The sequence below is a fragment of the Homoserinibacter sp. GY 40078 genome (genome assembly GCF_008017545.1).
GTDB lineage: Bacteria > Actinomycetota > Actinomycetes > Actinomycetales > Microbacteriaceae > Homoserinibacter.
The window spans coordinates 903,443-951,364 of sequence record NZ_VRTZ01000002.1; the positions used below are offsets into that span (position 1 = coordinate 903,443).

The window sequence follows — 47,922 nt, forward strand, 5'->3', positions numbered from 1 at the left end:
AGACGGGCGTCGGCATGAGCTCGTCGACCAGCTGACGCGTGGAGCGGATGTTCGCCCGGCTCGACGCGCCGAACACGATCGACTCCACGCCCTGCTGGGCCGCGACCCACTCGATCGCCTCACGCGGCGGGATCGCCCCCGACGCGAAGACCGACATCGCCACCGCGCGGACCGGCCGCTCGGCGAGTGCACGCTGGTACGCCTCGATGCCGCCCGACATCCGGAAGCCGATCTTGTTGATGTTCGAGCAGACGATGGGGTTCTCGATGCCGGCCGTGTCGAGCGTGTCGAGGAGCATGGGCAGGTTCATGGTGATGAACCCCGCCTCGGCACCGTAGCGCTCGCGGACATGCCGCTCGAAGATCGAGAAGGCGTCGACGAATCCGAGCCCGAGGAGCAGGTCGACGACCACGTTCTGCAGCCAGATGATCGGAGTCGGCAGGCCGCGGAACATCGCCATCTCGGCGTCGACGAGGAGCGTGATGATGCCCTCGACGTCCTTCGTGGCGAGCGAGCGACCGCCCCGCATGACCGCGTTGACGAGCCCCTCCTCCGGCATGAAGCGCTTGAGGGCGCCGAGCATGCCCGCCTCGGTGACGGCATCCGCATACTTGTGCGCGTACGGCATGCCGGGCGAGAAGGTGAACCCGGGATAGCGATCCGGGTTCTTCCGCACATGTTCCGCGATCTGGGCGATGCGGTCGTGGGTCGTGCACATGAAGGTCGTGATGCCCTCGTCGTAGGCGGCGTCGAGCACCTCGATGATCGCGTCGAGGTGCTGGAAGCGCATCGCCTGCGCACGGGCCTTCTCCTCCGACATGTGGTTCACGCCGAAGAACTGGTTGTCGCCGAACATCAGCCGGTCCATCAGCTGCGCCTCCCCCATCGTCCGCGCTTCGCGGCCGCCGCTGGCGGATCCGCCTCGACGGTGTCGGTCGTGACGGGCCCGCGGGCCGCGTCGATCGTGAGCAGTTCGAGCACGCGGTCGGTGACCGCCGCGCTCGCGAAGTCGTTGCGGGTATCGGATTCGGAGCCCTCGATACGCCGCACGAAGTGGTCGAGCTGGGCGCTGTACTCCTCACCGCGGAGGTAGAACCACACGGGATCCGTGAGCTCGGTCGTGTACTTCACGTTCCACCCGCGCTCGTAGCCGGGAAGCTCCGGGGCCTGATCGCGCAGGTACACCCGCACCTCCTGGCGGTCGGCCTCGATGCGGCCGGCGGTGCCCACCGCGGTGATGCGGGTCGTCATCTTGCGGAACGACTCGTCCGACCAGTTCACCGAGATCTGCGCGTGCATGCCGCTCTCGTAGAACAGGGTGCCGAAGACCTCGTCCTCGGTGTCCTCCGAGAAGACCGACCCGAGCACGGTGCCGCCGACGGCACGCGGCGCGCCGGCGTACCACGACAGCAGATCGAGCGGATGGGCTGCGTAGTCATAGAGGCAGCCACCACCCTCGGAGCGTCGGCTGCGCCACGTGGAGCCCTTCGGCTTGAGTACCACGGGACCGTATGCCTCAGCCTGCATATGCGTGACGCGCCCGATGGCGCCCACGTCGAGAAGACGCTTGACCTCCTGGAAGGCACCCACGAAACGGTTGTGGTACCCGACCTGCGTCACGAGCCCCGCCTCGGAGGCGAGAGCGGCGAGCTCCGCCGACTCCTCGGCACGGAGCGTCAGCGGCTTCTCGCAGAACACGTGCACGCCGTGGGCGATCGCCGAGCGCACGAGAGGCGCGTGGAAGCGCGTCGGGGTCGCGATGAGCACGGCGTCGACCTCGACCGCGTCGAGCGCCTGATCGAGGTCGGGGAAGGTCGCGAGACCCGTGTACTTGCCGAGGACATCGAGCACATAGCCGGTCGCATCGACGACGGCATCCACGCGGACATCCGGATGGGCGCGGATCATCGCGAGGTGGGAGAGCCCCATCTTGCCGAGTCCGACGACGGCGACGCGGATCATGCCCGCACTTCCTTCCTCTGGCCGACTCGCTCGAGGAACCCCTCGAGAAGCCGTTCGTACTGACCCGCGACGTGCTCCCAGGTGAACTCCTCGGCATGCCGAGCGCGCGCCGCGCGTCCAAGGCGGGCCCGCAGCTCGTCGTCACCGAGGAGGGCGTCGAGGCGGTCCGCCGCATCTGCCGCGTCGCCGAAATAGAGAGCCGACTCCCCCGCCACCCACCGGTTGTAGGGGTTGTCGTGAGCGACGACGGGGTTGCCCGCCGCGAGGGCCTCGACGAGCGACGGGTTGGTGCCGCCGACCGTATGCCCGTGGAGGTATGCGATGCCGTGGGCACGGAGCGCCGCGACCTGATCCGGCTCGTAGACCGAGCCGAGGAACACGACTTCGTCGCTCGCCGCCTCCACCACCTGGCGGTGATAGTCGTCGGTCTCGGGCGTGTAGGTGCCGAGCATCGCGAGCTTCACGCCCCGCGGGCGCGACGAGAAGCCCTGCACGAGTTCGAGGATCGAGTTCTCGGGAATCGGACGGCAGATGAGCGTCAGGTAGCGCCCCGGCTCGAGGCCCCGGTCGATCACCGGACGGGTCGAGGGGTTCACCACCTCGTGCGCGCCGTAGGTGATCGTGGTGATCTTCTCGCGGCGTGCCTTGCGAGCCAGGTAGGTCTCGATCTCGGGGTGATCCGCGATGAGCGCGTCGCCGATCCAACATCCGATCCGCTCGTTCGCGTACAGGATCGCCTGCTTCATCGGACCCCACCGCGATCGCGACCACTCGATGCCGTCCATGTTGATGACGTTCGGGATGCGACGGAACCACTGGGCGAGGTTGAAGACGGCCGTGTTGTAGCCGAAGGTGAGGCACACATCCCGGTGCGCGACGGCGTCACGGATCGAACGGCGGTCGAACTCCGCCGTGCCGAGCCACCCGTCGCGCTCGACGGGGATGTTGACGCGCTCGATGCCGCGCCAGGTGTCGCGGTAGATCGGCCCGGTGCCAGGCACCTGGCAGTAGACGACCACCCGCCAGCCGCGCTCCACAAGGAACAGCGCGACGTTCTCAGCAGCGGTCTCGAAGCCGCCGTAGGCGGCGGGCACGCCGTGGGTGCCCAGGATGCGCACCGTGGGGCGCGAATCGGGTACGGGGACAGGGTCGGACATGGCGTACCAGCCGTTCGGGAGTGGACCGCGTCGGTTTCGGGTCGACGTAGTCCGTGGGGGGCAGGGGAAGGCCAGCATACAGTCGAGTCGCATTCGTAATCGAGGCCCCACTTTCGCGGGGCATCGGCCCCGATCCGCCCGGGGGTAGAGTGATCACCCTCCCGAGCCCCCCAGGATCCGACGTGGACGAACCCGACACCGCCTCACCCGAACCCACCGACCCGGTCGCCGAGACCCAGCGCACGCGCCGCATCGTGCTGATCGCGGTGTCGGCCGCAGCAGCGATCGCGCTCGTCGCGCTCCTCGTCGCGCGTCCGTGGGAGTCCGGATCCCTCGAGCCCGCCGCCTCACCCTCCGGCACGAACAGCTCGGCGCCCGCCAGCCCGAGTCCGACCGCCGACGGCACCGAGTCTCCGGACCCCGATGACGAGGAGCCGACACCCGAACCCGTGCCGATCTCCTCACCCGGCGTGATCACCGAGGGGCTCGATGCGCGCATCGAGGACGTCGAGGCCGTTGAGGGCGAAGCCCAAGGCCCTGGCGAGGTATCGGGACCTTCGATCCGCTTCTCCGTGGTGATCTCGAACGGCACCGGCGAGACGGTCGACCTGCGCTCTGCCGTCGTGACCGTGGACTACGGCGCGGATCGCACACCCGCCCTCCAGCTCTACAAGCCGGGCGCCAGCCCGATGCCCACGACCGTGCTCGCAGGCGACGACGCGACCGGCGTCTACGTGTTCTCGATCCCCAAGGACGAGCGCGACATCGTGCACATCACGGTCGACTACTCGGTCGACGTCCCGCCGCTCGAGTTCGCTGGCCGCGTTCCCTGATCCGCGGGGGCTATCGCCCAGGCCGCCAGAGGCCTACCATTCCGGCATCAGGCCGCGCCGCCTCCCCCCTGCACTCCGCGAGCCCGTCAGTCAAGGACGTGCCGTCATGCTCGCGAACCACCACTCCCGCACCCCTGCCCGCGCCACCGCCGTCGCGATCGTCGGCGTTCTCGCACTGAGCCTGCTCTCGGCCCTGCCTGCACTGCCTGCGCCACCCGCAGCCGCCGACACCGCCCCGCCCGCCGCGGGCATCCCGACGACCGTCTCGAGCGACTCACTGCCCACACCCCAGATCGACGGAGTCGTGTGGGACCAGGAGATCGTGGGCGACACCGTCTACGTCGGAGGCAACTTCCGCACCGCTCGGCCGGCTGGCGCGGCTCCCGGCACGAGCACCGTGCCGCGGGCGTTCCTGCTCTCGTATCGGCTCAGCACCGGCGTGCTCACCTCGTGGGCGCCGGTACTCAACGGACAAGTCGATGCGATCGACGCTTCCCCCGACGGCAGCCGCGTCTACGTCGGAGGCGCGTTCACGACGGTCGACGGTGTGACCCGCAATCGGATCGTCGCCTTCGACACGGCGACCGGCCAGGCGATCTCGAGCTTCGCGGGGTCGGCGAACGGCGAGGTCTTCGCCATCGACTCGACCTCCTCGACCGTGTACTTCGCGGGGAACTTCAGCCAGTCGAACGGCGTCTCGCGACCGGGCCGCGCGGCGGCGGCGAGCGCCGCGACCGGGGCGACGACGGCCTGGGCACCGGTACTGGCATCCGGCCGCGCCTACGAGCTCCTCGTCTCGCCCGACGGCACCCGCGTGGTGATCGGCGGCAGCTTCACGAGTATCAACGGATCCGGCCAGCCGGGCTACGGCCTGGGTGCGGTGACGAGCACGACCGGCGCATCGCTGCCGTTCCCAGTGAATGACATCGTGCGCAACGCCGGCACGTACGCGGCGATCTACAGCCTCTCGGGCGACGCTGACTCGGTGTACGGAACGGGCTACGTGTTCGGCACCGGGGGCAACCTCGAGGGCACCTTCCGCGCCACCTGGGATGGGCAGCTCGTCTGGGTGGAGGACTGCCACGGCGACAGCTACGACGTCGTCGCCACGGGGGGAACGGTGTACACCGCCGGGCACGCGCACTACTGCGGAAATCTCGGCGGCTTCCCGCAGCGCGAGCCCTGGCTGAACACGCGTGCCGTCGCCTTCACGAAGGCGGCGACCGGAACGATGACGCGGGACATCTACGGGTATTACAAGTGGACCGGGATCGCGAGTCCGAGCGTCGCGAACTGGTTCCCCGATTTCAACGCCGGCACCTACACGGGCATCTTCCAGGGCCCGTGGACGATCACGACCGACGGACGCTACGTGCTGTACGGCGGAGAGTTCACGACCGTGAACGGGAGCGGCCAGCAGGGGCTCTCCCGATTCGCGGTGTCCTCCATCGCACCCGACCGCGACGGCCCACGGGTCAGCGGAGGGAACTGGCCGATCAGCGCCGTCGCCCGGGGCGCAGGAACCGTCGCCATCACCTGGCCCGCCAACCACGACCGCGACAACGCGGGCCTCACGTACCAGGTGATCCGCAACGGCGACACCGCGCACCCGCTCACGCAGCTGTCCGCCGTGTCCACGTGGTGGGATCGGCGCGGCCTCGGCTACGTCGACACGAGCGCTCCCCCGGGCACTACAGCGAGCTACCGCATCCGCGCCGTCGATCCCTTCGGCAACATCGCCGACTCGGCCACGGTCTCGGTGGCCGTTCCTACGACCGGTGCACTCGGCTCCTACGCGCGAGCCGTGATCGCCGACGGTCCCACCTGGTATTTCCGACTCGGCGAGACGGGCACGAGCGCGACCAACTGGGCGGCGCCCGTGGCGAACGTGAACCAGTCCGGTGCGAACGCCGTCGTGCAGGCGGCAGTCGGCTCCGCTGCTGCACGGGGCCGCCCCGGCGCGATCGTCGGCGACTCGGACAAGTCGACCGGCTTCGGCAGCACCTGGGCTCGCGCATACACGACCGCCAGCACGTGGGTCGATGACTCGCTCACGGTGGAGGCGTGGTTCCGCACCACGGCATCGAGCGGCAAGATCGTCGGGTTCGGAACGAGTTCGTCGGCCTCGAACTCCAGCACCGCGGATCGCCACCTGTACCTCGACGGCGGCAGGGTCGCCTGGGGCGTCGACGACGGATCGCGCCGCGTGCTCCTCAGTGGAACCGGATACGCGAACGGCGCGTGGCATCACGTGGCCGGCACCCTCTCACCCACCGGCCAGAAGCTCTACGTCGACGGCGTTCTCGTGGCGCAGAGCGCGTCCGTCGTGAAGGGCGGACGCTACTGGGGCTACTGGCACATCGGCGGTGACACGGCTTGGGCGGGCGCCTCGGATCTCGTCGGCGACATCGACGAGGTGGCCATCTACGGCGACGAGCTCTCGGCGGCGGCGATCGCTCGGCACCGGCAGCTCGGGGTCGGCGGCGGGGCGAGCAACCAGCCGCCAACCGCGTCGTTCTCGGCCACCGCCTCTGCGCTGCAGGCCAGTGTCGACGGGCGCGGATCCTCGGACTCCGACGGAACGATCGTCGCCTACGCCTGGAACTTCGGCGACGGGTCCACGGGTTCCGGCGCCACATCGACGCATAACTACGCCGCCGCGGGCACCTACACGATCACCCTCACCGTGACCGACGACGACGGCGCCACGGCATCGACCACGCGGCAGCTCACCGTCGCGGGATCGCCACCGCCTCCACCCCCGACGAGCACCATCGCCCAGGACGACTTCGCACGCACGGTCACAAGCGGATGGGGGCAAGCCACGGTGGGCGGCACGTGGACCGCGAACTCCGCCTCCTCGTCGTCGGTGGCGTCAGGGGTCGGGATCTTCTCGCACAACGCGGGAAGCACGCGGCGTGCGGTACTCGCCTCGACCTCGGCGTCACGGGTCGACCTGCAGGCGACGGTCGCCCTCGAGACCGCGCCTGCGGGCGGTGCGACCGTCGCCGGGGTGGTCGGGCGACAGGTCGGATCGGCGTTCTACCAAGCGCGAGTGAGGTTCCTCGTGGGCGGAGCCATGCGGCTGGAGGTGATGAATGGCGGCGCGACACTGCTCGGCTGGGCAGACCTCGCCGGCACCTACACAGCCGGGCAGCGGATCGTGGTGCGCGTCGAGGTCACCGGGCAGAGCCCGACCACCATCCGCGCGAAGGCGTGGCCGGAATCCCAGGCTGAACCGTCGCTCTGGCAGGTCTCGCTCACGGACGCGACCGCCGCGCTCCAGGCGGCGGGCTCCGTCGGGGTCGAGAGCTACGCCTCGGCGTCGGCGACGAATGCGCCCGTGCGGGTGAGATTCGACGATGTCCGCGCGACGACGGTGCCCTGAATCCACCTGCTGAGCGGGAGATTCCACATCGCCACCCGAATGTCCCCCCTTTGGGGGACATTCTTCAGCGGCTCTGTCCCCTAGAGTGGGCCCACTCGGCACACGCCCCCCGAACAGTGCCGCTTACCCCCCTAGAGGTCTACATTGGGTACTCCCGAACCCACGAGACGCTCGCGCCCCCGCGCGCTCGCTCTCGTTACCACCGCCGCCCTGTTCCTGTCCGCGCTTATCGCGGTACCGCTCGTGATCGCGGCTCCCGCAAGCGCCGATCCGCTGCCCGCATCCGAGTCACCGGAGACGGTGTCGTCCGATCCGCTCCCGACTCCGCAGATCAACGGTGTCGTGTGGACCCAGGTGATCGTCGGCAACACCGTGTACGTCGGCGGCCAGTTCACGACCGCACGACCCGCCGGATCCGCGGCGGGCCAGAACGAGGTCACCCGCACGCACCTGCTCGCCTACAACCTGACGACGGGCGCCCTGCTCTCGTGGGCGCCGACGCTCAACGCGCAGGTGCGCAGCATGGCGGCCTCCCCTGACGGCACGCGGCTCTACGTGGGCGGCGACTTCACGCAGGTGAACGGGTCGACGCGCAACCGCATCGTCGCCTTCAGCACCGCGACCGGCAACGTGATCACGAGCTTCGCCGCGAGCGCCAACAACTGGGTCTCGGCGATCGCCGCGACCAACAGCACTGTGTATATCGGCGGCATCTTCGGGCAGATGTCCGGAACGCTCCGGTCGTTCCTCGCCGCCGTGAACGCCTCCGACGGACAGACCACGGCCTGGGCCCCGGAGACCGTGGGTGGCCGCCCCTACGCGATCGAGGTGTCGCCCGACCAGAGCAAGGTCGTGGTCGGCGGCGACTTCACGAGCGCCAACGGCTCGACCAACCCCGGATACGGGCTCGTGATGGTCGACAGCAGCACGGGCGCCTCGCTGCCTCTCGGCACGAACACCTATGTGCGGAATGCGGGTACCGAGGCGGCGATCTTCAGCCTCGACAGCGACAGCGACTCGTTCTACGGCACCGGCTACGTCTTCGGCTCCGGAGGCAACCTCGAGAGCACCTTCCGCGCGGATTGGGCGACCGGAGACTTGAAGTGGGTCGCCGACTGCCACGGCGACACCTACTCGGTGGCCGCCGCGGGCGATGTCATCTACACCGCTTCGCACACCCATTACTGCGGCAACCTCGAGGGGCGACCGCAGTACGACCCGTGGACGTTCAACCGCGGAGTCGCTTTCACGAAGGAGAGCACGCAGACCGCGACGGCCGATCCGTACGGCTACTACAACTGGCAGGGCACGGCAGCTCCGACGTTGCTCAACTGGTTCCCCTCGATCAACGCCGGCACCTACACCGGCATCGGTCAGGGCCCCTGGTCGGTCAGCTCCAACGGCGACTACGTGGTCTACGGCGGCGAGTTCACGACCGTCAACAACAAGGCCCAGCAGGGCCTCGTACGCTTCGCGGTCCGCGACCTCGCGACCAACCTCGACGGGCCTCGCCTCGCGGGCGACCCGATCTCCCCCCGACTCACCTCCCCCGAGCCGGGAGTCGTGAGTGTGTCGTGGACCGCGGACTGGGATCGCGACGACCCGACGCTCGAGTACCAGCTGATCCGCGACGGCAAGACCGCGTCGCCGATCTACACCACGCAGGTGACCTCCAACTTCTGGACCCTGCCGACGATCAACTACCTCGACACAGGGCTCGACCCGGGATCGACGCACACCTACCGCGTGCGAGTCATCGACCCGTGGGGCAATAACGCCTGGAGCTCGACGATCAGCGTCAACGTGGCGACGGCGGGCACCCTCAGCTCGTACGCCCGCGGCGTGCTGGCCGACAACCCGACCTCGTACTTCCGACTCGGTGATGCGAGCGGGACCTCCGGGCTCACCGACTCCCTCGGGGTCGACAACGGAACGAGCGGGACCGGCGTCAGCTACGGAGCGAGCGGTGCGATCATCGGAGACACCGACACCTCCGCGAGCTTCAACGGCACGAACAACGGGCGCGCCGCGACCTCGACCCTCCAGTGGCGCGACAACAGCTTCACCCTCGAGACGTGGGTGAAGACGACGACCACCTCCGGCGGCAAGATCCTCGGATTCGGTTCGTCGGCCACGGGGAACTCCGGCAGCTACGACCGCCACCTCTATATGTCGAACGACGGTCGCATCAACTTCGGCGTCTACCCGAACGCGTCGCGGATCATCACGAGCGGCAAGGCGTACAACGACGGACAGTGGCACCACGTAGTCGCGACTCTCGGCTCCGGCGGCATGGCGCTCTACGTGGACAGCGTCCGGGTCGCACGCAACACCGCGGTGACCTACGGACAGAACTACTGGGGTTACTGGCGGATCGGCGGCGACAGCACGTGGGCCGGCGGGCAGAACTTCAACGGACAGATCGATGAGGTGGCCGTCTACCCGACCGTGCTGAGTGCGTCGCAGATCGTCTCGCACTACACCCTCTCGGGCCGCACCTCGACGGTGCCGCCCGCGCCATCCGACGTGTACGGCGCCGCGGTCTACGGCGCCGAGCCCCTGCTGTACTGGCGGCTCGGCGAGTCGGCCGGCACCACCGCGGCCGACTCCGGCGCTCTCGGCAACCCCGGCACCTACCGCGGATCGCCGACCCTCGGAGCGAACGGCGTGCTCGACGGCGTCTCGAACACCGCGGTCGGGTTCGGATCGACAAATGCGCTCGTCAGTTCGAACAACTCGTTCGCGAACCCGACGGTCTACACCGAGGAGGCGTGGTTCACCACCACGACGACTTCGGGCGGAAAGATCATGGGCTTCGGCAACCGGCAGACGGGAACGTCCTCCAGCTACGACCGGCACGTGTACATGCGTAACGACGGCACGCTCGTCTTCGGCGTGTACACCGGGCAGGAGAACGTCATCACGACGCCTCTCGCGTACAACGACGGAAAGTGGCACCACGTCGCGGCCAGCCAGGGCGCGGGCGGCATGAAGCTCTACGTCGACGGTGTGCTGGTGGGAACCAACCCGCAGACGAGTGCCGAGAACTACACCGGCTACTGGCGAGTGGGCGGCGACACGACGTGGGCGGGCGCCTCGAGCTCCTGGTTCTCGGGAGTGATCGACGAGTTCGCCGTGTACGACATCGCGCTCCCCGACTCGACGATCGCGCAGCACTACACGCTCGGCGCTCCCCCGCTGCCCAACCAGGCGCCGACCGCCGCGTTCACGTCTCAGACGACGAGCAAGTTGGCGGAGTTCGACGCCTCCGGGTCGACCGACTCCGACGGAACCATCGAGTCCTACAGCTGGGACTTCGGCGACGGGACCTCGGGCACGGGTGAGACCGCCTCGCACGTCTACACCGCATCCGGCACCTACACGGTGACCCTCACGGTGGTGGACGACGACGACGCTCCCGGAGTGGTCAGCCACGACGTGACGATCACGATCGTGATCGTGCCCCCGACCGCCGCGTTCACGACCGATGTCGACGGACTCGATGTCGACTTCGACGCCACCGGCTCCACCGACGCCGACGGCACCGTCGAGTCGTACGCGTGGGACTTCGGCGACGGGCACACCGGCACCGGCGCGACGACCAGCCACAGCTACACCGCGACCGGCGACTACACCGTTGAACTGACGGTCACGGATGACGACGGCGCGACCGACACCGTCTCGCACACCGTGCACGCGCTCGCACCCAACCAGACGCCTTCGGCATCGTTCACCGCGACCAGCGACGAGCTGGACGTGTCGGTCGATGCGGGAGCGTCGAGCGATCCGGACGGCACGATCGCGAGCTACTCGTGGAACTGGGGCGACGGATCGCCCGCAGGAAGCGGCGCGACGGCGAGCCACAGCTACGCCGCCAGCGGCACCTACACGATCACGCTGACCGTCACGGACGACCGTTCGGGCACCGACACCACGACGCGAAGCGTCACGGTGACCGCCCCCGAGCCCCCGGCCGGACAGACGATCGCGCAGGATCCGTTCACCCGGACCGCCAGCAACGGATGGGGCAGTGCTCCGACCGGCGGCCCGTGGTCGGTCTCGTCGTCGAGCTACTTCGCGGTGACCGGCACCCAGGCGACCGTGACGCACAACGCGGGCGCGCTGCGTCGGGGCGTCCTCGAGCAGGTGTCGGCCACCGACGTCGACGTCAGCGTGAGTTTCAGCGCCGACAAGGCCACGTCGGCCGGGCACATCGTCGCCGGTGTCCTCGCACGTCGCGTGAGCGGCTCCGAGTACTACCAGGCACGGGCGCGACTGCTCACGGGTGGTGTCGTCGCACTGCAAATCACGCAGGGCAGCTCCTCGACGGTCCTCGCGAACGCGACGATCGCGGGTCTCAGCTACTCGCCGGGCGACAAGCTCACGGTGCGCCTCGAGGCCTCCGGAACGAGTCCGACGACGCTCAAGGCGAAGCTGTGGAAGACGGGCACGACTGAGCCCGGCTGGCAGCTGACCGTGACCGACAGCACCGCCGCGCTCCAGACCGCGGGTGCGGTCGGGCTCGAGAGCTACATCTCGGGGTCTGCGACCAATGCACCGGTCGTCATCAACTACGACGACTACACCGCATCGACCCTCGGCGCACCCGCTCCGAACCAGGCACCGACGGCGTCGTTCACGACCTCCGTCAGCGACCTGCAGGTGACGGTCGACGCGGGTGCTTCCTCGGATGCCGACGGCTCGATCGCGAGCTACTCCTGGAACTGGGGCGACGGATCGCCCGCCGGGAGCGGCGCCACCGCTGCGCACTCCTACGCGGCGGCCGGGACCTACACGGTCACCCTCACCGTGACCGACGACGACGGCGCCGGCGCGACGACCACGCACTCGGTCACGACCACCGACCCCGTGACGCCGCCCGACACCGACGCTCTCGCGAGCGACGACTTCGAGCGTGCCCTCACGGGCGGATGGGGTGACGCGACGGTCGGCGGCACGTGGGATGTCAGTTCGTCGTCGAACTCCGCGGTCGCGGACGGAGCCGGCGCCCTCACCCACGGTGCGGGAGCCCTGAGGCGCGCGTTCCTCACGAGCGTGTCGGCGACCGATGTGGACATGACCGTGACGGTCGCTGCGGACAAGCCGACCACGGCAGGCCACATCGTGGCGGGTGCGGTGGCACGACGCGTCAGCTCCGCCGACTACTACCAGGCGCGGGTGCGTCTGCTGACGGGCGGCGCAGTCGCCCTGCAGATCACCCGCGGCAACACCTCCACCGTTCTCGCCAACGCGACCGTCACCGGGATGAGCTACACGCCCGGCGACAAGCTCACCATCCGCTTCGAGGTCTCGGGCACCAGCCCGACGACTCTGCGAGCGAAGGTCTGGGCCGCCGGTGAGACCGAACCGTCGGCGTGGTTGCTCACCACGACCGACAGCACCTCAGCCCTGCAGACGGCCGGCACGGTCGGAGTCGAGAGCTACGTCTCGGCATCCGCGACCAACGCCCCGGTCGTCGTCAGCTACGACGATTTCGTGGTCGTCGAGCTGCCCTGAACGGCGGGGCCGCCCGGTACGGGAGGCAGGGGCGGCCCCGTCTTCAGAACAGACCCTGAAGGGTCGGGAGGAGTGAGCGCGTGAGAAGCCGTGCCGCCTTCGCGATCGTCGCACAAGGGGCGCAGGCGGGCATCAGCTTCGCCCTCCAGGTGCTCGTGGCGCGCACCCTCGGTATCGAGGAGCTCGGCCGGTTCGCAATCCTCTACGGCCTCATCGTCGTCGTGACGGGGGTCGTGACGGGCGTCGTCGGCGACACACTCGTCGTGCTGGATCGCGGGTCGACCGCGATCCGATCGGCACTGCAGGGCACCACGCTCACGCTCGCGATCGGCGGCGGGCTGATCTGTGCGATCGTCGTGGGCCTGCTCGGCGTCGCGGATCCCGCGGAAGCGGTCGTCTTCGCGATCGCGACCGCCGTGTTCGCGGTGGAGGAGGTGCTGCGCCGCCTGCTGATGGTCGGCTACGCGTTCCTCCGGGTGGTGGTTGCCGACGTCGGAGGCTTCCTCGCGGGGCTCGTACCCATCGTCGCAGTTTCGCTGACGGTCGGACCGTCGCTCGTCCTCGTGCTCGGCGGAATCGCCCTCGGTCAGGCGGTCGCGATCGTCATCGCGGCTGCACTGCTGCCCCGCGACGAACGACGTCTGGCCCGGTTCTCCTCCGGAGGGCTCGCCGCGGTGGTCGGATACGGCACCTGGCGGGGCCTGCAACAACTGCTGCGGCCTGGACTCCTCACCGTCGTGCGACTGTCCGTGGGAGCGGCGGCGGGGCTCGCCGCCGTCGGACTGCTCGAGGCGGCACGTACCTACGTCGCGCCCGCACTGCTCGCGGTCGGCGGCCTCACGTCGTTCCTCTTCGTCCGGTACGCCCACGACCGGGGAACGGCGATCCGCGCGACGCTCCGTCGCGCCGACCTCACCGTCGTGGCGCTCGTCGGAGGCACCGTGCTCCTCGGCGTGATCGCTCTCGCGCTTCTGCCGTGGGCGGGTCCGCTGCTCTTCGCGGTGGAGCCCCCGACGGGCGCGGTGATCGGGTGGCTGGCTTTCACAGCTGCCGTCGCCGCCACCACGCCGTACGGGTCCCTCGCGGCGGTACACGGACGCCAACGGCGGGTCTTCCTGCTCCGCCTCACCGACACGGTGATCTCGGCCATCGCCGTGATCGTGCTCCTCGTGCTCGGCGGCGACCCGGTGCTCGTGCCGGTCGTCCTGGCCGGCGGCGCGTTGCTCGGCGGACTCGGCATCCGCGTGCTCGTGCTCGCGCCGCTCGCATCGGCGGGACGCGCGGAGGACGAACCAGGCGCCCCCTCCCCGGCCGGCTAGCTGTACTCGGCAGTCACGTTGGTGACAGTCGGCTGGTCGGTGGTGCTCCGATGGCTGAGTGGTTGCGTCGAGTGTTGTAGTGCTCGATGAAGGGCGCAAGTGCTGCTGCTCGTTCGGTGTTGCTGGTGAATATCTGCCGGTAGGCCCATTCGGTTTGCAGGGTGCGGTTGAGGCGTTCGACTTTGCCGTTCTGCCAGGGGCAGTGCGGTCGGATCAGGACGTGTTGGGCGCCGAGTTGGGCGAGAGCTCGGGCCATGTCGTTGGAACGGCGGTAGTTCATGGCGTTGTCGGTCATGACGTGTTCGATTCGGGTAATGCCGTGGTCGGCGAAGTAGGCGGCGGCGCGCAGCAGGAACGCGGCGCAGGTGGCGCCTTTCTCGTCCGGGTGGATCTCTGAGTAGGCAAATCTCGAGTGGTCATCGACGAGCGAGTGGACGAAATCGAACCCGAGCCCGTGCTTGCGGTCGCGGTTGTCGCCAGGGCCGCCGCGGCCGTTGGCGCGCCAGCCGCCGCCGCCCGGGATGCGGCCGAGTTTCTTGACATCCATATGGACGAGTTCGCCGGGTCGGTCGCGTTCATAGCGGACCGCGGTCTGCTTCGAGGAGCGGATCACCTCACCCGTCAACGGGTCGCACTCGGCCAGCCGGGGCACCCGGTTCCGCTGCAGGATCGCCCCGACGGTTCGAGTTGGGACTCCCAACTCTGTTCCCAACCTCGCCGGCCCAACTCGCAGCTGACGTCTCAACTCCAGCACCCGCACCTCAACATCAGCGGGCGTTCGCCGAGGAGACCGATGGGGCCGCGACGGCCTGTCGACCAACCCGGCAGCGCCTTCGTCGCGGAACCGCTTCACCCAACGATGAGCGCATTGCCGAGACACGCCCAGCTCCGCCGCGACATGCGACACCGGCCGCTGATCACCGACGACGCGCTCGATGAGCAACAACCTCCCGCGGACGTTCAACCGCGCATTAGCGTGAGACACGAGACCTCCTGGCAGTGAAGAACTAGACAGCTCCACTAAGCCAGGAGGTCTCCTAAATCACAACGGCAGTGTCACCAACGTCCCTGCCGAGTACAGCTAGGGGATGATCGCGCCCGGTCCCGGCTCCGCGTCGGCGGGGAGCAGCGCCGCGATCTCGGCGGGCGGCGTCGACTGCTCGGGGCTCGCCTCGCGCGCCGCGTCGGTCAGCCGATGGTCGGCGCCGATCGGGGTCTCGTCCACCGCTGCGACATCGACGTGGTCGGTGACCGTCCACCAGTCCTCGAGGTCGAAGAACGAGTCCACCGTGGTCGGGGTCGACTGCCAGTAGGCCAGGGGCGCGTCGGGGTCGTTCTGGTACAGGACGCTCCCGCGCAGCTCGACGCCCATCGCCTCCGCATCGAACTCGCTCGAGTAGTCCTGCACCCAGAGCGGGACGGCCGCCTGCGACCCCTGGTCACGTTCCGAGCCGGTCAGCTCGCCGATGACGCTGTCGACGATCTCCACCCCCGAGACCACCCACGTCATCCCCGGATCCGGAATGGGGCGACGCTCGTCGTGCCCCGGGATGCTCGGGTCGCTCGCCCGCCGGGTGTCCTGCAGGATCGAGACCCCGAGGCCGTTCCCGATGATCGTCGAGCGCCACACCGCCACGTTGCTCGTGTCGTTGATCTTGAGCCCGATGCGGCCGTTCCCCGCGATCAGCAGATCGACGAGACGGACCTGATCCGAGATCTCGGCGAAGACGCCGTGCCCCGCGTTGCCGAGCACGTCGGTGCGGGCGATCGTGGTGTCGAACACCGACTGATCGAGCCAGATGCCGGGCCCCTGGTTCTGGAGGAACACGCTGTCGAGGATCGTCAGGTGCCGGGACCGGGAGATCTTGAATCCGCCCGAGACTGGAGCCTGGTTGAACAGCTCGGCGTTGTTCTGCTCGAAGAGCAGCCCCTGGAGCGTCAGATCGTCGGCGAAGTTCGCCGTCGCACCGATGAGGCCGCCCCGCCGCAGAGTCGTGTCACGCACCGTGGACCCGGTCCCGGTGACGAACAGGCCCGAGGTCGACGAGTCCTCGATCACGAGACCGTCGACGACATCCCGGTTGCCCTCCAGCACGACGGAACCGAGCAACGCGACGGACGGCGCGTACCGGCGCACGCCGAAGCCGCGCAGCACCGAGTCGTCCGAACGCACCTGGAACGCCCGCTGCCGCGTGCTCGCGAGCACCTCATGCCCGTCGGGGTCCTCGCCGATGAGGATGTGCGATCCGTCGGCGGCCAGCGCGAAGGTGCCGGGCTTCACCGCATCCGGCGCCACCTGCTCGAGCGCGACCCCATCGAACCAGACCTGCTCGGGGTAGGCGGCGAACGGATGCTCCGGATCGACGAACTGCCAGTTCTCTTCGGTGCTGTCCTCCCCGCCCTGGTAGGTGGGGCTCGACGAGAACTCCTTGTCCCAGGCGGCGGACCAGACCTCGCCATCCGCGGACCAGCCGCCCAGAGGATCGGTGCCGTCGAACCAGACCTCCTCACCCGGGTAGGCACGGATCGTGACCGTCTTGCTGCGTCCGATGAAGACCTCCTCGCGGTACACGCCGGCACGCAGCACGATCTCTCTCGGGCCCGCGTTCACCCGATCGAGCGCCGCCTTCACGGAGGGCACGGGGCGCGCGATGTTGCCGTCGCCTCCGTCGGGCGCCTCCGGATCCACGTAGATCGCGTCGGGCGCGGGCTCCGACATGTCACTGCCGAGCGCGGGCGCGCCCGCCTCGATGCGAGGCACGAGGTCGTCGCGCGGAGGCGACGAGGTCGTCGGCGCGGGAGGCGTCGGGGCGTCCTGACCGCCGACGAGCACGACCGCGGTCGTGGCGAGGGCGATGACGACCGCCGTAGACAACGCTGCCACAGCGACAACTCGTCGGCGGCGCGGGCTGGGGGCCGCCTGGGGAGAGGCGGGCAACTCGTCGGGTGTGGAGTCGGGCACGGGGATGCTCCGGTTCGGGGGGCTCGGATCGGGGGCTCGGATCGGGGGCTCGGATCGGGTTGACCCATTCTGCCCCCATTCGGGCACTTCCGGTGCTGCGATCTCGTGTGGATAATGGACACTCCCCCCTGCAATTTCACTGGAGGTCCCCCGGTGGAACCCCCGAACTACCCGAATTCGTTCCGTGAGCGCTGGTATCTCATCGCTCTCGCGAGTGTCATCGGCGTGCTCATCGCCGCCGGAGCCAGCGCCCTGCTGCCCCGCAGCTATGAGGCGACCGCGACGCTGTTCCTGCGCGTCGACTCTCCCGAGTCGAGCCTCGTCGAGCAGTCGCAGTTCGCACTCGCGCGGATCAAGTCCTACCCCGAGCTCGTCACGAGCCCCCAGGTGCTACGACAGACGATCGCCGATCTCGGCACCGACACGACCCCGCAGCAGCTGAGTTCGCGACTCTCGGCGGCCAACCCGCGCGACACCGTGCTGCTGACCGTGACCGCGACGGCTTCCCGCCCGGACCTCGCCGCCGACACCGCGAACTCCGCCGCTCGTCACCTGTCGCAACTCGTCGACTCGCTCGAGTCCGACGTGAGCCTGCGCCTCACCCTGCCCGCAACCGCGCCCGTATCGGCTGCCTCACCGCAGCCCACGATCCTCATGGGACTCGGGTTCCTGGGTGGCCTCGCCCTCGGCGCGATCCTCGTCGCCGCCCTGGGCCAGCTCGACCCCCGGGTACGCACGGTTGCCGAGGTACGCGCCCTCAGCGGGCTACCGGTCGTGGGTCAACTGACGCCGGGGATCACCGGTGCCATCCGCCGTGGACGCCTCTCCCGCCGCGCCGATGAGGCGCTGCGCACCACGATCGTGAATCAGCGCCTGCTGACGGGCGAGCGGCGGCCCCGCGTCATCGCTGTCGTGCCCGCCGGAAGGCGCTCACGGCTCGTCGCCGGCTCGGCAGTCGCCGCGCTGGCCCGCACGCTCGTGGGCGCGGGCGACCGCACGGTGATCATCGCGTCCGACTCGGCGCCGCGGCGGGGCGTCGCCGCCGCCCTCGACCGCGCCGTCGACACCGCACTCGGATGGCTCGGGTGGGGCGCCGCCGAACACCCGAATCCGCCGCGGATCACCATCCCGGGCGATGGAGACCCCGCGCGCTCCGCCGCGATCCTCGAGAAGGTCGCCGAGGCGATCGCGGATCACGACGTCGTGCTGATCACCGCCGACTCGCCGACCGACATCTTCGCGCTCGCCGACATCGTCGGCCTCGAGGTGCTCGTGGCCGCCGACAGGCGCCGCACGAGCCGCACGGCGCTCGTGGATGCGACGACCTCGCTCGAGTTCGCGGGCACCCGTCCTGTCGCGGTGCTCATGACCGAGACGGGTACGCGAGCGCGCGTCGACCTGCCCGCCACGTGGCTCGAGTCCGACCGCGTCGCACTGGCTCCCCTCGCCCTGCCCGCCGCTCCCCCGAAGCGCCGCCGAACCTCCACGCGCACCCGCCGTCCCGCCGCCAAGCCGGCAGCAGCCAGCTCGGCGGACGACGACCCGCAGGGGGCGGCCGAGGCGGTCGGTCCGACCGAAGCGGAGACGCCGGAGCATTCGGATTCGGACCCCCATCAGGCGCACGAGTCCGAGATTCTCGACGGACTCGAGATCGACGTCCACGATGACTCCGACGACGTCGCAGATCACGACTCCGCCGCCGACGACCTGCCGCACACCGACGAGGGACACGACGACGGCGGCGACGACGACGACGACGACACAGTGGAGCCGGAGCAGGTGGACAGCGACGGAGCTCACGAACTCGAGCACGAGCCGGCATGAGCGCCGACGCCGGACCGGGCCTCGCGCACCGCATCGGAGTCGGCGCGGTCGCGACAGTCGCCGTCGTCAGCGTCGTGTCGTGGCGCTCCGGCGCCATCTTCGACGGATCCGTCGACATCGTCGTGATCGCGAAGGCCGTGCTCGCCGTCGCGGCGCTCGGCGGCGCCCTCGCGATCCGGATCATGAGCGGCCGCCGGCTGCCCGTCGGCCCGCGCTCCCCGATCCTTCTCGCGCTCGCCGTCGGGGTGTCGATGCTCGGCGCCCTTGCCTCAGGAGCCACGACCGCCACCGCCATCGTCGGCGTGCGCATCGGGATCCTCGCGGCGATCGTGATCGTGCTGCTCTCGTGCACCCCGTGGCCGATCGTTCTCGGCTCGCTGCTCGGCGCGATGGGTGCCGTCGCCGTGGTCGCCGCCGCCACCGGCGTTTCGAGCTATGCGGCGACCGGCCGCCTCGCGGGCGGTATTCCCGAGATCCAGGAGAACGAGCTCGCCGGGCTCGCCGCACTTCCGCTGCTCGCACTCATCGTGCTGCTGTTCCGCGACGGAATCACGCTGCGGCTCGCGGCCCCGGCCGTGGTGCTCGCGGGGATCCTCTGGGCGACCCAGTCGCGGACCGCGCTCGTCGTGCTCGCGGTGGCCGTCGTCGTCGCACTGCTCACGACCCCGCGACTGCACTGGACCGCAGCCGTCGCCGTCTTCGCATCCGTGCCCATCGTGTACGCGGTGCTCGCCTTCACGTCACTCATCGAGGACGTCCTGGTGCGCGACCAGACGGCCGCCGAGATCGCCTCGCTCAGCTCGCGCACCGACGCCTGGCAGGTCGTGCTCGACTGGAACGCGACCAGCTGGGAGCGCTGGATCGGACTCGGGCTCTCGGTCAAGCAGATCGACGTGGATCTCCCCTTCCGCGATACCCAGGTGTTCGACTCGAGCTGGGTCTCAGTACTCGCTCAGGCGGGCGTCCTGGGGCTCATCGTGGTGCTGATCTGGATCGGCCTCGCGTTCGTGGACGCCGCCCGGCATCCGACCGGCCGCTTCCTCATGATCCCCCTGCTCGTGCTCCTCGCGGTCCGCGGGCTCACCGAGAACGGGTTGCTCGACGCGAGCACCACGTTCCTCGTGCTCGCGACGATCGCGATCGCCGCAGACCCCGACTCCCGGCGCTCCCCGGCGCCGGTCACCCCCCGCACCACCTTCGCGCGAACCCCCGCGCGATACGCATCGGTCCACCCGAACCCGCAAGGAGCGACCACATGACCCGAATCGGCTACGCCGCAGGCGCCTACGACCTGTTCCACATCGGCCACCTCAACATCCTCAAACACGCTAAGAGTGCGTGCGATCACCTCATCGCGGGCGTCGTGTCCGACGAGATGCTCATCGCGACGAAGGGGCGCGCACCGGTCGTGCCGCTCGCCGAGCGGCTCGAGATCGTGCAGAGCGTGCGATTCGTGGACGAAGCGGTCGCCGAGGTGGTGCCCGACAAGCTCGACACCTGGAAGAAGCTGCGATTCGACATCTTCTTCAAGGGCGATGACTGGCGCGGGACCGAGAAGGGACTGCGTTTGGAGCGCGAGTTCGCGAAGGTCGGAGTGGAGGTCGTCTACTTCCCGTACACGATGACGACCTCGAGCACTGCGCTCCGTCGCGCCCTCGATGTACTGACCGGCGCCGCACCCGAGCAGGCCGAACAGCTGCGCTGACGCAAGGCGGCGCGTCCTCCCCGGCATACCCCCAGTTCGGGTGGACTTTGCCGTCCGTTCTTCTCTCTGTGCGAGTCGCGTGCCTATCCTGGAGACGATTCAACCGCACGAGGATTGGGGGCGGACGGTGGATCGTCGAAAGGCACGACGCGCACGGGGAATCGCGCTGAGGCAGCTCGCGTACCGGTCCTGGTATGTCGACACGTCCAACGGCCCCATCCCGTCGATCTCGATTCTGAGCGATGTGCGCCTGCAGGTGCGCGAGCAGGAGCGGGCCATCCGTCGGGCCCAGAACGGCCAGTTCGACGCCGCGCTGCGCTTCCGGGAGCCCGTGCTCCGCCCCGCCGTCTGAACGCGCGTCACCGCTCCTCCCATTAGCGCGATTTGGTCGCGCAGGTCAAGGGGATTTCTCCATCTTCGTGACCACGGTTGACTCTTCTCTCGTCGGAACCCCAATCGGATCCGACATCGACCACCACGTCACACGCGGGGTGGAGAAGGAGAAGTCCACCATGAACATCCTCGGTATCATCATCGCCCTCATCGCCCTCATCCTGCTGTTCACCGGCGGATTCGTGCAGTCGCTGAACTTCCTGCTCTGGGTGGGGATCGTGCTGCTCGTGATTGCGGGGATCGTGTTCCTCGTGCGCTTCATCGGCTCGGGTGGCCGCCGCACCTGACCCCCGGGCTCACACGCGTTCAGCCGGGCGCGGACTCGCCGTCATCACGACGGAGTCCGCGCCCGGCTCTCGCGTTAACGTGGGGGGATGTCATGCATCCGCTTCAACACCCCCGCCCAGCGGGCGCAACTGAGCGCCCTCGCGCCGAGCATGCTGACACCCGAGGAGGTCGCGCGGCTGCATCCGGCCCCCGCGGTCACCGAATCCAAACTCCGTCGGCTGCGGTTGCTCGCCGCCGACGCGAATCCCAAGATCCGCGAATCGGTCGCGAGTTCGTACCACGCCCCGACCGACCTCTACGAGACGCTCGCACAGGATCCGGATGAAGGGGTGCGTGCCTGCATCGCTCGCAACACAACGGTGTCGTGTGATCTGCTCCGCGAGCTCTCGCACGACGACTCCGCCACGGTCCGCGGGTGGGTCGCCGTCAACTACTTCGTGCCTGCCGACGTGATGGACGAACTCGCGGACGACCCCGACCCCACGGTCCGCGGCCTCGTGGCGTGGAAGGCCTCGCTCACCGAGGACGAGGCGGTCACCGCGTAGCGGATCGCCTTCGTCTCACGCCGGACGACTGATATATTCATCCGGAGAGGTCAGTTCCCGGGCCGATCGAGCGCACACGTTCGCAACACGCGACGTTCGATTGATGCGCGCGCCCGAAGGGAACCGACCTGTTCATCCAACGCCGTGCTCACGCGGGTTCCGGCGCGCTTCCGGTCCGTACGCCGTGATCGATTTGCGAGGCGTGACCAAGAGGTATCGCACACAGGGCCGCACGGTCGTGGCGCTGCCCCCGACCGACCTCGATGCAGCCGCCGGTGAGGTCGTATGGATCGCGGGGGCGTCCGGCTCCGGCAAGAGCACCCTCCTCGGCATCGCCGGGCTGCTGGTCGCGCCCGACGGGGGCGAGGTACGGATCGGCGGGGAGCGCGTCGAGGTCGGGTCGCGGCGTATCCGCATCGGTTTCGCACCCCAGTCGCCGCACCTGCTCGGCGAGCTCAGCGCGGTGCGCAACGTCCGTCTCGCGCATGAACGCACATCCACCGCGAAAGCGGAGGACGCGCTCTACGCCGTCGGGCTCGCTGACGCCATGCACATCGCGGCGCGGCGCCTGTCGGGCGGTCAGCAGCAGCGCGTGTCGCTCGCGCGGGCGATCGTGGAGCAGCCCTCCGTCCTCATAGCGGACGAGCCGAGCTCGGGCCTGGACGACGAGAGCGCACTCCGCGTCTTCGCCGTGATCCGCTCCATCGCCGATCGCGGAAGCGCGGTGTGCGTCGCCTCACACGACGCGCGCGTGCGCCCGTTCTGCGACCGCATGATCGCCCTGACCTCTGCGAGGCCCGAATGAGAGCTCTGACGCTCGCACGATGGCTGATGCCCGGGCTCCTCTCGCGTTACCGGGTGCCCACGGCGATCGCGATCATCGGCATGGCCGTCTTCGGCACCACGTCGACCCTGCTGGGCGCGAACGCCAGCCACACGGCGACCGACCGCTACGGTCTCGGATCCGAGGCACTGCGCGCGATCAACGTGACGAGCTACGGGCGCGACGACGACCCCTCCCCCGTCACGGCGGGAGCGCTCGACGAGCTCGCCGCACTGACCCACGTCGAGTCCGCCCACGCCTGGGCGAGCACCGAGATCGTGCTGACGGTCCCCGACGACGCCATCTCGCTCAGCCTCGTCACGCGCATCTCCGCCGTGCAGCCCGCTCCGACGCGGGGCGCGGAGCCGACCCGGAACGGCATCCTCCTGCCCGAATCCCTCCGCACCGAGCACGGATTCGACGTGGGCGACACGGTCACGATCGAGTACATCCGCTCCGAGGACGGCAACGGCGGCGTGGGGGTCGAGACCGAGATCCCCGTGGACGGGTTCTTCGACGACACCACGGTCGGCCTCGACGGTCCGGGGGTCGCCTACGGCGCGCCCGACGCCGTGCTCACGCTGCTGGGCGCATCCCGCGGGCACTCACTCGACTGGATGCACGACAACTTCGTGTTCACCATGGGCTACCTGGTCGTCGACGACCTCGAGCACATCCAGGACGTCGCCGACGTGTTGCTCGAACGGGGCTACGGCGCCACCGCCCTCACGACCCTCACCTCGTCGCTGCCGGCAGCCCAGCAGCTCATGGATGCCGTCGCGGTCGTGCTCTCGATCCTGCTCGGGCTCTTCCTCGTCGTGACCGCGGCGGGCATCGCGAGTTCCGTGGTGAGCGCCCGCGCGGCCGAGGTCGGGGTGCTGCGCGCGCTCGGATGGCGGCGGCATGAGGTCCTGGTGTGCTTCGTCGCACAGTTCGCGGCGTTCGGAACGCTCATCGGGGCGATCGGGGTCGCCGCCGTCGGGTCGCTCCTCGCCGTCGTCAGCCTGCTGCCACCGGGGGTGAGAGTGCTCGGCGTCGCCCTCGACCCGCGCCTCGACCTCAACGGATGGCTCACGCTGCTCGTCCTGACCCTCGCGCCCGTCATCGTCTTCGTGCTCGCCTCCGCGATCCCCGTCCTGCGGCTCGCCCGGATCGCACCCGACGAGGTGCTGCGCGACATCCGCCGCTGACGGTCAGGCCGCGGTCGAGAGCTCGGGATCGAGCTCCGCGAGGCGCACCCGCAGCATCGGCCACGCGTCGGCGAGCCCCGGATGAAGCGACAGCGTGCCCACCTCGGCGAAGTCGACCCAGCGCAGCTCCAGCGACTCGGCGTCGCCGATCACCGGGACCACCTCCCGCGTCGCGCGTGCAAGCACGGTCGTGTACGACCAGAAGCCGAAGTCGAGCACCGAGGTACCGAGCACGCGCACGTGCTCCGCAGGCACACCCGCCTCCTCCTCGGCCTCACGCAGCGCCGCGGCCACGGCCGACTCCTGCTCGTCGTGGACGGCGCCACCGGGAATCCCCCACGTGCCGCCGAGATGGCTCCACTCCGCACGCAACTGAAGCAGCACACCGTCACGCGGATGGGCGAGCAGCAGCCCGGCGGCGCCGAAGCGGCCCCAGAACCGGCCCTCGGGACCCTCGACCCAGGCATCCCCCGGGCCATGCGGTCGGCGAGCTCGCGGATCGTGCGGAGCCCGGGTCATGCCGCCAGCCTAACCGCGTAGGCTCCGTGCATGGCTGACGCAGGTGTGCGCATCGACTCCTGGCTGTGGGCCGTACGCGTGACGAAGTCGCGATCGGCCGCGACGTCACTGTGCAAGGCCGGCCACGTGAAGGTCGGCGGCGACACCGCCAAGCCCGCGCAGACCGTCCACCCGGGCACAGAGGTGACGGTCGTCACGCCGCACGGCACGCGGGTGCTCGTCGTGCGGCAGCTGCTCGTGAAGCGCGTCAGTGCGGCGCTCGCCGCCGCCGCATTCGACGACCTCACCCCCGCCGCGCCGCCGCGCGAGGAGCGCACCGTCTACGCCGTCCGCGACCGTGGAGCCGGGCGCCCGACCAAGCGCGATCGACGCGAGATCCAGCGACTCCGCGGCTACTGAGCACCAGGAGCGCCGACTACGCCTTCGTGAGCGCGCCCTCGATGGCCGCGATCACCTCGGGGGCGTCCGGCTGCACCGACGGGCGGAAGCGCGACACGGTGCCGTCGGGAGCGATGAGGAACTTCTCGAAGTTCCAGGTGACCCGCCCGGCCTTGCCGTCGGCATCCGGGACCTGCGTGAGACTCGCGTAGAGCGGGTGCTTGTGACGTCCGTTCACCCGCGTCTTCTCCATGAGCGGGAAGCTCACGCCGTAGGTGATCGAGCAGAACTCCTTGATCTCCTCGGCCGACCCGGGCTCCTGGCCGAGGAACTGATTGCACGGGAATCCGACCACCGTGAACCCGCGATCGGCGTACTGACGCTGGAGCTCTTCGAGCTTCTCGTACTGAGGGGTGAGACCGCAGCGGGAGGCCACGTTCACTACCATGATCGCGCCATCGCCGAGGTCGGCGAGGGTTGTGGCGTCGCCGTCGATGGTCGTCAAGGGAATCTCACGGATGCTCACGGGATCAGGCTACGCCGGGTCTCTCGGCGTACGCTGAAAGGCGTGCCTATCGAGATCAGCCACGAGCCCGACGCTCACCGCTACACGCTCCGGCGTGGGGGCGCGATCGTGAGCGTGCTCGAATACCTCGACCACGGTCCGAGCGTCGTCTTCCACCACACGATCACCGTGCCGAACCAGCGCGGGCACGGTTACGCCGCCCAGCTCGTGGAGTTCGCGGTGAACGACGTCGAGCACAGCGGGCGCTCGATCACCCCGAGCTGCTGGTACGTGGCCGACTGGTTCGACGCGCATCCGGAGCGCTCCGGCGTCCTGGCGCGCTGACCCTCTCGCCCCACCTCAGCGGGGTGTGAGGCGGAAGATGCGCAGTACGCGTCCCGAGCTGCGTTCGTAGCCGCGGTATCCGGGCCACTGCGCCTCAAGAAGCCGCCAGGTCTCCTCCCGCTGGTCGTCCGGCACGAGCTCGGCCCGAACGGGAATCCGGTCGCCGCGGAAGTCGATCTCGGCGTCAGGGTGGGCGAGCAGGTTCGCGGTCCACGCCGGATGCTCCGGGCGGGCGAAATTGGAGCCGGTGACGAGGATCGTGCCGTCGGCCAACGGGCAGCACATGAGCGCGGACTCGCGGGGTTGGCCGGAGCGCGCGCCGATGGTGTGGAGGACGAGCGAGGGCACGACGGCGCCGCTCAGCGGTCCGCGACGCCCGCGCGTGACGAAGGCGGCCGCCCGCTCGAGCGGGGGCATCATCCGCGGACCGTAGCGGCGGAAGAAGGCGGTGCGTGAGAACCAGGCGACGACGACGCGGACAGGCCGGAGTGCGAGTGTCACGAAGTCGGACGGCTCACGCCTCGGGGGCGGTGATGTTCACGAGCCAAGCGACCCCGAACCGGTCGACGAGCATGCCGAACGCGTCACCCCACGGCGCCTGCTCGAGCGGCACGGTGAGCGTGCCGCCCTCGAGGAGGCCGTCCCAGTACGACCGCAGCGCCTCGCCATCGTCTCCCGAGATCGACACCGAGATGGAGCTGCCCTCCGACAGGGGCATGTGGCTCGGGGTGTCCGCCCCCATGAGCGTGAAGCCCGCGGGCGTCTCCAGCTGCGCGTGCATCACCAGATGGGCCTCTGCGGGCTCCACCTCCATGCCGCCGTCGGCGAAGGTCGAGACGGTCAGCTCGCCGCCGAAGATCTCCTGGTAGCGCTCCATCGCCTCCCGCGCGCCGGTTCGCCAGTTGAGGTACGGGTTGAGCGTCATGGACATGGTGGTCTCCTCTTCGCACGGGGATGCTGTGATTCTCCGCCGACCGACGCCCCAGCACCAGAGGCGTATGCGGCGACCGTGCGGCACACTGGATCGGTGGCCGAACTCCTCGCCGTTCACGGCGACATCACCCGGCAGCGGGTGGATGCGATCGTCAACGCTGCGAACAACGCCATGCGCGGAGGCGGCGGAGTCGACGGAGCGATCCACCGCGCGGGAGGTCCGGCGATCCTCGAGGACTGCATCGCCCGATTCCCGCATGGTCTGGCGACCGGTGACGCGGGATGGACGACCGCAGGCGAGCTGCCTGCGCGATGGGTCGTGCACACGGTGGGCCCCGACTACGGGTCCGGGCAGCGTGACCGCGAGCTGCTCGTATCCTGCTACCGCCGGTCGATCGAGGTCGCCGCGGGGCTCGGCGCGACGGGCATCGCCTTCCCGCTCGTGAGCGCGGGTATCTACGCCTGGCCGCTCGACGACGCGATCCGCGCCGCCGTGGACACGATTCGCTTGGCTCTCGACGACAGAACGTCGTCGCTCGTCGAGGCGCGCATCGTGGCACGCGACGCGGCGACGCATGAGCGCGTGCAGAACGCGATCGCCGGCTGACCATGACGCCCGACGGGACCCGGCGAGGGCCGCGGATCGAGCTGTGGTGGATCCCGGTGGGTGCGGGCGGCCACGTCGTGGTGCACACGAGCCGGTGGTGGGAGCTGTGGCGCGCCCACCAGGAGCGACGAGCACCGCGACCGCTCTTCCATGCGGCGCTCATCGTCCACGACGGGGAACGGGAACACGACATCGAGATGGCGCCGGCGTGGGGGCGCGGCTCCCGGTCGCCGGGTGTCGTCGCGACGGGCCCGGTTGGGATGCGGCTCCTCGGCGCATCACGCTTCTTCCGCTACGAGATCCGCTGCGGGCGCGGCACCCGGATCCCCGATCTCGCGTTCGCGGTCGACTCGCCGCAGGTCTTCCCCGTCACCCCTGCCGCGGCACGGGAGCTGCTGGATCGACCCGCCCACGCGCCGCTACTCGTCTGGGGTCGGGAGGCGTACGGATCGGGCGACATGTGGAACTCGAACTCGCTCGTCGCGTGGCTGCTCACGGCCGCGGGCATCGACGCCGAGAACCTGGCGCCACCGCACGACGGCAGCGCCCCCGGGTGGATCGCGGGTCTCGCGGCGTCGCGTGCCGCCTCGCGCTAGAACGCGGCGATCCCCTTGCCGATCGAGGAAGCGCCGAGCACGAGCATCAACACGGACATGATGATCGCGTTGTGGTCGACGAGCCACACCCGCACGGAACCGAGCGCCGGGTGCAGGCGCTCCGCCGCCACGAGGTAGCCGACCACGGGCACGATCACGGTGGCGCCGGCGAGCACAGCGTAGATCGCCACGACGACCGCCGCCTCGCCGACCGGGAAGCCACCCGACCCGATCTCCACGCCCGCGCTCGCCGAGAGCAGCAGGTTCTTCGGATTGAGCGCGGCGAGCACGAAACCGAGCCCCAAGCCCGCGCCGAAGCCCATCCCGTCGACAGCCCGCATCCATCCGGGCAGCGCGGCCTCCTGACCCGTCCGCGGCCTCCGCTGCCACTGGCGCACCGCGAGCCCGATGAGCACCATTCCCAGCACGATGCGCACGATCGCGAAAATCAGCGGCGGGTCGCTCGCACCGGTCTCGACGAGCGTCGAGACGAGCGCGAAGACACTGGTCACGACCACGATGCCCGCGAGCCACCCCAGGAGGAACGCCGGCGCGGTCACGCGAGCGCGTGGCGAGAGCAGCATGAGGATCGCCGCGATGATCGGGATGGGACTGATCGCGACACCCACCGCGAGGGGTAGCACTCCCCCGATGACACCCCACATCACGAGCCCGCCTTCCGCGCCCGACGGCCCGTGCCCGACGGTCGGCCGCCGAGCGCGTCGACCGCCGCACGATTGGTGGGGAAGATCGTCGCTTCTCCCCGCAGCCCGAGGGCATCGAGCCGCGCGAGCGTCGCCGGCCGCACCCGGCTGAACGACAACCGGGTACCTCGCTCCTCGAGCCAGACGCGGAGGCCCACCATCGCCTCGGCGGCGGTGACGTCGATGTCGGTCACGGCCTCCATGTCGAGCACGAGGTCGTGCACCGTCTCATCGGGCGCACGCACCGCGCGCCTCACCGCGCCGGCGAAGGTCTCGGCGTTGGCGAAGAACAGCGGAGCCGACATCCGCACCACGACGACGCCCGGGACCGTCGAGCGCCCCACGCCCGCCTCATCCACGAGCGAGCGGCGATCGGACCCGACGACGAGCACGTCGATCGGCGGATGAGCGGCGCGACGAGCCAGGTTCACGAGAGCGAGTACGAAGGCGACGAGCACGCCCGGGATCGCGCCGACGAGCAGCGTCACCACGAAACAGGTTCCCGCGACGGCGAACTCGAACCGGTCGATACGCCACAGTCGGGCGAAGGAACGCGGCGCCAGAAGCGGCAGCACGGCGACGGCGACGACCGCGCCGATCGCCGGAGACGGGATGTCGGCGAGCAGTGCGGTGCCGAACACGAGGAGCGCGATCGCTCCCGCGGCGACGACGAGCGACGGCAATTGGGTGCGCGAACCCGCCTGATCCATCGCCGCCGTCCGGCTCGTCGACGACCCCATCGCGAACGCGCCCTGCGCACCCGCGGCGATGTTCGCGAGGCCGAACGCGAGCAGATCGCGGTTCGGGTTCACGCGGTAGCGGTTCCGCTCGGCGTAGGCGCGGGAGAGCAGCAGGCCCTCGGCGAGCGTCACGAGCGTGATGGCGATCGCCGACGGGACGAGGGAGACCCACGAGAGCACGTCGAGCATCGGCCAGGTGAATCGCGGGGGGCCCGCAGGGACGGGGCCGAGCACGGGCACCCCGCGCTCCGCGAGCCCCGCGACCGAGACGACGGCCGTCGCGGCCACGAGCACCACGAGCGCCCACGGGACGACCGGGAGGAACCGCCGCCCGAGGAGCATCACGAGGATCGAGGAGACGGCGACCGCGACCGACCACGGCTCGGCGCGCGGCAGTTCGAGGACGATCCGGCCCACCCGCTCGAAGAACTCGGCACCCGACGGGAGCGAGATCCCGAGCATCTTCGCGATCTGCCCGACCAGGATGTCGAGCGCCAGGCCGGCGACGAACCCCACGAGGATCGGGGCCGAGAGGAAGCTGGCCAGGAACCCGAGCCGGAACACCGCGAGCAGCACGAACAGCACGCCGACGATCACGGCCTGAGCGAGCGCGAGTGTCGCGTAATCGTCTCCGGCGATCGCGAGGCCGCCGACCGACGACGCGACGAGCGCCGCGATCGCGGCATCCGGGGAGGCGACGAGCTGGCGCGACGAGACGAACAGCACGTAGACGATCGTCGGCACGACGAGCGCGTAGAGGCCCGCGGTCGCGGGGAGCCCTGCGATCTGGGCATACCCGATGTTGAGGGGCACCGCGAGCGCGAGGAGCGTCACACCCGCGAGCAACTCGCGGCCTACCCCACGCACCGTCAGGCCCGCCAACGGAGGTCGCAGCCGCGAGGGGGCGGGGCGACCCCCGTCCCGTCGGCGTGCAACGCCCGCGTCGCTCACGTGACCTTCCTAGTCCTCGGTCCCGCGGGCCGCAACGGCGAGAACGTCACCGCGTCCGCCGGGGACCTCCCGCTCTAGGGTGGAGCGGTGCGGATCAGAATCCTCGGCGGCTGGGAGGTCGAGCACGACGGCCGCGCGGTCGAGATCGTGGGCGACCGCCAGCGCGCGCTCCTGTTCCGGCTGGCGCTCGATCCGCACACTCACGTGCCGTACCGGGCGATCGCCGAGGATCTCTGGCCCGACGATCTGCCCGAGAACCCGCGCGCATCGCTGCAGTCCCTCGTGTCGCGGCTGCGCAGCCAGCTGCCGACCGACGTCGTCGCCTCGACGCCGGGGGGATACCGACTCGAGCTTCCGCGCGAGGCTGTCGACGCGGTGCGGTTCCAGGATCTGGTCGCGGCGGCGGTGGCATCGAGCGATGCGGCGGATTCGGCCCGCCTCGCATCCCAGGCGCTCGAGCTCTGGCGCGGTTCCCCCTGGACGCCGGACCCCTGCTACGACTGGTTGGAGCGGGATCTCGCTCGCGACCTGGGCGACGCACGCGAGCGAGCGGAGCGACCCCGCACGGCCTCAGCGGTGCCGTCGCCACTGACCGACATCGTGGGCCGCACTTCCGAGCTCGAGCAGATCGATCAGCAGCTGGGGCTCTCGCGCCTCGTGACGATCCTCGGACCGGGCGGCGCCGGCAAGACGCGCCTCGCTCTCGAAGCCGGACGGAAGCGTGGCTCCGCGATCGTCGTCGAACTCGCCCCCGCGGGCCCCGACGAGGTGCCCCAAGCTGTGCTCGGCGCCATCGGTCGTGGGCTCCGAGGAACACAGCCCGAGAGCCCTTCGGCCAGCACCGCGACCGTCACCGACCGGATCATCGACGCCCTCGGCGGCAGGGAACTGCTGCTCGTGCTCGACAACTGCGAGCACGTGATCGACACGGCCGCCGCCCTCGCCCAGGAGCTGCTCGCCGGAGAACCGCGGCTGCGCATCCTCGCCACGAGCCGCGAGCCGCTCGGCATTCCCGGCGAGGCGTTCGTGCCCCTCGGCCCCCTCGGCGACGCGGATGCGGAGCGTCTCTTCGCCGACCGCGTCCGTGCGGCTCGCGGCCACGCCCCGACGGACGAGGAGTCCGAGGCGGCGGCGCGCATCCGGAACCGGCTCGACGGACTGCCCCTCGCGCTCGAACTCGCCGCGGCGAAGGCTCGCACTCTCACCCTGGACGAGCTCGCCGTCGGTCTGGACGACCGCTTCGCCCTGCTGTCCGGTGGCGTGCGCACCGCGCTCCCCCGCCATCAGACGCTGCGCGCGCTCGTCGACTGGAGCTGGTCGCTCCTGACCGATGCGGAACGCGAGCTGCTGCAGGTGGTGTCGATCTACCCGGCGGGTGTCGCGGTCGGCGACGCGACGGAGGTCGCCGCCGCACACGACATCCCCCGGGCGACGTTCGACGGCCTCGTCGACAAATCGCTCCTCTACCGTGCGGACGGCCGCTATCGCACGCTCGAGACGATCCGCGAATACGGTCTCGAGCGTCTCGGCGAGAGCGGCGAGCTCGGCCGCCGCCGCCGCGAACAGGCCGACTGGCTGGCGGTCGCGGTCACCCGGGCCGATGCCCGCCTCCGTGGCCCCGAGGTGCAGTCCGCCATCTACTGGCTCGACAGCGAAGACGACAACATCGCCGCGCTGCTGCGGTTCGCGATCGGATCGGGGCTGAACGAGCAGGCCGTGCGCATCGTCGCCTCGAGCGTCTGGTACTGGATCATCCGTGATCGCAACGAGGACGCGTTGGGATGGATGGCCCTCGTGGGTCCACTCGCCGACGGCGTCGAGGGCGATGCCGGTCTGATCGTGCGCGCCGCGAGATCGATGTTGCGCGCGTTCGGCGGGACCGGCGAGCCGAGCGCCGCCATCGACGCGAGCAGCATCCAGGAGGAGATGGAAGGCATCGCCGCCCTTGCCGCCGTCAGCGGTAACGACGTTCTTCAGGTGCTTCCCCCGCTCATGGCGGCCTTCAGCCAATGGATCGTCGCCGGCGGTGAGCCCATGAGCATGGTGCTGCCGAAGGACGATGCCGGGCAGCTGCGGCCCTGGCCCCGTGCCATGCTCTCCGCGATGCGCGCCGCTCTCGCGCACAACGCCGGCGAGCTTGCGGAGCTCGACGCGTCGAGTCGTCTCGCGATCGAGCTCTTCTCCGACATCGGGGATCAGTGGGGACTCGCGCTCGCCTGGCAGATGCGCTCGCAATGGCTCGCATTCACCGGGAGTCTCGATGAGGCCCTGGACTTCGCGGACCGATCCACCGAAGCGTTGCGCGCGATCACCTCGAGTCGTGACCTCCAGCAACAGCAGGGCCTCGCGGTCATGCTCCTCTTCTCGCTCGGGCGAGAGGCCGAGGCTCGATCGCGCGCGGCCTCACTCATCGCGGAAGCCGAAGCCGCCGGATCCTCGACCGCGATGGTCCTCGCGCTCGTGTGCTCGGCTCAGCTGGAGCTCGCGCGCCACAACCGCGAGGCGGCGGCAGGTCATCTCGACCGTGCGCTCGCCGCCGCGGGCGACTGGGACACGCCACCGCCGCAGATGACCGCCATCCTCGAAGGCGTCCACGCGCGGGTGGAGTTGGCGTTCCACCGCGTGGTCGAGGCGCTCGAACCGCTCGCCCGGGCGGCGACCGTCGCGGCGAGCAGCTCCGACAACCCGATCATGGCGTCGATCGCGATCGTCATCGGCGAGCTGTCGCTTGCGGTGGGAGATCCCGCGGGAGCGCTCGAGAGCCTCGCGCTCGCCCGAGCGCTCCGCGGCGGCGCCGACCTATCCGATCCGTTCGAACGCGATCTCGAGGCGGCGATCCAGGCAGCGCCGCCCCGCTCCGAAGAACGGGACGGCGCTGCTGCCCGGGCCGCCGAGGAGGCGGAGCGGATGCGTCAGATCTTGCGCCGGTAGGCCCACGTCGCAAGCGGGAAGAACACCGACACCAGCACGACGCAGCTGGCGAGCACCCAGAGGATCTCAGTTCCGAGATCCGAGCCGGGAGCCATGTAGTCGGCTCCGACGAGGAGTCCGCGCATCGACTCGATCACGTGGGTGACGGGGTTGACCGCGACCCAGCCCTGCAGCCAGTCCGGCAGCGTGTCTGCGGGGACGAACGTGGACGAGCCGAAGGTCAACGGGAACACTACGAGGAACGAGAGCCCCTGGACCGCACCGGAGCTGCGGGCGAGCATGCCCACGAGCACCGAGATCCAGCACAGGCTCACGGCGAACACGATCATCAGGACGACCGCGAACACCACCTCGTACCAGGCCGTGTGGAAGCGGAAACCGATGAGCACGCCGAACAGCAGGCTGACGCCGACGGCGATCGTGTGGCGCACGATGTCGCCGGTCACGGCGCCGAGTAGCGGCGCCGAGCGCGAGATCGGCAGCGACCGGAACCTGTCGAACACTCCGTTCTTGAGGTCGGTGTTGAGGTTCACACCGATCGTCATGGAGGTGAACATGATCGTCTGCACGATGATGCCGGGCAGCGCGAACTGCAGGTACTGCTCGGTGCCCCCGGCGATCGCGCCGCCGAAGATGAACACGAAGATCACGGTCATGAGAACCGGCTGCAGCGTCACGTCGATGAACTGCTCCGGATTGCGCACCATCTTCGTGACGGTGCGGCGGGCGAGGATGAGGGCGTCCATCAGGCGGTCGCTCCTTCCGATTCGAGAGCCGGGTCGGATTCGGCCCGGCCGGTGAGTGCGTAGAAGACCTCGTCGAGGCTCGGCAGCCGCAGCGACAGCTCGGTGACGGCGACACCCTCCTCCGCGAGGCGGGCGACGGTGCGCACGAGGGCGTCGTCCCCGGCGACCGGCACGGCGACCTGATCCTCGGAGGGGTGCTCCGGCTCGCGCGTGCCGACCTCGGCGAGGAGCCGGGTGACGGTCGGCAGGTCGGCGATATCGGTGGGGCGCACGACGAGCGTCTGCCCGCCGAGCTGGCTCTTGAGGCCGAGCGGGGTGTCGTGGGCGATCACGCGCCCGTGGTCGATGACGGTGATCTCGTGGGCGAGCGCGTCGGCCTCCTCCAGATACTGCGTCGTGAGCAGCACCGTGGTGCCACCTGCGACCAGCTGGCGCACCATCGACCAGACATCGTCGCGCTTGGCGGGGTCGAGACCGGTGGTCGGCTCGTCGAGATAGACGACGCTCGGGTGCCCGACGAGACTCGCCGCAAGGTCGAGCCGGCGGCGCATGCCGCCCGAGTAGGTCTTCGCGAGGCGGCGCCCGGCGTCGGTGAGCTCGAACTGCTCGAGCAGCTCGGCCGCGCGGGCTCGCGCATCGCGCGCCGAGAGGTGCAACAGTCGGCCGATCATCACGAGGTTCTCGACCCCGGTCAGATCCTCGTCGACGCTCGCATACTGCCCGGTGAGGCCGATCGCTCGGCGCGCGGCGGCGGGCTCGGTGAGCACATCGTGCCCCGCGACCCGCGCCGTGCCCGAGTCGGGGCGCAGCAGGGTGGCGAGGATCCGCACGGCGGTGGTCTTACCCGCGCCGTTCGGCCCGAGCACGCCCAGTACCCGCCCCTCGGGCACTTCCAGGTCGATGCCCGCGAGCGCGTGCGTCGACCCGAAGGACTTGGTGAGGCCGTGGGCCTCGATGGCGAAAGTGGTCATGCGTCCGAGGATGCCGCGTCGGCGCTGTCATGCCGCTGTCATGTCCTGTCGGCCACACTCTTGGCGGAACGCCTCCGCGGGTGCACGATATGAGCGTGACGGGCCTGCATCGGCTGCTGCTCCCCGAGAATCGCGCGAACGACGCCGACGAGGTCGTCGATCAGGTAGACCTCGGATCGGGCGACCGCGCCGCCAAACGCAGCGGCTTCGCGATCATGCTGCTGCTGTCGTCGTTGATCGCCACCGCGGGCGTGCTCTCCGACTCGACGGCGACCGTGATCGGCGCGATGATCATCGCCCCGCTTGCGACGCCCATCCTCGGTATCGCGATCGGGATCGTCACCGGTCGGGCGGGCCTCGCGGGCCGCTCAGTGCTGTGGGTGATCGGGGGCGCGGCCGTCGCCGTCACGATCGGTGCGCTCGTGTCGTTGACGGTGTCCGACCCCGGCCTGCTCACCACGAACTCGCAGGTGACGGGGCGAACCTCCCCCGGGCTCCTCGACCTGCTCGCCGCGTTCGCCACGGGAACTGCGGGCGCGTTCGCCATGGCGAGAAAGGACCTGAGCGCCGTCCTGCCGGGAGTCGCGATCTCCATCTCGCTCGTGCCGCCGCTCAGCGTCGTCGGTGTCGCTCTCGGCCACGGCGACACCGATGCCGCATTCGGTGCCTTCACCCTGTTCGGCTCGAACGTCGTCGCGCTGATCGTCGCCGGCAGCCTCGTGTTCACCCTCGCCGGCTACGCTCGGCGCTCGCCCGGCGGAGACGAACGTCGCCGGCGACGCTCCTACCTGATCGTCGCGGCACTCACCGTCGGAATGACGCTCCCGCTCGCCGCCAACAGCCTCCTCACGATCATCGCCGAGAGATGGATCGCGGACGCGACCGCCATCAGCCGCGACTGGCTCGCCGTGAAGCCCGAGGCCCGGGTCACCGGCGTCGAGCTGCAAGGCACGGGGCTCGTCGTCGAGATCCGTAGCCCCGACACCGAGCTACCCGATACCGGCGCACTGCGCGACGCGCTGCACGAGGAGATCCCGACGTTCATCCCCGTGTCGATCGAGTTGACGCTCGGCAGCAGTGTGCCGCTCGATCCGACCACGGCGGGTGTTCAGCCCACCGGGAGTCGCACCCTCGCGGTCGTGCCGGTGCGGCCGTCCGAGGCGAGACCCACCTCGCCTCCCATGCGCTGAACCAGCTCACGCACGATCGGGAGCCCGAGGCCGGTACCGGGCACGAAGCCGTCCTGATCCGAGGTGACCCGGTAGAAGCGGTCGAACACCCGCTCGAGGTCCGCGCGCGGAATACCCCGGCCGGTGTCCTCGATCTCGATCACGGCATCGCCGTCCGACTCGGCTGTCCGGATGCGAACCTCTCCCCCCGGCGACGTGAACTTGATGGCGTTCGAGATGAGGTTCGTGATCACCCGGCTGAGCCACAGGCGGTCGCCTCGGATGATGAGGGGCGGCTCGTCGGTGCCGGGCCCCAGGAGCGTCACCTCCGACTGCGTCGCCAAGGACTGGACTTCGCCGATGGTCTCCCGTACCACGGCGTTGAGATCTATATCGCTCGGAGAATACGTCGGCTGGGTGGTCATGCGAGACAGTGACAAGAGGTCCTCGACGAGTGCGGCCAGTCGTGTCGAGTTGCGCACGATGACCTCGAGGAGGTCACGCTCCTCATCGTCAAGATCCAGCTCCGCCAATTCCTCCGAGAATCCGAGGATGCTCGTCACGGGAGTGCGGAGCTCATGGCTCACCGACGAGATGAACTCGTCCTTCTGATTGTTGAGGTCCGTGAGACGCGCGCTCGCCTCGCGTTCCTGGGCGAGCGCCGACCCGAGCGCGCGTTCCGCCTCGCGCTGCTCGGACACGTCGTTCGCCTGCAGCAGCAGCGAGTCACGGTCGCCCTCCACTCGGGCGATGAGCAGATCGATCTCCCGACCGTCGAGGTCGAGCTCGAGTCGTCGCTCCCTGCTTCCCGGTTCGGGTCGCATGTCGGCGAGATCACGCGAGCGGACCATCGGACCGTCACCGTCCTTCTCGATCCACGGCGCGAGCAGACGCTCTCCCGTGGCGTTCGACTCGAGGATCCGCCACGCGCCGTGACTCTCGCGCCTGACGACGAGGAAGCCGGCGTGAGCGCTCACGATGGTCCCGCGGAGGAGCTGCTCACGAGCGCTCATGCGGCCGATCAGCGCCGTCCGCTCATCCTGCGAGGCCGCCAGGAGGATCATCGACACGCCGAGGCTCAGAGTGAAGATCTGCACCAGCTCGACGAGCAGCCTCGGATCTTCTGCCCCCACGGCATAGAACGGACCACCGCCGCCGAAGCTCAGCACCGCGACGACGCCGCTCGTGACAAGCACCTCGATCATCACGATGCCGGTGCTGAACCGGAACGCGGCCCACGCAAGCGCCGGGAACGGCACGAAGGCAAGGGGCAACTGCTGCCCGGGGTAGAAGGCGATCAGCAGGGTCGCGATGAGCGCGACGACCTGAAGACCGAGCTCGAGGGGCCGCCGAGGCGCAAACGAACTGCGGGGTACGATCGCGAATCCGGCGATGAGGAGCACGGCGCTCGCGTGCGACGCGGACACTGACACCGCACCCTCGATGAAGACTCCTCCGTTGAGGTACACGACCCCACCCGCGATGAGGCCCGCCGTGACCGCACCCGCGGCCGCCGAGATCACGAACCTGCCAATATCCGCCGCGCGGAAGTCCTGCTGGTCGCGACCGGCGCGCCCGAGGACCGTCGCGAACAGCCATGCCTCCGCTGCGTTGGCGAGACCAAAGCCCGATGCCACCCACAGCTCCGTGCCGACGCTGAGGTTCGCAGCCCCCGTCACGAGGAAGACGAGCACAGCGATCGTCACCGGTCGACCCCGCCACGAGATCGCCGCGAGAACCGAGAAACCTGCGGCGGGCCACCAGGGTGCTGTCGGAGCGCCCGGGAACCGCAGCAGGACGAAGATCACACCGCACGCGAAGGCGGCCGCGAGGAGCAGCGCGATCAGGGTGACGTGACGCCACCTGCTCGCGTTGCGGATCTCGACACTGAGACTTTGCTTGTACATGCGCTATGCGCCCCCAACTAGGGGACTGTACTCGACGTGAATCGGGAGTCAATATGGAGAAGGGCTCCAAAACGGGGGGGGGTTACGGGAAATGGCACGTGTCGTCATCGTCGACGACGATCAGGACCTGAGACGGCTGCTGGAACGGCGGCTCGTTCGCGAAGGCCACGACGTCGTCACTGCCGCAGACGGAATCGAAGGTCTCGCACTCATCCGGGAGTACCAGCCGGATCTGGTCGTGCTCGACTGGATGATGCCGCGCATGAACGGCATCGAGGTCACGCAACTGCTGCGGGACAATCCGGACAGCGGGGGCGAAGGGGTCCGCATTCTCATCCTCACGGCCCGTTCCCAGGAGAGCGACGTGGTGCGGGCGTTGTCCGCGGGGGCCGACGACTACCTGGTGAAGCCGTTCAGCTCGACCGAGCTGGCCGCCCGGGTGTCGTCGCTGCTCGCCCGCCGGTGACGCCGTGACCGACATCTCATCCCTGATACTTCAGGGCCTCGCCGCCGTGCTCGTGCTCTCGGTGCTCGGCCTCATCGCGACGGTCGTCGTCACCGCGGTCCGCGACCGGATCCGCACGGCGCGGCGCGAGCGTCTCTCGGCGGTGCTGCTCGACATCTGTGACGGGGAGGACCTCCCGGCACCGCGGAGCACACGCGACGCCGAGACGATCGCCGACCTCGCTGTCCGGCTTGCGACGAGTCTCAAGGGCAGCGACCGCGAGGCGCTGTCCGCCTGGCTGCAGCGCTCCGGGTTCCCGGGGCGCGCCCGCGCCTGGATGCGCCGCCGGAATCCCGCCTCGCGCCTGCGCGGCGTCGCACTCGTCACGACGATCAACGGGCCGCGGTCCGGGCGGGCGCTCGTCGAGATGCTCGCCGACCCGCATCGGCGGGTGCGGGCGGGAGCCGCACGGGGGCTCGGCATCACCGGCGCGGGCTCGGACATCCCGGCCCTGTTCTCCGCGGTCGCCGCGGGTCGGATTCCGGCAGGGCTCGCGGCGATGTCGGTGCTGCGCATCTTTCCCACGAGCGGTGGGCAGCTCGAATCCGGATTCTCGAGTCGAGACCCGAGCGTGCGCCGGATCGCGGCAGAGATCGCCGGGCGTCTGGAGCTCGCCGACGCGCGTCCCCGCCTCGAGAGGCTGCTCGGCGATTCCGATGCCACCGTCGTGTCGGCGGCGCTTGCCGCGCTCGTCCGCATCGACGACCCCGAGGCGCTGACGGCACTCCGCCGCGAACGGGATCGTCTGGCCGACGACCCGACGCGTCGTGAATTCGAGCGGACCATCAGTCGGCTCGAGGCACTCGAGCCGGTGGGGTGACATGGACGCCACCACCATCGTGATCGTCGCGATCAGCGCACTCACCGTGTACTACGTCGTGTACCACCTCGGATACCTCGTGATCATCGGGAGCGCGGCTCACCGCATGGCGGCGGACCTCGCATGGCCGGCCGAGATCGATCACGCCGAGATCTTCGCGAACCCGCTGACGCCCCGGGTGAGTGTGCTCGTGCCCGCCCACAACGAGGAAGCGGGGATCGTCGACTCCGTGGAGTCGCTGCGGAACCTGAGGTACCCGGATGTGCAGATCGTCGTCATCGACGACGGATCGACGGATGCGACCTTCCCCCTGCTCGAGCAGCGCTACGCGCTCCGCCCGGTGCAGCTCGACATGGTGTCGCCCGAGATCCCCCAAGAGGGCGCGACGCGGGGCACGTACCGCAGCGACGACGGCTCCGTCATCGTGATCCGCAAGGAGAGCACCGGCCGCCGCGCCGATGCCGTCAACGCGGGCCTGCGCATCTCCAGCGGCGAGCTCGTGTGCATGATCGACGCGGACTCGGTGCTCGCCCCCGACGCTCTGCTGCGGCTCGCCGCACCCTTCGTCGACGACCAACGGGTCATCGCGGCGGGCGGATCGGTGCTCCCCTCGAACGGCGTCACCATCGACGGGGGCCAGGTGACCCGCTTCGACCTCCCCCGCACCTGGATCGAACGCTTCCAGGTCGTCGAGTACCTGCGGGCCTTCCTCATCGGCCGCTCGGGGTGGGCGCAGGTCAACGGCCTCGTCGTCATCTCCGGAGCGTTCGGCCTCTACCGCCGGGATGCGATCCTGCGTATCGGGGGCCTCGCGACCACCTCCCTCGCCGAGGATGCCGACCTCCTCATGGCGGTGCACGTCGACGCGGTGAACCGGGGCATCCCCTACCGGGTGATCTTTTCGGCGGAACCGGTGTGCTGGACGGAGGTTCCGCGCCGCGTCCGCGTCCTCGGACGCCAGCGCACGCGCTGGGCTCATGGCCTCGGCGAGATCCTCGCGGACTACCGCAAGGTCATCGCGCGTCCCCGCTTCGGCGCGCTCGGCATGCTGTCGATGCCCTGGACGATGGCGTTCGAATACCTCGCGCCCGTGGTGGCCGTGGTGGGCACGGTGCTGACGGTCGCGGCGCTCGCGCTCGGGCTCATCCCCATCTCGTTCGCGCTGCTCGTCGCGGCGGCCGGGCTCGGGCTCTCGACACTGGTCACGATCACGGCGCTGGCCGTCGAGGCGGCCTGGTTCCGACGCTATGGAGGCGCCCGGCGTCTGCTGGTCCTGCTCGCCGCGGCGTTTGCAGAGCCCTTCTTCTACCGTCCGCTCGTCTTCGCGTGGCAGCTGCGGGGCATGTGGCGGGCGCACCGGGGCGCAGTCGCGGAGTGGGGCGAGATGGAGCACACGGGTTCCGCACCCGCAACGCAGGGGGCCGTCCTCAGCTGAGCGTCTGCGTCCCGATCACCGACAGCAGCTGCAGCTTCTCGTGGCTCTCGCTGCCCGGCACGGCGGTGTAGACGAGAAGCGAATGCGACTGCACCGGATCGAGCAGGCTCTGGCAGCTGAGTTCGAGCCGGCCGAGCTCCGGGTGAATGAAGTTCTTCACCTCATGGGGTCGCACCCCCACCTCGTGTGTCGCCCACGCGCGGCGGAAGATCTCGCTGCGCTGCTCGAGCAGTGCGGCGAGCTCCGCGGCACGCGAGTGGGGCCCCCGCAAGGTGGCGAGTTCGCGCAGACCGGATGCGAACATGCGCGTCAGGTGCGCGTGGTCCTCCGGGGCGTACCGCGCGCGGGTATCCGGGTCGGTGAACCAGCGGTAGATGATGCTGCGCGACGGCCCCTGGTACGAGGTCAGGTCGCCGTTCAGCGCGGCGCCGAGTTCTGTTTGCCGGAGGGTCTCGCCCAGCTCAGTGACGATCTCGGCCGGAGTGTCGCCGAGTCTGTCGAAGATCCGCAGCAGCCCGGGGCTCACGTGCTCGCCCGTCGCACCGTGCGCGGGCGGGGTGTGGCCGGCGAGCCGGAAGAGGTGGTCGCGCTCGATCAGCGAGAGATGCAGACCCTGTGCGAGCGAAGCGATCATCTGCTCCGACGGTTGGGGGCCGCGCTCCTGCTCGATGCGCGAGTAGTAGTCGGTCGACATGTGCGAGAGGGCGGCGACCTCCTCCCGGCGCAGGCCACTGGTGCGGCGACGCGATCCGTGCGGGAGGCCCACGTCCTCCGGCTGCAGCGCCTCCCGTCGGGTGCGCAGGAACTGCGCGAGCCCCGGTCGGTCGATCTCCATGCGTCCTCCTGTCCACCTCCTTCCTACCCGGTGGCGCGGCCGTGATCCACGGTTCGCCGGTCCTCCCCTGACGCCCGATACCCGGATCGCGTATCGGGGGATCGAGCGACCCTGAATATCTGCTGGCGGTCACATGAACGTGGAACCCGACGTTTTTTCGATGCACTCTCAGGAGGACCACATGGCAGGCACGCCGATCGACATCACCATCCCCGACCAGACCGGCGTGCGCGCCGTCGTCACCGGGGCAAGCGACGGGATGGGGTTCCACATCGCGGAGCGCCTCGCAGCGGCGGGTGCCGAGGTGATCATCCCGGTCCGCAATCCGACGAAGGGTGAGGCCGCGATCGCGCGGATCCGCGAAATACACCCCGGTGCCGACGTGACTTTGCGCGCGCTCGACCTCTCCTCGCTCGAGTCCGTCGCCTCCCTCGGCGAGACGCTCCGCAGCGAGGGGCGGCCGATCCACCTGCTCATCAACAACGCAGGCGTCATGACGCCCCCCGACCGGCAGACCACCGCCGATGGATTCGAGCTGCAGTTCGGCACGAACCACCTGGGGCACGTCGCCCTCGTCGCCGAGCTGCTGCCGCTCCTGCGCGAGGGCAGGGCGCGAGTGACATCGCAGTTGAGCATCGCCGCCAACTCCGGCTCGATCAACTGGGACGACCTCAACTGGGAGCGCACATACAACGGCGGTCGCGCCTACAGCCAGTCCAAGATCGCGTTCGGTCTCTTCGCTCTGGAACTGCAGCGCCGGAGCGTGGAGGGCGGATGGGGCATCACCAGCAACCTCTCGCACCCCGGCGTCGCCCCCACGAACCTGCTCGCTGCTCGCCCGGAGCTGGGGCGCGGCGAGGCGGCCCGCGGGCGCCGCACGATCGGCTTCCTCTCCGAGCGCGGTCTCCTGCTCGGAACCGTCCGGTCTGCGGGGCTGCCAGCCCTGCTCGCCGCCACCTCCCCCGACGCCGGCGGATCCTTCTACGGTCCGAGCGGGCTCGGGCACCTCGGAGGCGCACCCGCTCAGCAGAAGCTCTACTCGCGGCTGCGCAGCGTCGACGAGGCACGTCGGGTCTGGCAGGTCTCGCAAGAGCTCACGGGGGTGCCGTTCCCCCGCGCGTGAGCTGGCGGCAGGATGGTGCCGTGGCGAGCGACAGCGGCATCCGGGTCCGGCCGATGGCGGCATCCGACTGGCCTCGGGTGCGGCGCATCTACGCCGAGGGGATCGCGGGCGGCCACGCGACGTTCGAGGCGCAGCCACCCGAGTGGGATGCGTTCGACGCCGGCAGGCTCCCCGCGCCCCGGCTCGTGGCCGTCGGCAACGACGACGAGGCTCTGGGGTGGGTCGCCGCCTCGCCCGTCTCAGCGCGAGCCGTGTACTGCGGGGTGGTCGAGCACTCGATCTACATCGCCGACGAGGCTCGCGGGCGCGGCATCGGAGCGATCCTGCTCGGGGCGTTCCTGGCGGAGACGGACGCTGCAGGGATCTGGACCGTGCAGTCGTCGATCTTCCCCGAGAACCTCGCGAGCCTGCGCCTCCACGCACGCCACGGCTTCCGCACGGTCGGCACCCGCGAGCGGATCGCGCTGATGAGCTACGGCCCGATGGCGGGTGTCTGGCGCGACACCATCCTCATCGAGCGGCGCGCACCGTCCGGCGGCGAGTCCTGACGAGCAGCACGCCGAGCAGCAGCACGGCGAGAGCCAGAGCCGCGGTCGGGATCGCGTTGTCGACGCCCGTGGCACCCAACTCGTCCTCCCCCGCATCCGCGGCGGCGGGCGCAGCGGAGATCGTCAGCGCGATCGTGGCGCGATCGACGCCGCCTTCGTCCACGAGTACCACGTGGTGCAGGCCTGCGGGGGTGCCCGCCGGGATCGCGAACGTCCGCGAGAAGGCGCCCGTGGAGTCGGCCGTGACCGTGCCGAGCACGACCGGATCCGAATGAAGCACCACCGTGTAGACGGCGCCCGGCTCGAGGCCGGTCCCCGTCACGAGCACCGTCTTGCCGGCCACCGCGCTCGAGAGCGACAGCGTGAGCGTCAGCACGGTCGCCGTGGGCACGGACTCGCCGCTGCCGGTCTCCGAGTCGTAGCCATCCAGCTGGGGCGTCACGACGACGGTGATCGTCGCGCCGCTCAGCTCCGACGTCAGATCGAGGCTCGCGCCCGTGGCGCCCTCGATGGGCTCGCCGTCGGCGTACCACTGGTAGACGTATGCGGTCGGGGCGGGCTCGGCGAAGGAGGTGATCGTGGCGGTGAGTGTCTGCCCGACCTGGGCAACACCGGCGACCTCGACCTCGACGCCGGCGGTGTAGGCACCCTTCTCGACCGTGGAAGTCGGGTCCGAGGTGGCCGCGCCGCTCGCCGCGTCGTATCCGGCGAGGACCGGGCTGACCGTGACCGTGATCGCCGTGCCGAGCTGCTCCACCGACGGAGTGAACTCGGAGGAGGTCGCACCATCGATGGCGATGCCGTCGGAGTACCACTGCACCGTGTAGCCGGTCGGTGTGGGCGACACGCCTCCCGCAACGCTCGCGGTGAGCGTCTGCGCGACGGCGGCGGTTCCCTCGATGCTCACGGCGAGGTCGCCCGTGAAGCTGCCCGCACCGATCGTGGTCGTCGTGCTGATGCGCGAGGTACCGGTCGTGCCGTCGTAGGCCTCTCGCACCGGTGTGACGGCGACCGAGATCGTGCTCCCCAGGTGCGTCGCGGTGAGCTCGAGGCTCGAGCCGGTTGCGCCGTCGATCGGCTCGTCGCCGGTGAACCACTGGTAGCTGTACGAGGTCGCCGACGGCGTCGATCCGCTGGTCACCGCGACGCTCAGGGTCTCTCCCACGGCTCGCGTGCCGTCGATCCGGAGCTCGGGCTTCGCAGAGAAGACGCCCTTCGCGACCTCGGCCGACGAGACCTCGCCGACCGCATCGCTCGATGTGTAGCCAGCACGCACCGGGGTGACCTCGACGGTCACGACGCCGCCGAGCATCCCCGGGGTGAGGGCGAGGCTCGTGCTCGTTGCGCCCGTGATCGGCTCGTCGTCCAGCAACCACCGGTACGAGTAGCTCGTGGGGGTCGGTGAGGCGGCCGTCGAGACGACGGCGGTGAGTGTTCCGCCGACCCGGGCGTTCCCCGTGAGGGTCACGACCGGTGCTCGCGTGAACGCCGCCGTCGCAACCGGACCCACACCAGTCGACTCGACGGTCGTCGTCTCGTAGCCGGTGGCCTTCCCCGTGACTTTCACGGTGATCGTGGAACCGACGAGTGCTGCCGGGACGGTGAAGGTCGACGAGGTGGCGTTCGCGATCGGCTCCCCGCCTGCGTACCACGCGTAGCTCAGGGTCGCGGCCGAGTCCCAGGTGCCGGGAACCGCGGTGAGCGTCTGGTCAACCGTGGGCGTGCCCGTGATCGTCGGAGTGGGGGTCGCCGAGAACTTGTTCGCCTTCACCTCGGAGGTCGGCGAGGATGTGCCCGCTCCGGTCGCGGAGACATACCCGTCGAGCACGGGAGTCGCGGTCACCGTGATCTTCTTGCCGATGGCCGACGACGGGACGGTGAAGGTGGACGAGGTCGCCCCGGTCGCGGCGACCTCGCCGACATACCACTGGTACGTGTAGGAGGTCGGGGTGGGCTCGGCTTCCTCGTCGATCGTGGCAGTCAGGACCGTGCCGGGTCGGATCACCTCGGCGTCGACGGTGACGACCGCAGCGGACTCGAACGCGCGCGGGATTGTCGTCTCCGTGAGAGTCGAGCCGCCCGTGACCACGAGCAGGTGGCGGGAATCGCCCGGATCGACCGAGATTCCCGTAGCGAACGACACGGGTACCGGCTCGACACCGGCTGACTCGTCGTTCTCGGTATCGAACACTTCGATCTGGCCGCTGCTGCTGTTGCCGATGACGTAGGCGAGCGAACCGTCGGCCGCGAACGCGATCCTGCTCGTCGAAATGGTGATAGTCATCGACGTATCGGATGTCAGGGCGTTGGTCGTCGTGTCGAGCACACGCAGAGTCGTGCTGGCGGCGACGTACACCTTGTTCTGCGTCGGACTTGCAGCAAGTCTCCGTGCGGTGGTCAACGAGATCAGCGTCTTCGTGTAGGTGGACGTGGAGATCACGTACACGCCGACGCCATCAGCGGTCGCATACGCGTAGGCGCCGTCGCGACTGAAGGCGAGAGACGTCACCGCGGCGCCGATGTCGATGTGCTTCACCACCGTGTTGTTGGCGGTGCTGATGACCGAGATCGAACCCGCGTTGTATTTGTAGTTGCCGACCCAGGCCTGCGTGCCTGCCGGGTTGAGTTCAACCGTGTACGGCACCTCCTCGCCACGCGAGGTGTCGTTGACCGTCGTCACCACGGCAGCCGTTGCCGTGTTGATCACCGTCGTCCATGGGCGGCTACCGTTGTAGTGCGCCACATAGAGACGACTGCCGTCGGCCGAGATAGCTCCCTCTTGGGGCGACGCATTCACCGATACGGAGTTCATGACCTCCTTGGTGGAGACGTCGACGAAGAGGACCTTGTTCGCTGAGCTATCGATCAGATACGCGGTGTCACCGTCGGGGCTGAACACCACGTCCCTGAGCGAGGTCGTCCCACTGAAGTAGAAGCTGGCGGCGTCCGCCGCACGAGGCGTCACGGCAACCCCGGCTGCGGCGAGGACGACGACGAAGAGGGCTGCGACAGCGCGGCGCAGATGCATGAGGAAGGCCTCCGGATGTGCAGGGTGAAGTCACGGATCGGAGACCGCTCGTGATGAAGCTGAGCGTATGGCTCGGCGGAATATCGCCGCGTTCGAGATGTCGCCGTTCGGGTGATAATTCCGAGCTGCGGGAGCGCAAGTGTCCCCCTCCCCTCCACGAGGGGGACACGCGCTCGGTTGGAGAGGGCGCGTCAGGCGGCGCTCGCCTGCACGTCGAGCAGCCAGGTGACCCCGAAGCGGTCGGTCAGCATCCCGAAGCCGGGGCTCCACGGTGACGCGGCGAGAGGCTCGACGATCTCGGCATCGACCGCGAGCAGCTGCCAGTAGCCGTCGACCTCGGCGAGGGACTCGCCGCGGACCGACAGGAAGAAGGTGCGATCGGTGATCGTGGCCCCGTTCGCACGGGTCGTGGTGCCCGCGATCGCGGCCGGATCGGAGTCGTCCTGCCCCGGCACGTCGTAGGCCATGATGTGGAAGCCCTCGTCGCTCCGCAGCTCGGCGAAGACGATCTTGTCGGCCCCGGGCGCGTCCGCGGGCATGCCGAGGTCGGCGTAGGTCGCGGCGATCAGCTGCCCGCCGAAGACGGACTGGTAGAACTCGAGCGCCTGCCGCGCGTTGCCGCGGAAGTTGAGGTGGGTCGTGGTCGTGATGCTCATGGGAGCCCCTTCGTGTTGTGCGCGCGGCGCTTGCCGCACACCCCACGATTCCGGGCATAGCGGACAGATAATGTCCTCTACCTGCACGAGAATGGATTCCATGACAGGAAGCTCTGCACGCATGCTCGAGCTGCTGTCGCTGCTGCAGAGTCGGCGCGACTGGCCGGGTGCTGTGCTCGCGAATCGGCTCGGCGTGACCTCACGCACGGTGCGACGCGATGTGGACCGCCTGCGCGAGCTCGGCTACTGCATCGACGCGACCCGGGGTCCGGACGGCGGCTACCGCATGTCGGCAGGTTCCGAGCTCCCGCCGCTTCTCTTCGACGACGAGCAAGCGGTGGCGATCGCGGTGGCGCTCGGGCAGGCGCCGGCGTCCGGGGTCGACCTCGACGACGCCGCGGCCCGTGCGCTCGCCACCGTGCGCCAGGTGATGCCGTCGCCCCTGCGCCATCGTGTCGACGGGATCGCGTTCGCACAGAAGGCGGCGAGCGACACTGTCGACCCCGCCGTGCTCGAGACGGTCAGCCGCGCTGCGCGAGAGGAGCGGACGATCCGCTTCGACTACGGCGACGACGCCGACCCGCCGCCTCGGCATGTGGAGCCGCATGCCGTGGTCGCGAAGGGCGGGCGCTGGTATCTGATCGCGTGGGACCTCGAGCGATCCGACTGGCGCATCTTCCGGCTCGATCGGCTGAGACCGCGGAGCGGGGGCGTTCCGTTCGCGCGACGCAGGCTGCCCGCGCCCGACGCGGTCACGTTCCTCGACGCGCGGATGAAGGGATCCGAATCGGAGGACCGCTGGCCGTGCGTGGGTGAGATCGTTCTCCCGCTCCCCTCTCGGGAGGTCGCCCCCTGGATCGGCGACGGGTCGCTGGAAGATCTCGAGAACGGCAACACGCGCGTCACGATCGGGGCATGGTCGTGGACGGGCGTGCTCTCGATCGCCGCGCGCTTCGACGTGCCGTTCACGATCATCGGGCCGGAACCGCTGCGGAGGGCGGCCGCCACCGTCGGGGCGCGGCTGCTGGCGGCAGGCGACTCGCGCCGGTGAACGACTCGTGTGC

At 69.7% G+C, this 47,922-nt stretch carries 41 protein-coding genes; 24 read left to right on the forward strand and 17 right to left on the reverse strand.

What is annotated here, in order from left to right:
• The 3 genes from FVQ89_RS13100 to FVQ89_RS13110 all read right to left on the reverse strand — a co-directional run.
• A partial coding sequence (locus tag FVQ89_RS13100) for a hypothetical protein (protein ID WP_147902475.1) occupies positions 1-868 on the reverse strand: 868 nt, incomplete at its 3' end.
• Positions 868-1,962, reverse strand: coding sequence for a Gfo/Idh/MocA family protein (locus tag FVQ89_RS13105; protein ID WP_147902356.1), 1,095 nt, complete (start codon positions 1,960-1,962; stop codon positions 868-870). The genes FVQ89_RS13105 and FVQ89_RS13100, both read right to left, overlap by 1 nt.
• Positions 1,959-3,119: a DUF1972 domain-containing protein gene (locus FVQ89_RS13110; protein ID WP_147902357.1), complete on the reverse strand. Its 1,161-nt coding sequence runs from the start codon at positions 3,117-3,119 to the stop codon at positions 1,959-1,961. The genes FVQ89_RS13105 and FVQ89_RS13110 overlap by 4 nt, the downstream gene beginning before the upstream one ends.
• A gap of 182 nt (positions 3,120-3,301) precedes the next feature.
• Here FVQ89_RS13110 and FVQ89_RS13115 point away from each other — a divergent pair, with 182 nt between their 5' ends.
• From FVQ89_RS13115 to FVQ89_RS13130, 4 genes are all read left to right on the forward strand, one after another.
• Positions 3,302-3,952 carry a hypothetical protein gene (locus FVQ89_RS13115; protein WP_147902358.1) on the forward strand — a complete coding sequence of 217 codons (651 nt, stop codon included), beginning with the start codon at positions 3,302-3,304 and terminating at the stop codon, positions 3,950-3,952.
• Between the two features lie 106 nt (positions 3,953-4,058).
• Positions 4,059-7,340 carry a PKD domain-containing protein gene (locus FVQ89_RS13120; protein WP_147902359.1) on the forward strand — a complete coding sequence of 1,094 codons (3,282 nt, stop codon included), beginning with the start codon at positions 4,059-4,061 and terminating at the stop codon, positions 7,338-7,340.
• 144 nt (positions 7,341-7,484) lie between these two features.
• A complete protein-coding gene (locus FVQ89_RS13125) occupies positions 7,485-12,857 on the forward strand; it encodes a PKD domain-containing protein (RefSeq protein ID WP_255513602.1) in 5,373 nt (1,790 codons plus the stop codon).
• Between the two features lie 80 nt (positions 12,858-12,937).
• On the forward strand, positions 12,938-14,176 hold the full coding sequence (locus FVQ89_RS13130) for a hypothetical protein (protein ID WP_147902360.1): 1,239 nt from the start codon (positions 12,938-12,940) through the stop codon (positions 14,174-14,176).
• A 13-nt stretch (positions 14,177-14,189) separates the two neighbouring features.
• Here the strand turns inward: FVQ89_RS13130 and FVQ89_RS13135 are convergent, their stop codons facing one another.
• Together FVQ89_RS13135 and FVQ89_RS13140 are read right to left on the reverse strand one after the other, a co-directional pair.
• Entirely contained in the window at positions 14,190-15,161 is a 972-nt protein-coding gene (locus FVQ89_RS13135; RefSeq protein ID WP_147902361.1) for an IS481 family transposase, read from the reverse strand.
• Between the two features lie 96 nt (positions 15,162-15,257).
• Entirely contained in the window at positions 15,258-17,060 is a 1,803-nt protein-coding gene (locus FVQ89_RS13140; RefSeq protein ID WP_147902362.1) for a right-handed parallel beta-helix repeat-containing protein, read from the reverse strand.
• Between the two features lie 231 nt (positions 17,061-17,291).
• Here FVQ89_RS13140 and FVQ89_RS13145 point away from each other — a divergent pair, with 231 nt between their 5' ends.
• From FVQ89_RS13145 to FVQ89_RS13175, 8 genes are all read left to right on the forward strand, one after another.
• Positions 17,292-18,962: a YveK family protein gene (locus tag FVQ89_RS13145; protein WP_187265027.1), complete on the forward strand. Its 1,671-nt coding sequence runs from the start codon at positions 17,292-17,294 to the stop codon at positions 18,960-18,962.
• A complete protein-coding gene (locus tag FVQ89_RS13150) occupies positions 18,959-20,221 on the forward strand; it encodes an O-antigen ligase family protein (RefSeq protein ID WP_147902364.1) in 1,263 nt (420 codons plus the stop codon). The genes FVQ89_RS13145 and FVQ89_RS13150 overlap by 4 nt, the downstream gene beginning before the upstream one ends.
• The gene (locus FVQ89_RS13155) at positions 20,218-20,667 is read left to right on the forward strand and encodes an adenylyltransferase/cytidyltransferase family protein (protein ID WP_147902365.1); all 450 of its coding nucleotides are present in this window, start codon (positions 20,218-20,220) and stop codon (positions 20,665-20,667) included. Before FVQ89_RS13150 ends, FVQ89_RS13155 begins: the two co-directional genes overlap by 4 nt.
• Before the next feature lie 127 nt (positions 20,668-20,794).
• A complete protein-coding gene (locus FVQ89_RS13160; protein ID WP_147902366.1) occupies positions 20,795-21,019 on the forward strand; it encodes a hypothetical protein in 225 nt (74 codons plus the stop codon).
• A gap of 160 nt (positions 21,020-21,179) precedes the next feature.
• Entirely contained in the window at positions 21,180-21,347 is a 168-nt protein-coding gene (locus tag FVQ89_RS14480; RefSeq protein ID WP_187265028.1) for a hypothetical protein, read from the forward strand.
• A gap of 87 nt (positions 21,348-21,434) precedes the next feature.
• Positions 21,435-21,893 (forward strand): hypothetical protein, encoded by a 459-nt coding sequence (locus FVQ89_RS13165; protein WP_147902367.1) that lies wholly within the window; start codon positions 21,435-21,437, stop codon positions 21,891-21,893.
• 202 nt (positions 21,894-22,095) lie between these two features.
• On the forward strand, positions 22,096-22,698 hold the full coding sequence (locus FVQ89_RS13170; RefSeq protein WP_187265029.1) for an ABC transporter ATP-binding protein: 603 nt from the start codon (positions 22,096-22,098) through the stop codon (positions 22,696-22,698).
• A gap of 26 nt (positions 22,699-22,724) precedes the next feature.
• Complete coding sequence (locus tag FVQ89_RS13175; protein ID WP_147902369.1) at positions 22,725-23,906, forward strand: ABC transporter permease; 1,182 nt, start codon at positions 22,725-22,727, stop codon at positions 23,904-23,906.
• A gap of 3 nt (positions 23,907-23,909) precedes the next feature.
• On the opposite strand, the gene FVQ89_RS13180 is transcribed toward FVQ89_RS13175, so the two are convergent.
• Positions 23,910-24,425, reverse strand: a complete 516-nt coding sequence (locus tag FVQ89_RS13180) for an NUDIX domain-containing protein (protein ID WP_147902370.1) — start codon at positions 24,423-24,425, stop codon at positions 23,910-23,912.
• Positions 24,426-24,455: 30 nt separating this feature from the next.
• Between FVQ89_RS13180 and FVQ89_RS13185 the strand changes: the two genes are divergently transcribed.
• Positions 24,456-24,824, forward strand: coding sequence for an RNA-binding S4 domain-containing protein (locus tag FVQ89_RS13185; protein ID WP_147902371.1), 369 nt, complete (start codon positions 24,456-24,458; stop codon positions 24,822-24,824).
• Positions 24,825-24,840: 16 nt separating this feature from the next.
• Here FVQ89_RS13185 and FVQ89_RS13190 read toward each other — a convergent pair whose 3' ends face one another.
• On the reverse strand, positions 24,841-25,329 hold the full coding sequence (locus FVQ89_RS13190; RefSeq protein WP_147902372.1) for a glutathione peroxidase: 489 nt from the start codon (positions 25,327-25,329) through the stop codon (positions 24,841-24,843).
• Between the two features lie 42 nt (positions 25,330-25,371).
• Between FVQ89_RS13190 and FVQ89_RS13195 the strand changes: the two genes are divergently transcribed.
• Positions 25,372-25,653, forward strand: a complete 282-nt coding sequence (locus tag FVQ89_RS13195) for a GNAT family N-acetyltransferase (protein WP_147902373.1) — start codon at positions 25,372-25,374, stop codon at positions 25,651-25,653.
• Positions 25,654-25,668: 15 nt separating this feature from the next.
• On the opposite strand, the gene FVQ89_RS13200 is transcribed toward FVQ89_RS13195, so the two are convergent.
• Both FVQ89_RS13200 and FVQ89_RS13205 read right to left on the reverse strand, forming a co-directional pair.
• The gene (locus FVQ89_RS13200; protein ID WP_255513603.1) at positions 25,669-26,154 is read right to left on the reverse strand and encodes a nitroreductase/quinone reductase family protein; all 486 of its coding nucleotides are present in this window, start codon (positions 26,152-26,154) and stop codon (positions 25,669-25,671) included.
• A 13-nt stretch (positions 26,155-26,167) separates the two neighbouring features.
• Positions 26,168-26,584, reverse strand: coding sequence for a VOC family protein (locus tag FVQ89_RS13205; RefSeq protein WP_147902374.1), 417 nt, complete (start codon positions 26,582-26,584; stop codon positions 26,168-26,170).
• A gap of 96 nt (positions 26,585-26,680) precedes the next feature.
• Here FVQ89_RS13205 and FVQ89_RS13210 point away from each other — a divergent pair, with 96 nt between their 5' ends.
• On the forward strand, positions 26,681-27,193 hold the full coding sequence (locus FVQ89_RS13210; protein WP_147902375.1) for a macro domain-containing protein: 513 nt from the start codon (positions 26,681-26,683) through the stop codon (positions 27,191-27,193).
• Between the two features lie 2 nt (positions 27,194-27,195).
• Positions 27,196-27,789: a hypothetical protein gene (locus FVQ89_RS13215; protein WP_147902376.1), complete on the forward strand. Its 594-nt coding sequence runs from the start codon at positions 27,196-27,198 to the stop codon at positions 27,787-27,789.
• On the opposite strand, the gene FVQ89_RS13220 is transcribed toward FVQ89_RS13215, so the two are convergent.
• Together FVQ89_RS13220 and FVQ89_RS13225 are read right to left on the reverse strand one after the other, a co-directional pair.
• On the reverse strand, positions 27,786-28,454 hold the full coding sequence (locus FVQ89_RS13220; protein ID WP_147902477.1) for a GAP family protein: 669 nt from the start codon (positions 28,452-28,454) through the stop codon (positions 27,786-27,788). The two genes, FVQ89_RS13215 and FVQ89_RS13220, sit on opposite strands and share 4 nt — an antisense overlap.
• Complete coding sequence (locus tag FVQ89_RS13225) at positions 28,454-30,184, reverse strand: SulP family inorganic anion transporter (protein ID WP_255513605.1); 1,731 nt, start codon at positions 30,182-30,184, stop codon at positions 28,454-28,456. Before FVQ89_RS13225 ends, FVQ89_RS13220 begins: the two co-directional genes overlap by 1 nt.
• A gap of 87 nt (positions 30,185-30,271) precedes the next feature.
• On the opposite strand from FVQ89_RS13225, the gene FVQ89_RS13230 reads away from it, so the two are divergent.
• Complete coding sequence (locus FVQ89_RS13230; RefSeq protein WP_147902377.1) at positions 30,272-33,115, forward strand: NB-ARC domain-containing protein; 2,844 nt, start codon at positions 30,272-30,274, stop codon at positions 33,113-33,115.
• On the opposite strand, the gene FVQ89_RS13235 is transcribed toward FVQ89_RS13230, so the two are convergent.
• Positions 33,097-33,861 (reverse strand): ABC transporter permease, encoded by a 765-nt coding sequence (locus FVQ89_RS13235; protein ID WP_147902378.1) that lies wholly within the window; start codon positions 33,859-33,861, stop codon positions 33,097-33,099. The genes FVQ89_RS13230 and FVQ89_RS13235 overlap by 19 nt on opposite strands.
• Positions 33,861-34,832 (reverse strand): ATP-binding cassette domain-containing protein, encoded by a 972-nt coding sequence (locus FVQ89_RS13240; protein WP_147902379.1) that lies wholly within the window; start codon positions 34,830-34,832, stop codon positions 33,861-33,863. The genes FVQ89_RS13235 and FVQ89_RS13240 overlap by 1 nt, the downstream gene beginning before the upstream one ends.
• Positions 34,833-34,927: 95 nt before the next feature.
• On the opposite strand from FVQ89_RS13240, the gene FVQ89_RS13245 reads away from it, so the two are divergent.
• Positions 34,928-36,022: a TIGR00341 family protein gene (locus FVQ89_RS13245; RefSeq protein WP_255513606.1), complete on the forward strand. Its 1,095-nt coding sequence runs from the start codon at positions 34,928-34,930 to the stop codon at positions 36,020-36,022.
• Here the strand turns inward: FVQ89_RS13245 and FVQ89_RS13250 are convergent.
• Positions 35,941-37,908, reverse strand: coding sequence for an ATP-binding protein (locus tag FVQ89_RS13250; protein WP_147902381.1), 1,968 nt, complete (start codon positions 37,906-37,908; stop codon positions 35,941-35,943). The two genes, FVQ89_RS13245 and FVQ89_RS13250, sit on opposite strands and share 82 nt — an antisense overlap.
• Positions 37,909-37,999: 91 nt before the next feature.
• Here FVQ89_RS13250 and FVQ89_RS13255 point away from each other — a divergent pair, with 91 nt between their 5' ends.
• Genes FVQ89_RS13255 through FVQ89_RS13265 form a run of 3 tightly spaced genes read left to right on the forward strand, consistent with a single transcriptional unit; the run spans position 38,000 to position 40,668 of the window.
• Positions 38,000-38,374: a response regulator transcription factor gene (locus FVQ89_RS13255; protein ID WP_147902382.1), complete on the forward strand. Its 375-nt coding sequence runs from the start codon at positions 38,000-38,002 to the stop codon at positions 38,372-38,374.
• A gap of 4 nt (positions 38,375-38,378) precedes the next feature.
• Positions 38,379-39,233: a HEAT repeat domain-containing protein gene (locus tag FVQ89_RS13260; protein WP_147902383.1), complete on the forward strand. Its 855-nt coding sequence runs from the start codon at positions 38,379-38,381 to the stop codon at positions 39,231-39,233.
• A 1-nt stretch (position 39,234) separates the two neighbouring features.
• A complete protein-coding gene (locus FVQ89_RS13265) occupies positions 39,235-40,668 on the forward strand; it encodes a glycosyltransferase family 2 protein (protein WP_147902384.1) in 1,434 nt (477 codons plus the stop codon).
• Here the strand turns inward: FVQ89_RS13265 and FVQ89_RS13270 are convergent.
• Positions 40,661-41,503, reverse strand: a complete 843-nt coding sequence (locus FVQ89_RS13270; RefSeq protein WP_147902385.1) for a helix-turn-helix transcriptional regulator — start codon at positions 41,501-41,503, stop codon at positions 40,661-40,663. The two genes, FVQ89_RS13265 and FVQ89_RS13270, sit on opposite strands and share 8 nt — an antisense overlap.
• A 181-nt stretch (positions 41,504-41,684) precedes the next feature.
• Between FVQ89_RS13270 and FVQ89_RS13275 the strand changes: the two genes are divergently transcribed.
• Together FVQ89_RS13275 and FVQ89_RS13280 are read left to right on the forward strand one after the other, a co-directional pair.
• On the forward strand, positions 41,685-42,626 hold the full coding sequence (locus tag FVQ89_RS13275; RefSeq protein ID WP_147902386.1) for an SDR family oxidoreductase: 942 nt from the start codon (positions 41,685-41,687) through the stop codon (positions 42,624-42,626).
• A 53-nt stretch (positions 42,627-42,679) separates the two neighbouring features.
• A complete protein-coding gene (locus tag FVQ89_RS13280; RefSeq protein ID WP_147902479.1) occupies positions 42,680-43,174 on the forward strand; it encodes a GNAT family N-acetyltransferase in 495 nt (164 codons plus the stop codon).
• Here the strand turns inward: FVQ89_RS13280 and FVQ89_RS13285 are convergent.
• Both FVQ89_RS13285 and FVQ89_RS13290 read right to left on the reverse strand, forming a co-directional pair.
• Positions 43,137-46,202, reverse strand: a complete 3,066-nt coding sequence (locus tag FVQ89_RS13285) for a YncE family protein (protein ID WP_147902387.1) — start codon at positions 46,200-46,202, stop codon at positions 43,137-43,139. The two genes, FVQ89_RS13280 and FVQ89_RS13285, sit on opposite strands and share 38 nt — an antisense overlap.
• A gap of 191 nt (positions 46,203-46,393) precedes the next feature.
• Complete coding sequence (locus FVQ89_RS13290; RefSeq protein WP_147902388.1) at positions 46,394-46,858, reverse strand: VOC family protein; 465 nt, start codon at positions 46,856-46,858, stop codon at positions 46,394-46,396.
• A 100-nt stretch (positions 46,859-46,958) separates the two neighbouring features.
• On the opposite strand from FVQ89_RS13290, the gene FVQ89_RS13295 reads away from it, so the two are divergent.
• A complete protein-coding gene (locus FVQ89_RS13295; protein WP_147902389.1) occupies positions 46,959-47,909 on the forward strand; it encodes a YafY family protein in 951 nt (316 codons plus the stop codon).
• The last annotated feature ends 13 nt before the right edge of the window (positions 47,910-47,922 follow it).

Bases quoted from the DNA above. Each gene is read 5' to 3' on its own strand.
- FVQ89_RS13220 (WP_147902477.1), bottom strand. From the start codon at position 28,454: ATGTGGGGTGTCATCGGGGGAGTGCTACCCCTCGCGGTGGGTGTCGCG.
- FVQ89_RS14480 (WP_187265028.1), top strand. From the start codon at position 21,180: ATGAACATCCTCGGTATCATCATCGCCCTCATCGCCCTCATCCTGCTG.
- FVQ89_RS13205 (WP_147902374.1), bottom strand. From the start codon at position 26,584: ATGTCCATGACGCTCAACCCGTACCTCAACTGGCGAACCGGCGCGCGG.
- FVQ89_RS13285 (WP_147902387.1), bottom strand. From the start codon at position 46,202: ATGCATCTGCGCCGCGCTGTCGCAGCCCTCTTCGTCGTCGTCCTCGCC.
- FVQ89_RS13165 (WP_147902367.1), top strand. From the start codon at position 21,435: ATGTCATGCATCCGCTTCAACACCCCCGCCCAGCGGGCGCAACTGAGC.
- FVQ89_RS13250 (WP_147902381.1), bottom strand. From the start codon at position 37,908: ATGTACAAGCAAAGTCTCAGTGTCGAGATCCGCAACGCGAGCAGGTGG.
- FVQ89_RS13275 (WP_147902386.1), top strand. From the start codon at position 41,685: ATGGCAGGCACGCCGATCGACATCACCATCCCCGACCAGACCGGCGTG.
- FVQ89_RS13175 (WP_147902369.1), top strand. From the start codon at position 22,725: ATGCCCGGGCTCCTCTCGCGTTACCGGGTGCCCACGGCGATCGCGATC.
- FVQ89_RS13240 (WP_147902379.1), bottom strand. From the start codon at position 34,832: ATGACCACTTTCGCCATCGAGGCCCACGGCCTCACCAAGTCCTTCGGG.
- FVQ89_RS13185 (WP_147902371.1), top strand. From the start codon at position 24,456: ATGGCTGACGCAGGTGTGCGCATCGACTCCTGGCTGTGGGCCGTACGC.
- FVQ89_RS13105 (WP_147902356.1), bottom strand. From the start codon at position 1,962: ATGATCCGCGTCGCCGTCGTCGGACTCGGCAAGATGGGGCTCTCCCAC.
- FVQ89_RS13155 (WP_147902365.1), top strand. From the start codon at position 20,218: ATGACCCGAATCGGCTACGCCGCAGGCGCCTACGACCTGTTCCACATC.
- FVQ89_RS13215 (WP_147902376.1), top strand. From the start codon at position 27,196: ATGACGCCCGACGGGACCCGGCGAGGGCCGCGGATCGAGCTGTGGTGG.
- FVQ89_RS13265 (WP_147902384.1), top strand. From the start codon at position 39,235: ATGGACGCCACCACCATCGTGATCGTCGCGATCAGCGCACTCACCGTG.
- FVQ89_RS13235 (WP_147902378.1), bottom strand. From the start codon at position 33,861: ATGGACGCCCTCATCCTCGCCCGCCGCACCGTCACGAAGATGGTGCGC.
- FVQ89_RS13180 (WP_147902370.1), bottom strand. From the start codon at position 24,425: ATGACCCGGGCTCCGCACGATCCGCGAGCTCGCCGACCGCATGGCCCG.
- FVQ89_RS13150 (WP_147902364.1), top strand. From the start codon at position 18,959: ATGAGCGCCGACGCCGGACCGGGCCTCGCGCACCGCATCGGAGTCGGC.
- FVQ89_RS13280 (WP_147902479.1), top strand. From the start codon at position 42,680: ATGGCGGCATCCGACTGGCCTCGGGTGCGGCGCATCTACGCCGAGGGG.
- FVQ89_RS13255 (WP_147902382.1), top strand. From the start codon at position 38,000: ATGGCACGTGTCGTCATCGTCGACGACGATCAGGACCTGAGACGGCTG.
- FVQ89_RS13270 (WP_147902385.1), bottom strand. From the start codon at position 41,503: ATGGAGATCGACCGACCGGGGCTCGCGCAGTTCCTGCGCACCCGACGG.
- FVQ89_RS13120 (WP_147902359.1), top strand. From the start codon at position 4,059: ATGCTCGCGAACCACCACTCCCGCACCCCTGCCCGCGCCACCGCCGTC.
- FVQ89_RS13295 (WP_147902389.1), top strand. From the start codon at position 46,959: ATGACAGGAAGCTCTGCACGCATGCTCGAGCTGCTGTCGCTGCTGCAG.
- FVQ89_RS13110 (WP_147902357.1), bottom strand. From the start codon at position 3,119: ATGTCCGACCCTGTCCCCGTACCCGATTCGCGCCCCACGGTGCGCATC.
- FVQ89_RS13290 (WP_147902388.1), bottom strand. From the start codon at position 46,858: ATGAGCATCACGACCACGACCCACCTCAACTTCCGCGGCAACGCGCGG.